Origin of the sequence: Chelativorans alearensis, from assembly GCF_010993735.1 — a bacterium.
Classification (GTDB): domain Bacteria; phylum Pseudomonadota; class Alphaproteobacteria; order Rhizobiales; family Rhizobiaceae; genus Chelativorans; species Chelativorans alearense.
Window position 1 is genome coordinate 109609 of sequence record NZ_WQNI01000009.1, and the last position, 56819, is coordinate 166427.

At 65.4% G+C, this 56819-nt stretch carries 52 protein-coding genes and 1 tRNA gene (1 of these 53 running past the window's edge); 15 read left to right on the forward strand and 38 right to left on the reverse strand.

Features of this window, described 5'->3' with window-relative positions; genetic code table 11:
• Nucleotides 1-15 precede the first annotated feature (15 nt).
• Nucleotides 16-1269 carry an MFS transporter gene (locus GPJ75_RS14675; protein WP_205602541.1) on the reverse strand — a complete coding sequence of 418 codons (1254 nt, stop codon included), beginning with the start codon at nt 1267-1269 and terminating at the stop codon, nt 16-18.
• 39 nt (nt 1270-1308) lie between these two features.
• On the opposite strand from GPJ75_RS14675, the gene GPJ75_RS14680 reads away from it, so the two are divergent.
• Nucleotides 1309-1740 (forward strand): helix-turn-helix domain-containing protein, encoded by a 432-nt coding sequence (locus GPJ75_RS14680; RefSeq protein WP_163269074.1) that lies wholly within the window; start codon nt 1309-1311, stop codon nt 1738-1740.
• The gene (locus GPJ75_RS14685) at nt 1741-2100 is read left to right on the forward strand and encodes a hypothetical protein (protein WP_163269075.1); all 360 of its coding nucleotides are present in this window, start codon (nt 1741-1743) and stop codon (nt 2098-2100) included.
• 94 nt (nt 2101-2194) lie between these two features.
• On the opposite strand, the gene GPJ75_RS14690 is transcribed toward GPJ75_RS14685, so the two are convergent.
• From GPJ75_RS14690 to GPJ75_RS14710, 5 genes are all read right to left on the reverse strand, one after another.
• Nucleotides 2195-3313: a glycoside hydrolase family 88/105 protein gene (locus tag GPJ75_RS14690; RefSeq protein WP_163269076.1), complete on the reverse strand. Its 1119-nt coding sequence runs from the start codon at nt 3311-3313 to the stop codon at nt 2195-2197.
• A gap of 189 nt (nt 3314-3502) precedes the next feature.
• The gene (locus GPJ75_RS14695; protein WP_163269077.1) at nt 3503-4768 is read right to left on the reverse strand and encodes an ABC transporter substrate-binding protein; all 1266 of its coding nucleotides are present in this window, start codon (nt 4766-4768) and stop codon (nt 3503-3505) included.
• Between the two features lie 26 nt (nt 4769-4794).
• Nucleotides 4795-5919 (reverse strand): ABC transporter ATP-binding protein, encoded by a 1125-nt coding sequence (locus GPJ75_RS14700; protein ID WP_163269078.1) that lies wholly within the window; start codon nt 5917-5919, stop codon nt 4795-4797.
• 4 nt (nt 5920-5923) lie between these two features.
• A complete protein-coding gene (locus GPJ75_RS14705) occupies nt 5924-6820 on the reverse strand; it encodes a carbohydrate ABC transporter permease (RefSeq protein ID WP_163269316.1) in 897 nt (298 codons plus the stop codon).
• A 14-nt stretch (nt 6821-6834) separates the two neighbouring features.
• Nucleotides 6835-7719: a carbohydrate ABC transporter permease gene (locus GPJ75_RS14710; RefSeq protein WP_163269079.1), complete on the reverse strand. Its 885-nt coding sequence runs from the start codon at nt 7717-7719 to the stop codon at nt 6835-6837.
• Nucleotides 7720-7960: 241 nt separating this feature from the next.
• Between GPJ75_RS14710 and GPJ75_RS14715 the strand changes: the two genes are divergently transcribed.
• A complete protein-coding gene (locus GPJ75_RS14715) occupies nt 7961-8878 on the forward strand; it encodes a helix-turn-helix domain-containing protein (protein WP_163269080.1) in 918 nt (305 codons plus the stop codon).
• A 98-nt stretch (nt 8879-8976) separates the two neighbouring features.
• On the opposite strand, the gene kduD is transcribed toward GPJ75_RS14715, so the two are convergent.
• The 6 genes from kduD to GPJ75_RS14745 are packed head-to-tail and all read right to left on the reverse strand — an operon-like array spanning nt 8977 to nt 14291.
• Nucleotides 8977-9720: a 2-dehydro-3-deoxy-D-gluconate 5-dehydrogenase KduD gene (gene kduD / locus GPJ75_RS14720; protein WP_163269081.1), complete on the reverse strand. Its 744-nt coding sequence runs from the start codon at nt 9718-9720 to the stop codon at nt 8977-8979.
• Entirely contained in the window at nt 9717-10544 is an 828-nt protein-coding gene (gene kduI / locus GPJ75_RS14725) for a 5-dehydro-4-deoxy-D-glucuronate isomerase (protein ID WP_163269082.1), read from the reverse strand. Before kduI ends, kduD begins: the two co-directional genes overlap by 4 nt.
• Nucleotides 10545-10602: 58 nt before the next feature.
• Complete coding sequence (locus GPJ75_RS14730; RefSeq protein ID WP_163269317.1) at nt 10603-11397, reverse strand: NAD-dependent epimerase/dehydratase family protein; 795 nt, start codon at nt 11395-11397, stop codon at nt 10603-10605.
• 29 nt (nt 11398-11426) lie between these two features.
• The gene (locus GPJ75_RS14735) at nt 11427-12704 is read right to left on the reverse strand and encodes a TRAP transporter large permease (RefSeq protein ID WP_163269083.1); all 1278 of its coding nucleotides are present in this window, start codon (nt 12702-12704) and stop codon (nt 11427-11429) included.
• 17 nt (nt 12705-12721) lie between these two features.
• Nucleotides 12722-13303, reverse strand: coding sequence for a TRAP transporter small permease (locus GPJ75_RS14740; protein WP_246249068.1), 582 nt, complete (start codon nt 13301-13303; stop codon nt 12722-12724).
• A 1-nt stretch (nt 13304) separates the two neighbouring features.
• Nucleotides 13305-14291: a TRAP transporter substrate-binding protein gene (locus GPJ75_RS14745; RefSeq protein WP_163269084.1), complete on the reverse strand. Its 987-nt coding sequence runs from the start codon at nt 14289-14291 to the stop codon at nt 13305-13307.
• 137 nt (nt 14292-14428) lie between these two features.
• Between GPJ75_RS14745 and GPJ75_RS14750 the strand changes: the two genes are divergently transcribed.
• From GPJ75_RS14750 to GPJ75_RS14765, 4 genes are all read left to right on the forward strand, one after another.
• Nucleotides 14429-15202: a FadR/GntR family transcriptional regulator gene (locus tag GPJ75_RS14750; protein ID WP_246249069.1), complete on the forward strand. Its 774-nt coding sequence runs from the start codon at nt 14429-14431 to the stop codon at nt 15200-15202.
• Nucleotides 15203-15408: 206 nt separating this feature from the next.
• On the forward strand, nt 15409-16314 hold the full coding sequence (gene kdgD / locus GPJ75_RS14755) for a 5-dehydro-4-deoxyglucarate dehydratase (RefSeq protein ID WP_163269085.1): 906 nt from the start codon (nt 15409-15411) through the stop codon (nt 16312-16314).
• Nucleotides 16311-17447 (forward strand): mandelate racemase/muconate lactonizing enzyme family protein, encoded by a 1137-nt coding sequence (locus GPJ75_RS14760; protein ID WP_163269086.1) that lies wholly within the window; start codon nt 16311-16313, stop codon nt 17445-17447. The genes kdgD and GPJ75_RS14760 overlap by 4 nt, the downstream gene beginning before the upstream one ends.
• A gap of 1 nt (nt 17448) precedes the next feature.
• On the forward strand, nt 17449-18300 hold the full coding sequence (locus GPJ75_RS14765; RefSeq protein WP_163269087.1) for an amidohydrolase family protein: 852 nt from the start codon (nt 17449-17451) through the stop codon (nt 18298-18300).
• A gap of 72 nt (nt 18301-18372) precedes the next feature.
• On the opposite strand, the gene GPJ75_RS14770 is transcribed toward GPJ75_RS14765, so the two are convergent.
• The 15 genes from GPJ75_RS14770 to chvE all read right to left on the reverse strand — a co-directional run bounded on the left by GPJ75_RS14770 (nt 18373) and on the right by chvE (nt 36520).
• Nucleotides 18373-19674: an MGH1-like glycoside hydrolase domain-containing protein gene (locus tag GPJ75_RS14770; protein ID WP_163269088.1), complete on the reverse strand. Its 1302-nt coding sequence runs from the start codon at nt 19672-19674 to the stop codon at nt 18373-18375.
• A gap of 153 nt (nt 19675-19827) precedes the next feature.
• Nucleotides 19828-20877, reverse strand: coding sequence for an ABC transporter ATP-binding protein (locus GPJ75_RS14775; protein ID WP_163269089.1), 1050 nt, complete (start codon nt 20875-20877; stop codon nt 19828-19830).
• 12 nt (nt 20878-20889) lie between these two features.
• A complete protein-coding gene (locus GPJ75_RS14780; protein ID WP_163269090.1) occupies nt 20890-21738 on the reverse strand; it encodes a carbohydrate ABC transporter permease in 849 nt (282 codons plus the stop codon).
• Nucleotides 21735-22580 carry a carbohydrate ABC transporter permease gene (locus tag GPJ75_RS14785; protein WP_163269091.1) on the reverse strand — a complete coding sequence of 282 codons (846 nt, stop codon included), beginning with the start codon at nt 22578-22580 and terminating at the stop codon, nt 21735-21737. Before GPJ75_RS14785 ends, GPJ75_RS14780 begins: the two co-directional genes overlap by 4 nt.
• 230 nt (nt 22581-22810) lie before the next feature.
• On the reverse strand, nt 22811-24091 hold the full coding sequence (locus tag GPJ75_RS14790) for an ABC transporter substrate-binding protein (protein ID WP_163269092.1): 1281 nt from the start codon (nt 24089-24091) through the stop codon (nt 22811-22813).
• 15 nt (nt 24092-24106) lie between these two features.
• On the reverse strand, nt 24107-25165 hold the full coding sequence (locus GPJ75_RS14795; RefSeq protein WP_163269093.1) for a LacI family DNA-binding transcriptional regulator: 1059 nt from the start codon (nt 25163-25165) through the stop codon (nt 24107-24109).
• A gap of 323 nt (nt 25166-25488) precedes the next feature.
• A complete protein-coding gene (locus GPJ75_RS14800) occupies nt 25489-26121 on the reverse strand; it encodes a 2-dehydro-3-deoxy-6-phosphogalactonate aldolase (protein WP_163269094.1) in 633 nt (210 codons plus the stop codon).
• Entirely contained in the window at nt 26118-27047 is a 930-nt protein-coding gene (locus tag GPJ75_RS14805; protein ID WP_163269095.1) for a 2-dehydro-3-deoxygalactonokinase, read from the reverse strand. The genes GPJ75_RS14800 and GPJ75_RS14805 overlap by 4 nt, the downstream gene beginning before the upstream one ends.
• A 6-nt stretch (nt 27048-27053) precedes the next feature.
• The gene (locus GPJ75_RS14810) at nt 27054-28580 is read right to left on the reverse strand and encodes an aldehyde dehydrogenase (NADP(+)) (protein ID WP_163269096.1); all 1527 of its coding nucleotides are present in this window, start codon (nt 28578-28580) and stop codon (nt 27054-27056) included.
• Nucleotides 28581-28624: 44 nt separating this feature from the next.
• On the reverse strand, nt 28625-29557 hold the full coding sequence (locus GPJ75_RS14815) for a Gfo/Idh/MocA family protein (protein ID WP_163269097.1): 933 nt from the start codon (nt 29555-29557) through the stop codon (nt 28625-28627).
• 140 nt (nt 29558-29697) lie between these two features.
• Nucleotides 29698-31443: an L-arabinonate dehydratase gene (gene araD, locus GPJ75_RS14820; RefSeq protein WP_163269098.1), complete on the reverse strand. Its 1746-nt coding sequence runs from the start codon at nt 31441-31443 to the stop codon at nt 29698-29700.
• 224 nt (nt 31444-31667) lie between these two features.
• Entirely contained in the window at nt 31668-32639 is a 972-nt protein-coding gene (gene araD1, locus GPJ75_RS14825; RefSeq protein ID WP_163269099.1) for an AraD1 family protein, read from the reverse strand.
• A 12-nt stretch (nt 32640-32651) separates the two neighbouring features.
• On the reverse strand, nt 32652-33863 hold the full coding sequence (gene mmsB / locus GPJ75_RS14830; protein ID WP_163269100.1) for a multiple monosaccharide ABC transporter permease: 1212 nt from the start codon (nt 33861-33863) through the stop codon (nt 32652-32654).
• A 3-nt stretch (nt 33864-33866) separates the two neighbouring features.
• Entirely contained in the window at nt 33867-35387 is a 1521-nt protein-coding gene (mmsA, locus tag GPJ75_RS14835) for a multiple monosaccharide ABC transporter ATP-binding protein (RefSeq protein WP_163269101.1), read from the reverse strand.
• Between the two features lie 65 nt (nt 35388-35452).
• Nucleotides 35453-36520: a multiple monosaccharide ABC transporter substrate-binding protein gene (gene chvE, locus GPJ75_RS14840; RefSeq protein ID WP_163269102.1), complete on the reverse strand. Its 1068-nt coding sequence runs from the start codon at nt 36518-36520 to the stop codon at nt 35453-35455.
• Between the two features lie 179 nt (nt 36521-36699).
• Here chvE and GPJ75_RS14845 point away from each other — a divergent pair, with 179 nt between their 5' ends.
• Nucleotides 36700-37635 carry a LysR family transcriptional regulator gene (locus GPJ75_RS14845; RefSeq protein WP_163269103.1) on the forward strand — a complete coding sequence of 312 codons (936 nt, stop codon included), beginning with the start codon at nt 36700-36702 and terminating at the stop codon, nt 37633-37635.
• A gap of 17 nt (nt 37636-37652) precedes the next feature.
• Here the strand turns inward: GPJ75_RS14845 and GPJ75_RS14850 are convergent, their stop codons facing one another.
• From GPJ75_RS14850 to GPJ75_RS14860, 3 genes are all read right to left on the reverse strand, one after another.
• Complete coding sequence (locus tag GPJ75_RS14850; RefSeq protein WP_163269104.1) at nt 37653-38435, reverse strand: ATP-binding cassette domain-containing protein; 783 nt, start codon at nt 38433-38435, stop codon at nt 37653-37655.
• Nucleotides 38432-39514 carry an ABC transporter permease gene (locus GPJ75_RS14855; protein WP_163269105.1) on the reverse strand — a complete coding sequence of 361 codons (1083 nt, stop codon included), beginning with the start codon at nt 39512-39514 and terminating at the stop codon, nt 38432-38434. Before GPJ75_RS14855 ends, GPJ75_RS14850 begins: the two co-directional genes overlap by 4 nt.
• A 117-nt stretch (nt 39515-39631) precedes the next feature.
• Nucleotides 39632-40648 (reverse strand): sugar ABC transporter substrate-binding protein, encoded by a 1017-nt coding sequence (locus GPJ75_RS14860; RefSeq protein ID WP_163269320.1) that lies wholly within the window; start codon nt 40646-40648, stop codon nt 39632-39634.
• A gap of 218 nt (nt 40649-40866) precedes the next feature.
• Between GPJ75_RS14860 and GPJ75_RS14865 the strand changes: the two genes are divergently transcribed.
• Nucleotides 40867-42081, forward strand: a complete 1215-nt coding sequence (locus GPJ75_RS14865) for an ROK family transcriptional regulator (RefSeq protein WP_425483158.1) — start codon at nt 40867-40869, stop codon at nt 42079-42081.
• A gap of 36 nt (nt 42082-42117) precedes the next feature.
• A complete protein-coding gene (locus GPJ75_RS14870) occupies nt 42118-43038 on the forward strand; it encodes a carbohydrate kinase family protein (protein WP_163269106.1) in 921 nt (306 codons plus the stop codon).
• Nucleotides 43039-43055: 17 nt separating this feature from the next.
• On the opposite strand, the gene cysQ is transcribed toward GPJ75_RS14870, so the two are convergent.
• The 4 genes from cysQ to GPJ75_RS14890 all read right to left on the reverse strand — a co-directional run bounded on the left by cysQ (nt 43056) and on the right by GPJ75_RS14890 (nt 48026).
• Entirely contained in the window at nt 43056-43883 is an 828-nt protein-coding gene (gene cysQ / locus GPJ75_RS14875) for a 3'(2'),5'-bisphosphate nucleotidase CysQ (RefSeq protein WP_281354798.1), read from the reverse strand.
• A complete protein-coding gene (gene cysN, locus GPJ75_RS14880; protein WP_163269107.1) occupies nt 43877-45790 on the reverse strand; it encodes a sulfate adenylyltransferase subunit CysN in 1914 nt (637 codons plus the stop codon). The genes cysQ and cysN overlap by 7 nt, the downstream gene beginning before the upstream one ends.
• Entirely contained in the window at nt 45790-46695 is a 906-nt protein-coding gene (cysD, locus tag GPJ75_RS14885; protein WP_163269108.1) for a sulfate adenylyltransferase subunit CysD, read from the reverse strand. The genes cysN and cysD overlap by 1 nt, the downstream gene beginning before the upstream one ends.
• A gap of 209 nt (nt 46696-46904) precedes the next feature.
• Nucleotides 46905-48026, reverse strand: coding sequence for a DegT/DnrJ/EryC1/StrS family aminotransferase (locus tag GPJ75_RS14890; RefSeq protein WP_163269109.1), 1122 nt, complete (start codon nt 48024-48026; stop codon nt 46905-46907).
• Between the two features lie 219 nt (nt 48027-48245).
• Here GPJ75_RS14890 and GPJ75_RS14895 point away from each other — a divergent pair, with 219 nt between their 5' ends.
• On the forward strand, nt 48246-49601 hold the full coding sequence (locus GPJ75_RS14895; RefSeq protein ID WP_163269110.1) for a phosphomannomutase/phosphoglucomutase: 1356 nt from the start codon (nt 48246-48248) through the stop codon (nt 49599-49601).
• Nucleotides 49602-49643: 42 nt separating this feature from the next.
• On the opposite strand, the gene GPJ75_RS14900 is transcribed toward GPJ75_RS14895, so the two are convergent.
• Nucleotides 49644-49718 (reverse strand) — tRNA-Gln (locus tag GPJ75_RS14900).
• A gap of 251 nt (nt 49719-49969) precedes the next feature.
• Between GPJ75_RS14900 and GPJ75_RS14905 the strand changes: the two genes are divergently transcribed.
• Together GPJ75_RS14905 and GPJ75_RS14910 are read left to right on the forward strand one after the other, a co-directional pair.
• Nucleotides 49970-51901: a polysaccharide biosynthesis protein gene (locus tag GPJ75_RS14905; protein ID WP_163269111.1), complete on the forward strand. Its 1932-nt coding sequence runs from the start codon at nt 49970-49972 to the stop codon at nt 51899-51901.
• A gap of 14 nt (nt 51902-51915) precedes the next feature.
• Nucleotides 51916-52500: a sugar transferase gene (locus GPJ75_RS14910; RefSeq protein WP_246249070.1), complete on the forward strand. Its 585-nt coding sequence runs from the start codon at nt 51916-51918 to the stop codon at nt 52498-52500.
• Nucleotides 52501-52597: 97 nt separating this feature from the next.
• Here GPJ75_RS14910 and GPJ75_RS14915 read toward each other — a convergent pair whose 3' ends face one another.
• Nucleotides 52598-53476: a LysR family transcriptional regulator gene (locus GPJ75_RS14915; RefSeq protein ID WP_163269112.1), complete on the reverse strand. Its 879-nt coding sequence runs from the start codon at nt 53474-53476 to the stop codon at nt 52598-52600.
• A gap of 137 nt (nt 53477-53613) precedes the next feature.
• Here GPJ75_RS14915 and bla point away from each other — a divergent pair, with 137 nt between their 5' ends.
• Nucleotides 53614-54498: a class A beta-lactamase gene (gene bla / locus GPJ75_RS14920; protein ID WP_163269113.1), complete on the forward strand. Its 885-nt coding sequence runs from the start codon at nt 53614-53616 to the stop codon at nt 54496-54498.
• Between the two features lie 42 nt (nt 54499-54540).
• Here the strand turns inward: bla and galE are convergent, their stop codons facing one another.
• Nucleotides 54541-55530: a UDP-glucose 4-epimerase GalE gene (gene galE / locus GPJ75_RS14925; protein WP_163269114.1), complete on the reverse strand. Its 990-nt coding sequence runs from the start codon at nt 55528-55530 to the stop codon at nt 54541-54543.
• Nucleotides 55531-55608: 78 nt separating this feature from the next.
• The gene (locus GPJ75_RS14930; protein ID WP_163269115.1) at nt 55609-56214 is read right to left on the reverse strand and encodes a biotin transporter BioY; all 606 of its coding nucleotides are present in this window, start codon (nt 56212-56214) and stop codon (nt 55609-55611) included.
• A 111-nt stretch (nt 56215-56325) separates the two neighbouring features.
• Between GPJ75_RS14930 and GPJ75_RS14935 the strand changes: the two genes are divergently transcribed.
• Nucleotides 56326-56819, forward strand: partial view of an MBL fold metallo-hydrolase gene (locus GPJ75_RS14935; protein WP_163269116.1) — the 5' portion only. The gene runs 412 nt beyond the window's last position; 494 of the gene's 906 nt are visible here — the first part of the coding sequence; the start codon lies at nt 56326-56328; its stop codon lies beyond the right edge, outside the window.

Below are 56819 nucleotides of genomic sequence, written 5' to 3' on the forward strand. Positions count from 1 at the left end.
TCGCGTTGGCCGACCTCATGTGGCCCTGCTCCTCGAACGCCGCAGCAGGGCGGCCGCACTGCTCGCCGCTGCGAAACAGAGAACGAGACCTGCCGCAGCGGCGAATGTCCAAGCATATCCGACCTTGCTGATCATCGGTGTTGTTGCAAATGGAGAGACGATCTGCCCGACAAAGACGGATGTCGTGAGAATTCCACCGATGACGCCGCGGCGTTCCGCGGGGGCAATCATGAGAGCCAACGTGACAAAATTCGGCATCACGAGAGCAAAGCCCAACCCGATCGCAATCGCACCGGCAAGCGTTGCCGCAAACTCCGGGCTTGAAGCTATGCCTGCGAAACCGAGTGCCATGAGCACATATCCGGTCGCAAAAACGCCGATCTCGCCGAACCGGCCGCTCGCCCGGTGATAGGCGAGCGCGGCCAGCCCGCCCGCCAGCGTGAGAGCACCGAGAACGATGCCTGTCCCTGACGCGCTATCGAAGCCTCGCGCAGCCAGAAGGAAGGGAATCTGAGTTGGCATGATAAAGAAGAGCGCCGTCGTCCCCATCTGGAGTGCTGCGAGGCCCATCACCGGCCCAAACCACTTTTCGCCGAGAGGTGCGAGGGATTGACCGGGCGCGGCCGCGCGGTCGCACCGAACGGCTGGCTCTGCAATCACCCTCCAAACCAGCAGCAAAAGCAGAACGGGCAAGGCATAGACCGCGAAGGGCAAACGCGGCGAGGTCGCGGCAAGCCAGCCTGCGAGCGTGATAAAGGCGAACCCGCCAAAGTTCCGCGCCGAGACCTGCAGACCCGCGAGGCGTTTTAGAGCGGTGCCTTCGTAGTAGTCCCCGATAAGCGCCGTTTGAGATGTCATGATCATCGCCACCGCGAGGCCGAGCGCGAGCCTGCTCGTCAGGATGGACGTCAGATCAGCGAGGTAGAGGCCAGCGCTGCCCGTGATCGCGAACAGCAGGATGCCGGTCAGCAGAAGCCAGCGCCGGCCGAGACAGTCCACCGCCAACCCGGCAAGCGGAGCGCAGAAAATGACGGTGAGAGAGGGCGCCGGGACCAGCAGTGTCGTCATGAACCGCGCATTGGGATGGTCGGCGAACAACTCCGCAAGCCCGCCCAGAGCCGGGCTGATCGTGGCGTTGGCCATCGTGGTCAGTGAGGCGGCGAACAGTAGGGCGAGCGCTCGGGGGTCGCGCAACACAGCACCACGATCCACGATCATTTCGGACGACATAGCTTGCTTCCTCTTGCAGATTTCGAGCAGGAAGCGCATGCTACAAATTCAAGCCAACTTGAGGTCAATAGGGAAACTATGAAGGTTCTCGACATCGGCGAGGTGGCTGCGCAAACGGGCCTGCCGCCATCCGCTCTGCGGTATTACGAGGAGGTAGGGCTCATCGCTTCGATTGGGCGAAAGGGGCTGCGGCGGCAGTTCGATCCTCAGACGATCCTGCAGCTTTCGCTGATCCAGCTTGGCCGGTCAGCCGGGTTCTCGCTGGACGACATCCGGGGAATATTCGGTGCCGACGGTCAGCCGGATCTGCCGCGCTCCGAGCTTCATGCCCGTGCGGACGAGATAGACCGACAAATTCGAGATCTCACAAAGTTGCGCGAGGCGCTCCGCCATGTCGCAGATTGCCCGGCGCCGTCTCATATGGAATGCCCCACATTCCGCCGCCTGCTGCATATCGGAAGTAGGCGCGGCCGACCCCTACCCCGATCTCGGCCTGGGGAACGCCGGTAATTGGTGCGTCCTGCTGGTTCAACACCTGAGCTGCAGAACGCCCTGGCTGCCCATTGGCGCGATCAGGATCGCAGGTTCCACTCCAACTTCATTAAATTTTTACCCAAATCTCCCATTCATGCGCTTTCCCATGAATTGCGTGTGAAGGTTATGACCAAGAAGCTTGCAACTTTCTGTCTCTTGGGCGGCATGCTTGCCGCTACGGCCGGTTGTTCGACGACTGACAAGACGATAACCGGCGCAGCGGCCGGCGGCATCGGCGGCGCAGTGGCCGGCAACGCGATCGGCGGAAGCGGGGGCGCCTTGATCGGCGGCATCGGCGGCGCGGTCGCCGGCGGCATGATCGGCCGGAACCTCTAGCGCTCCGCGCCCATATGGGCGCACAAAGGGCGCCTTTGAAATCTCATCGGCCCGAGAATCGACCCGATTCTCGGGCCGATTCCGTGACACGACGTCACGACGCGCGGCGCGCCGTACCATCCTCCTCGGCGGCAACCGCCGGACGGGCCCCCTCAGCCTTGGCCATCATCAGGGGCCCCACCCCCTTGGGATCGTCGGCGACCACCGGCTCAGTCAGATAATAGCCTGCGGTACCGTCACGGTAGACGCCGGAATAGCCGCCGAGGCCCGCCACGCGGCAGATGCCGCCGAGGCGGACAATGCCGTCCTCCGACCGTTGCAACGCCCTCTGCGTCAGCGCCAAAAGGCTCTCCCGGCCGAGCGCGGCAGCGCCGTCGAGGAGCCCCAGCCTGCCGGCCTTGATGAGCGCATATGTCAGCATGGCCGTGGCGGAGGTCTCCGCGTAGTTGCCGACAAGATCGGGCCGGTCGATCACCTGCAGCCACATCGCCTCACGCGTGCGGAAGCCGGCGATGCGCTTCAAGAGCGCGGTTGCTTCCTCGGCAATGCCCATCTCGCCGGCATGCTCCATTCCGATCAGCTCGATGATGTCGACCAGCGCCATGGCGAGCCAGCCCAGGGCCCGCGCCCAGTGGGCGGGCGAGCGGCCGGTGTCCGGATCGGCCCATTGCTGCTTGCGACTTTCGTCATAGCCGTGCGCGTAAAGCCCTGTCCTCGCCTCGTGGGTAAGCGAGAGCGCGATCTGCAACTGGAAAAGCGCATCATAGACAAGGGCCTCGTCGCCCGTCATGCGGGCAAACTCGATCTGGAAGGGCAGTCCCATATAGAGGCCGTCGAGCCAGATCTGCCAGGGATAGATTTTCTTGTGCCAGTAGACGCCAGACTCGGTCCGCGGATGTCCAGCAAGCTGCCGGGCAAGCAGCCTGGCAGCGGCAGCGTATTTCTCCTCGCCGGTCAGACCGTGAAGATAGATCAGCGCCCTGCCGGACAGGACGTGGTCGATGTTGAATTCGTCGACGGAGTAGCCCGCCAATTCTCCCTCGGGCGAGACCTGCGCATCCACCAGACGCGTCAAGTGCGCGAGCCATCGCTCCTCACCCGTAGCAAGATGCAGAAGGGCAAGCCCGCGATAGACGCAGCCGTCCTCGTAGCACCACGTTCCCCCCTTATAGGGCGCGTAGGCCGCGGCATAAGTGTCGAAATACGCCATCATGCCGCGGCCACTCCCCCCGCCCTCCCCGGACGCTCCAATCTTTCCCCAAACGCCGCAAAGGCGCGGCAAGGCACACCGAAAGGAGGAAAAACGGGCGCAGGGGGGATGGGATGGTCCGGGGTCATCGGTGCCATTCGGAAAGAACTTCAGCAGAAAGCGGCGGCGGGGAACCCGCCGCCGCGGTGGATATCAGAACTTCGCCAGGACGCCGTTCACGCCCTCGATGATTTCCGTTGAGGCATCGGCCGCGGAGATATTGCCGTAGGCGAACTCCTCCAGCGTGTCCTTGAAGATCTCGCGCACCTCGGGATGCTCGTTGAAAGGCGAGACCGTCGGCCCCTCGGCCTCGATGACGAGCTTGTGCGCTTCCAGCAGCCGCGGGTGGATGGCGCCGCCTTCGGCGAGTGTCTCTGCCGCGATCCGGCTCGCCGGTATGCCGCGTGTATCGCCAAGCGCCTCGATGCCCTCGGGCTCGTTCAGGAGGCAGTTGACGATCTGGGCGGCCGCCTCCGGGTTCTCGCTGTTCTTGGAGATGGAGAAGAGCATGGACGGCTTCCGGTACACACCCGCCGTCGCGGCATCTTCGACCGTCAGGAGCCCCACAGGCACGAGCTCGCCGTTCTCGATGGGATCGTTGAACTTCCCATAGGTCGAATCCCATTCATAGGAGCCGGCGATCTTGCCCTCCGACCAGGCAGGCAGCTCGAACAGATCCACGTTGCCACCCCCCGCGACCGTCTTCCAATCGCGGATGACACCCTTGTCTGCAAGGCTCTGGTTGAACTCGATGCCCTTTTGCAGTTCCTCCGTCGTCCAGGCGACGGTGTTGGTGGCGGGATCGACGAGATCCTTGCCCGTCATCTGCGTCGTCACCAGCGAGACGTTGAGGATGGCGCCCAGCCCTTGATCTCCCCCTTGCGCGTCGAAGGGATAGTAGTCCTCGCCCAGCTTCTCCTTGAAGACGGCGGCGGCCTCGATCAATTCGTCCCAGGTGGTGGGCAGAGGAAGTCCGGCTTTGTCGAAGGTGGCTTCGTTGAAGAAGAAGACGCGGCCGGTGGTGGAGACCGGAAGGCCGTTCAGCTTGCCGTTCACGGTGGCGCTATCGAGCTGGTCCTTCGACCACTGGCTCAGGTCGATGGTGTCCGAGTACTCGTTCAGGTCCGCAAAGCCGTCGCCTTCGAGCGAGAAGAGCGGCAGCCAGGGCCAGTTGATCTGCATGATGTCGGCCTCGGTGCCGCCGGCAAGCTGCGTGGCCACCTTCTCCTGATGGCCGGTCCAGCCGGTGAATTCCGGCTTGATCGTGTGGCCATGCTTCTCGCCGCAGGCTTTCAGGGCCTCCTGTGTCGCCACATGGCGGCTGTCGCCGCCCCACCAGGACATGCGCAGATCCGCAGCCGAAGCGGAGCCCGCACTGAGGGCCATGATCACGGCCAATGCTGTCGTTGTCTTTCTCATTTCATCCTCCCAAGTTTCTTTCGGGTTCAGGCATTCGCCGAGAGACTGACATTCCTCCCCGTCTCCCGGTCGAAGATGTGGACGGCCGTCTCGCGCGGGACGAGCCGGATGCGGTCATCACGTATGTCCTCAGGGTGGTACTGTTCGGAGGGCACGACGACGACGATGCGGATATCGCCGACGTCGACATAGAGGTAGACCTCGTGGCCCATGAACTCGATGTGCGAGACGTGGCCTTCCAGAGCGTTCTCCTCGTCGTTTGTCGCAATGCGCAGATGCTGCGGCCTGACGCCGAGAAGCACATCGCCGCCGCGCATGCCGAGGCGGCTGCCGACATCTTCGCCGAAGGTGAGCATCTGACCTGCCAGGCCGATGTTGACGCCGCCATTCACGGCAAGCGCACCCTCCATCAGGTTCATTTCCGGGCTGCCGATGAAACCGGCGACGAAGGCGTTCTCCGGCCGGTTGTAGAGCGTGACGGGATCCGCCACCTGCATGATGCAGCCGTCCTTCATCACGCAGATGCGGTCGCCCATGGTCATGGCCTCGGTCTGGTCATGCGTGACGTAGACGACGGTCGAGGACTGGCCCTCGCGCTTCAGCCGCTTGTGCAGGTCGGTGATGCGCACGCGCATGGAGGCGCGCAGCTTGGCGTCCAGGTTGGACAGGGGCTCGTCGAACAGGAAGACGTCCGGCTTCTTGATGAGCGCCCTTCCCACCGCCACGCGCTGCGCCTGACCGCCCGAAAGCTGCTTCGGCAGCCGGTCGAGCAGCGGATCGATCTCGAGGGTGTTCGCCACCGCCTCGGTAGCATCCTCGATCTCCGGCTTCGGCCGGCGCTTCAGCTTCAGGCCGAACGCCAAGTTGCTGCGCACCTTCATGTGCGGGTAGAGCGCGTAGTTCTGGAACACCATGGACACGCCGCGCTGGCCAGGCGCCAGGTTGTTGACGATCCTGTCGCCGATGCGGATCTCGCCGCCGGTGATCGTCTCGAGCCCGGCGATCATCCTCAGCGTCGTCGACTTGGCGCAGCCGGAAGGGCCGACCAGCACCATGAACTCGCCGTCGTCGACATCGAGGCTGATGCCGTGCACCGCCTTGAAGGAATTGCTGTAGACCTTTTCGAGGTTCCTGATCTGCAGGCGGGCCATGAGCTTAACCTTTCACTCCACCGGTGGAGATGCCTTCGATGAAGTATTTCTGGGCCAGGAAGAACACGGTGAGCGCGGGCACCAGCGCCAGCACCGACATGGCCAGAATGCGGTTCCACTGGAACGCCTCGGTCGTGTCGATCGACAGCTTGAGGGCCAGCGAGATAGGATACTTGTCGACCGAGGAGAGATAGATGAGCGGCCCGAGGAAGTCGTTCATCGTCCACATGAACTGGAACAGGCACACCGAGATCAGTGCCGGGGCCAGCATGGGCACGACGATATAGATCAGCGTCTGCAGCGTGTTGGCGCCGTCGACGCGCGCCGCCTCCTCCATGTCGCGCGGGATGGCGCGCAGGAACTGGATCAGCATGAAAACAAAGAAGGCGTCGCCCGCAAAGGCCGAGGGCACCCACAGCGGCAGGAAACTATCGAGCCAGCCGAGGTCGCGGAACAAAAGATATTGCGGGATGCGCGTCACCACGTTGGGCAGGAGAAGCGTGGCGATCAGGGTGGCGAAGAGGATGCGCTTTCCCGGAAACTCGAAGCGGGCGAAACCGTAGGCCACCGCCGCACAGGAGATCGCGGTGCCGATCGTCTTCGGCAGGATGATGAGGAAGGTGTTCCAGAAGAAGGTGGCGAAGGTGTAGGGCGTGGAGGTCCTCCAGCCTTCGATATAGCCGGTCAGCGTCGGCTCCGACGGGATGAAGCCTGGATTGGCGAAAATCTCCGAGTTGGTCTTGAAGGAGGCGCCGATCAGCCAGATGAGCGGGTAGAGCATGAGGAAGCCCACCCCCGCCAGCAATGCATAGCGCACGGCCGAGGAGATGGCGTGCATGCGGCGGCCTTCGGCCAATGCGCGTGCGGAAGCGAGCTCGGCGGTGGTGGCGCGGACGGTGATCTCTTCTGCCATCGTCAGCTCCGCTTGTCGCCGGCGTAATAGACCCAGTGCCGCGACGACCAGAAGGCGATCAGCGTCAGCACCATGATGATGGCGAACAGCACCCAGGCGATCGCCGAGGCATAGCCCATGTGGAACTTCTTGAAGGCCTCCTCATAGATGTAGAGGGGCAAGAGGTAGGTCGATTTCAGCGGCCCGCCCTCGGTGATGACGTAGGGCCCGTTGAACTCCTGGAAGGCCTGGACCATCTGCATGATCAGGTTGAAGAAGATGACCGGCGTGATCAGCGGCAGGGTGATATAGACGAAGGTATGCCACTTGCCGGCGCCGTCGATCGCGGCGGCCTCGTAAAGCGTCTTGTCGATGCTCTGGAGGGCGGCCAGGAAGATGACCATGGCCGAGCCGAACTGCCACAGGCGCAACAACGTGATTGTGAAGAGGGCATTGCCCGGATCGCCGAACCAGTTCACCGCCTCGCCGCCGAAGGCGGTGATCGCCATGTTCACCAGCCCGGCATCGGCGAAGATGTAGCGCCACAGCACCGCCACCGCGATCGATCCGCCGAGGATCGACGGCACGTAATAGGCGGTGCGGAAGAAGTTTATGAATTTCAGCCGGTAGTTCAGGATGTAGGCGATGAAGAGCGCGAAGATCAGCTTCAGCGGCACCGTCATGAACACATAGAGAAGTGTCACCGAGAGCGACTTGCGGAAGGTCCTGTCGCGGGTAAAGAGCTCGGTATAGTTCTCCAGCCCCGACCACTGCGGCGGCCGCATCAGACTGTAGTCGGTGAAGCTCAGATAAAAGGACGCGACGAAGGGGACCGCCGTGAAGATCAGAAGCCCGGCGATATACGGCGCCACATAGGCAAGGCCGAGATATTTGCTGTCGCCGCCCATCAGCCGGCCCGGTTGAGGGAGCCGTCGCCGATAAAGGCTATTGCAGCGCTGCGGGTATCTGCGAAATCATGCATGTCGATGGCACAAGACGACACCGCCGGCCTGCACTGGCAGACCGATACAGACTCCCGGTATCGTCGATTCCTCCCAGAATGACGTGTTTTTTCGCGCTTGCCGCGATGACTGGAGCCAGTATCCTGCTGTAAAAGCCAGTTTGAAATTGACAAATCTGGAAAAAAGGATGGACAAAATCGAAGGCGGCATTCTGGCAGGGATTCCAGAGAACGCGCTGAAGCTCACCCTCACCCGCTCGACCATCAAGATGCAGCACTCGCGCACCTGGCGCGTCGACAAGTCGAACAGCGTGCACGACCTCGTCATCTGCCTCACCGGCGGCGGCGGCTATATGGTCGATGGCGGCGCTTACACGCTGGCGCCCGGCGACGCGATGCTGATCCCGGCGGGCAGCCGCTTCGTCGGCTGGCATGCCTCGGGCGAAGCCTATACGGGGGTCGCCCAGCACTTCACGCTCGACCTCTTCGGCAAGCACGACCTCATCGCGCAGATGCGCATCAACCGGGCCGTGCGCTTCTCACGCTGGCCGCTCCTGGAGCCGGTGGTGCGGTACTATCACGACATCGCGCCGGCTTCCTCGACGACGCTTATCCAGCACCACCTCTTCATGTTCATCCTCATCGAGTTCCTGGAGGACGCGTTCATCGCCTGGAACGCACAGCCCGTCAGTGCGGTGGGAAACGCGGACGGCATCTCGCTCGGCATCATGCTGGCGGCAACACGGATCACCGCCGACCCGCTGGACGAAGACATCGCCGAGCGCGTGGTCGCCGATGCACCCTACAATCCGGACTATTTCAAGCGCGAGTTCCGCCGCCAGATCGGCTGGACGCCGAGGAAGTTTCAGGAATTCAAGCGCATGGAGCGGGCGATGAACCTGCTTGCCAGCGGCAACACCGTGGGCGAGACGGCCGCACTCGTCGGCTATTGCGACGTCTACTACTTCTCACGCATGTTCAAGCGCCACATCGGCACCAGCCCCGCCGGCTACAAGCTGGCGGTGAGGGAGAGCCAGGACGGCAAGTTCCCGCGCGGCGAGGAGGACGGGCAGATCATCTATCCGCTGGTGGAGAGGGTGGAGTGAGGGCCCTGCCCACGGCGAAGCGCAATCATAACTACGCCGTCATCCCCGACAGCCTCCGCTATCGCTCCGGCTTCCGGAATGACGCTGCGTAGAGTTAATCACCGCGCCAGCCACCCCCCATCGACCGGCAGCACGGCCCCATGCACATAGGCCGCCGCGTCCGACGCCAGAAACACCGCCGCGCCGCCGATGTCCGACGGCTCGCCCCAGCGGCCGGCCGGGATGCGTTCCAGGATCGCCCGATAACGCGTCTCGTCCTCGCGCAGCGCCTTGGTGTTCGAGGTGGCGATGTAGCCCGGCGCGATGGCGTTGACGTTGATGCCCTTGGCCGCCCATTCGCAGGCCAGTAGCCGCGTCAGCCCAACGATGCCGTGCTTGGAGGCCGTGTAGGAGGCGACGCGTATGCCGCCCTGGAAGGAGAGCACCGAGGCGATGTTGATGATGCGCCCGCCAGCCCCCCGCGCGAGCGCGGCCCGCCCGAAGGCCTGGGACAAAAGGAACGCCGCCTTCAAGTTGACGTCGATCACCTCGTCCCAGTCGGCTTCCTGGAAGTCCACCGCGTCGGCGCGGCGGATGATGCCGGCATTGTTGACGAGGATATCGAGCCCCGCCACCTCCTCGACTTTCCGTGCGGCGGCCTTCGGATCGGCAAGGTCAAGCGCCAGCGCCTCGGCGCTGCCGCCGGCCGAACGAATGCGCTCTACGGTTTCGTCCATGGCGGACCGGCCGGCACAGACGACGTGCGCGCCCGCCCAGGCCAGCGACGCGGCGATCCCCTGGCCGATGCCCGTATTGGCGCCCGTCACGAGGGCCCGGCGGCGCGAAAGGTCGAACGGCTTCACCGCATGCCTCCGATCTCCACCATCTCCACGTCCTTGTAGTCGATATTATCGCCGGCCATGGCCCAGATGAAGGTGTAGGAGGACGTGCCGGCGCCGGAATGGATCGACCAGCTCGGCGAGATCACCGCCTGGTGGTTGGCGACCACCAGATGCCGCGTCTCCTGCGGCTCGCCCATCAGATGGAAGACCCGATGATCCTCCGCCAGATCGCGGTAGAAATAGACCTCCGAGCGGCGGTCGTGCAGATGAGCGGGCATGGTGTTCCAGATGGAACCGGTGGCGAGCCGCGTCATGCCCATGACGAGCTGGCAGGTCTCCAGAACGTCGGGGTGGATGAACTGATAGATGACGCGCTCGTTGCTGCTTTCGGTACTGCCGAGCGCCACCTGCGCCGCATCGTCGATCCTGATGAGCCGCGTCGGGCAGGTGCGGTGCGCCGGCGCGGAGACGAGATAGAAGCGCGCGCCATCGCCCGAAAAGGAAAGCGGCCCGGCGCCCATCCCCACATAGAGCATGTCGCCGTCCGCCACCTCGTAGCTGTCGCTGCCGGCGCGGATCCCGCCCGAGCCGCGCACGCAGGCGATGCCGATCTCGCGGCGGTCGAGCAGGCTCTCGGTGCCGGCCTCGGGAACATGGTCGATTGGAACAGCCCCGCCCGCCGGCTCGACGCCGCCAACGATCATCCGGTCGTGGTGGGAATAGACGAGGCGCGCCTTGCCCGGCTGGAACAGGTCCTCGATAAGGAAATGCCGGCGCAGTTCCTCCGTCGTCATGGTCTTGGCGAATTCCGGGTGGACCGGGCGGCGGGTTTCGGTCGTCATCACTCTTCCTCGTTCTGCTGTTGGCCCTCCGACCGGGGCCGAAAACGGACGTCGCGGGCCGCTATTCCTCGCGGATCGGCTCCACCACGAAGAGGCCGCCCTGGTAAAAGGCCTCCGGCGCGTCCTTGGGGGGCGGTGGCGCCTTGGCGTAGACCTCGTCGCGGTAGACGGCCGAGTTGTCCTTCGGCCGCCAGCCGAGATAGCCGACGTAGCTGTTGTCCCACCAGCAATCGTCGTTGTCGGATACGCCGTAGATGACCGGGCAGCCGAGCCGCGGCACGGTAAAAACGCGCTCGACCAGCGAGACGAAGTCGTCTGGGCTCAGCCACGTGGCCAGCATGCGGCGGTCGACGGGCTTGGGAAAGCACGAGCCGATGCGCACAAGGGCGGTCTCGATGCCGAAGCGGTGGTGGTACATCTGCGCCAGCCCCTCGCCGAAGTGCTTGGAGACGCCGTAGAGCGTATCGGGCCTGGGCGGTGCGGTGTGGTCGAGGTGCTGGTCCTGCGTATAAAGCCCGATCACGTGGTTGGAGCTGGCAAAGAAGATGCGGTTGCAGCCATGCTTGCGGGCGGCTTCATAAAGGTGGAAGACGCCGTGGATGTTGGCGTTGGCGATGACGGAGAACTTGTCCTCCACCGACTGGCCGCCCAGATGCACGATGCCGTCGCAGCCTTCCACCAGGCGTTCCACGGCGCGGGCATCGCCAAGGTCGCACTGCACGCATTCCTCGTTCGGCCCGGCGGGGCCGATATCGGCGATGTCGGAAACGCGCAGCGTCTCGGCGAGATGGGCAAGCCTTTGGCGGGCCATCTTGCCCAGCCCGCCGCCGGCACCGGTGATGAGAAGTCGTTTCAGCATGGGTACTCTCATTGGATCAGGTTGGCCTATTGGATCAGATTGGGCAGCGTCATCGATATGGCCGGAATATACGTCGTCAAGAGCAGCGCGACGAGGATGGCCAGATAGAACGGCCAGATCGTCTTCACCGCGTCCTGTATCTTCACCCCGCCAACGGCGCAGCCGACGAACAGGCACGCCCCGACCGGCGGCGTGCACAGCCCGAGGCCAAGGTTCATCAAGAGGATGATGCCGAACTGTACCGGGTCGACGCCGATGGAGACGGCAACCGGCAGGAAGATCGGCGTGCAGATGAGGATCAGCGCCGCCATGTCCATGATCATGCCCAGCGTCAAAAGGATGAGGTTGAGCATGAGCAGGATGACGAGCGGGTTGTCGGAAACGACGGTAACCGCGCCGGCAAGCAGCTCCGGCACCCGGTAGAGCGCCAGGAGATAGGCGAAGCCTGAGGCGCAGCCGACCAGGATCATCACCAGCGACGTGGTGATGACGGACCGCAGCACCGCCACCTTGAAGTTTTTCCACGTCAACTCGCGGTAGACCAGCGTCGTCACGGCAATCGCGTAGATGGCGCCGAGGGCGCCCGACTCCGTCACGGTCATGATGCCGGAGAGCACACCGCCGACGATGATGACGGCGGTGAAGAGGCCGGGAAGGGCGATGACGAAGCTTGATGCGAGCACCGCCCAACCGGGGAAAGCCTCGCCGCCATAGCCGCGCTTGACGGCCACCAGGTAGGCGGCGACGCCGAGGCACAGGCACATCAGGATGCCCGGCACGATACCGGCGATGAAGAGCCTGGAGACCGAGACGCCGCCTGCCGCCACGGCGAACAGGATCATGTTGTGGCTGGGCGGAATGACGATACCGGCGATGGAGGATGTGACCGTCACATTCACATTATAATCAGCATCATAGCCCTTTTCCTTCATAACCGGAATCAGGATCGAGCCAAGTGCAGAGGTATCGGCCACGGCTGAGCCGGAAATACCCCCGAAGAGCATCGAGGAGGCCACGTTGACGACGCCCAGCCCACCGCGCAGCGCGCCCACGGCCGCCGCCGCCAGACGCACGAGCCTCGCCGCGATGCCGCCCTGCATCATCAATTCGCCGGCGAAGATGAAGAAGGGGATCGCCAGGAGCGAGAAGACCGAAATGCCGGAAAGGATGCGCTGGAACGCCACGAAAAGCGGCAGGCCCTCGTAGAGGAAGCCGGCGACGGTGGCGATACCGAGCGCGAAGGCCACCGGCACGCCTGCAACCATCAGGCCGAAGAAGAGGCCGAAGAGTAATGCCAAACCCATTGGGGGCAGACCTTTTGCTAGCGGCCCAACGCGCGAAGGCGACGGTAGAGGCCGGAGGAGACGAAGAGAACCATCAGAACGCCGCAGATGACGAGCGGCGCGGCGCGCCAGCTTTCCGAGAGGCCCAGAAGCGGTATCTTTCGATTGAGGTTGGTGGCGACGAGATGCCATCCCTGCCACGCCATGAAGGCGCCGAAGACGATGAGCGCCACATCGGAAATAACCTCCAGCACGCGGCGCGGCAGCCGCGGCATCGCTTCACGCACGAAGTCGATGCTGAGATGCGTGTTGCGGCGGATGCCGACCGCCGCCCCGAGAAAGGTCACATAGGCGACGATCAGAAGCGCGGCCTGCTCGACCCAGGTGGGTGTATTGTTGAGGATGTAGCGGCCGTAGACCAGCCAGCCGAAGATCACGATGAGAACGACCATAAGCACGCCGGCCACGCGGAGGCAGAATTCGGAAGTCGCGTCCAGAAACCGCTCGACCGTATCCCCCTCGCCCGCCGCATGGCCGGGCTGGCCCTGATCGTCCTGCATCGCCTGTCTCCGTTGGCCGCCGAACGTCGGCGCCTGTACGGCGCCGACGGCGTTTCTCAACCTATTCGGTTTCCTTGATCGCCTTGATCAGTGGCTCGAGGTCAGGGTTCTCCTCGATGAACGTGGCGTAGATCGGCTCCATCGCTTCCTGGAAAGCGGCCTTGTCCTCGACCTCGTTGACTGTCACGCCGGCTTCCTCGACCTTCTTCCGGCTGGCCATGACCTGCTCGGTGAACAGCTTGCGCTGCGTCTCGGCGGACCTGATCGCCGCCTGACGGACGATTTCCTGATCCTCCGGCGACAACTCGTCCCAGCTCGACTTGGCGATGCAGACGCATTCAGGAATGATCAGATGGTCGGTGATGGAGTAATAGCGCGCGACTTCGTAGTGGCCGGTCGAATCGAAAGACGCATAATTGTTCTCCGCCCCGTCGATCACCCCTGTCTTCAGCGACTGGTAGACTTCGCCGAAGGCCATGGGCGTGGCGTTGCCGTCAAGCTCGCCGACCATTCCCACGTAGAGATCGTTGTTCATCACCCGGATCTTGAGCCCCTTCACGTCCTCTGGATTCGCGATAGGATGCTTGGCGTTGTAGAAGCTGCGCGAACCTGAATCGTACCAGGCGAGCGACACCAGGCCGTACTCCTCCATGCCCTTGGAAAACCGGGCTCCGATCTCGCCGTCCATCACGCGGTACATGTGCTGAACGTCCTTGAACAGGAAGGGCAGCGAAACGACGTTGGTGACGGGGATGATCGGCCCCATCGGGCCCATGTTGAAATTGCCGAAATCGAGCGCACCGTTGCGCGTCTGCTCGATCGCATCGGGCTGGTCGCCCAGCACCGCGCTGTCATAGACGGTCGCGTTTATCCGTCCTTCCGTCTTCTCGGTCACCTCGTCGGCGAACTGCTTCATCGCGACGGTGTTGGGATAGCCTTCCGGATGGATATTCCAGCCGCGCCAGTCGGCCGCAGCCGCGGATCCGGCACCCGCAATGAGAACAGCGCCGGCCATGGTCGCGGCGCGGATCGTCGTTATCGCATTCATTTTATTCCTCCCTAAGTACGATAGTTGTCATATATCCCTGTATTTTTATAATATGTATTTGGCAGCCGCGTCAACAAGAGCGAAGCATGCAGCGCGCATTGACACGGAAGGGGCCGCCGGCACAATCATGAGCCGGCATGGCGCCGGCAGGGAAGGAGTTCGAGATGGCGGGTGGCGCTTCCAGGAATCCACGCGGAACGGAACGGCGCGAGGGCCGCGTCAACCTCGTCGGCATGGTCGGCGACGATCTCAGGCGGCGCATCGTCGAGGGCGAACTGAGCGTCGGCGACAAGCTGCCGAGCGAGGCCGAACTGACACGGCACTACGAGGTGAGCCGCACGGTCGTGCGCGAGGCCATCGCCTCGCTGCGCTACGACAGCCTTGTCGAGGCGCGGCAGGGCGCGGGCGTGTTCGTGCGCAATAACCGGCCGGCCGGCGGCTCGCCCTTTCCACAACCGGACATGGCGCGGATTTCCTCCATCATCGAGATCCTGGAACTGCGGGCGGCGGTGGAGATGGAAGCGGCCGCCCTTGCCGCCGCCCGCCGCTCGCCGGCACAGGAAGAGGCGATCATGGAGCGCTACGACGACATCGATGCGCTGATCGCCGAGGGCAAGCCGACGCGCGATGCCGACATGGCCTTCCACCTGGCGATTGCCGACGCCACCAACAATCCGCGCTTCCGGGAGTTTCTGGAACTGCTGGGCATCAGCGCCATCCCCCGTGCCATGTTGCAGCCGGACGCCGACGCCGCGACGCCGAAGGACTATCTCCTGAAGATCCAGGAGGAGCACCGGCGCATCGCCGAGGCGATCTCCCTGCGCGACGAGGAGGCGGCACGCAAGGCCGTGCGCGTCCACCTGATCGGCAGCCAACAGCGCTACCGGTCGCGGCTCAGGCCGGAGGGGTGATGTCATTCCCCTGGCGTCATCCCGGAAAGCCGAAAACAGTCTCCGCTTCGCTCCGACTTCCGGGATGACGCGCGCGCGTGTGAGGATGAGAGAGGGCAGGCAACCCTCTCCTTACCCACAACGACATGTCATACATACATTGACACATATATGATAACTCTTATGATCGCTGCCGTAGCCCCCAAGCATAGGAAAGCCTTAACACCATGGACCCCCTTCAACTGAAGTCGGCGCTCGGGGCCGGCCTTTTGTCATTCCCCGTCACCGCCTTCGACGCGAACGGCAATTTCAACAAGCGGCCCTACCAGGAGCACATTTCCTGGCTGTCCGGCTTCAAGGCGAGCGTGCTTTTCGCCGCCGGCGGCACGGGCGAGTTCTTCTCGCTGGCGCCCGATGAGATGCCGGCCGTCGTCGAGGCGGCAAAGGCGGCGGCGGGCGACACGCCCATCGTTTCGGGCTGCGGCTACGGCACGCGCATGGCAGTGGAGATCGCCAAGGCGGCCGAAGCGGCGGGCGCCGACGGCATTCTGCTTCTGCCGCAGTATCTGATCGAGGCCGGCCAGGAAGGCCTTTACCGGCATGTAAAGGCGGTTTGCGAGGCGGTTTCCATCGGCGTCATCGTCTATAACCGCAACAACGCCATCCTCCAGCCCGACGCGGTGGCGCGGCTTTGCGAGGAGTGCCCCAACCTCGTCGGCTTCAAGGACGGCTCGGGCGACATCGGCCTGGTGCGGCAGATCACGGCGAAGATGGGCGATCGGCTAACCTATCTCGGCGGCATGCCGACGGCCGAACTTTTCGCCGAGGCCTATCTCGGCGCCGGCTTTTCCACCTATTCGTCGGCCGTCTTCAACTTCGTGCCGGCGCTGGCACAGGAGTTCTACGCGGCGCTCCGCGCCGGCCGGCAGGACGTCACGCTACGCATCCTCAACGAATTCTTCTATCCTTTCATGAAGATCCGTGACCGCGCCCCCGGCTACGCCGTCTCCGCCATCAAGGCCGGCGTGCGTATTGTCGGCTTCGACGCGGGCCCCGTGCGCCCGCCGCTCACGGACCTGACGGAAGAGGAAGCGGCCATGCTCGAAAACCTGGTAGCGCCGTACAAGTCATGAAGATAACGCAGGTCCATACCCATATCCTCGAACACAGGCTCGACCGCGTCTTCGAAAGCGCCTCCATGCGCTTCGACCGGCGCCAGCACTGCCTCGTCGAGATCGTCTGTGACGACGGCACCATCGGTTGGGGCGAGTGCCTTGGCCCCGCCCTCCCCAACGCCGCGGTGGTGAAGGCCTATACGGCAGCGCTCATCGGCCGCGACCCGCTGGAGACGGAGAAGATCTGGCTGGAGCTCTACAACCTCCTGCGCGATCAGGGTCAGCGCGGGCTCACGGTCACCGCGCTTTCGGGCATCGACATCGCACTCTGGGATATCAAGGGCAAGCATTTCGGCGTGCCCATCTCGGTGCTTCTGGGCGCCCGTTTCCGCGAAAGCGTGCGCGCCTACGCCACCGGCTCCTTCCGCACCGAGGGCGTGGACCGCGTGGAAAGCGTTGCCGCGGAAGTGGCGGGCTACCGCAAGGAAGGCTTCCACGCCGTCAAGATCAAGATCGGTTTCGGCGTCGAGGAGGACCTTAACGTTATCGCGGCCGTGCGCGAAGCCATCGGCCCGGACCTGCGGCTGATGATCGACGCCAATCACGGCTACGATGCCCTTGAGGCGGTCCAGCTTGGCAAGCGGGCCGATCAGTACGGCATCGACTGGTTCGAGGAGCCGGTGCTGCCCGAACAGCTTGGCGCCTACCGCGCCGTCAGGGCCGGCCAGCCCATCCCCGTCGCCGGCGGCGAGACCTGGCATGGCCGCTACGGCATGCTGGAGCCCATCGAAAGCCGTTGCGTCGACATCGTCCAGCCGGACATCTGCGGCACCGGCGGCTTTACCGAGATGCGCCGCATCGCCGATCTCGCGGCCATCCACGGCGTACGCCTGGTGCCGCATGTCTGGGGCACGGCGGTGCAGATCGCCGCCAGCCTGCAGTTCATGGCCGCCCTGCCGCCAAACCCGCCGCGGCCTGAACCGATCGAGCCCATCCTGGAGTTCGACCGTACGGAAAACCCGTTCCGCCAGGCGGTGGTGAAGACGCCGCTGGAGCATGAGAACGGCCTCGTGCGCATTCCCGACGGCCCCGGCCTCGGCATCGAGATCGAGCGCGACGCGCTCAAGGAATTCGCGTTGAAAGAGGGCTGAGGTGATCGAACGCAAATATTCGGGCGAAAAGCCCAGGACGCCGATGCCGGCGGGCGCCACCGACACGCAGATGCACATGTACCTGCGGGGTTTCCCCGCGCTGCCCGGCGGTCCGGACCTGCCCGAGGGCCTTCCCGGCCCGGACGACTACCGCAAGGTGATGGAATGGCTCGGTATCGAGCGCGTCGTCGTCACCCAGGGCAACGCACACCAGGCGGACAACGCATGCCTCGTCGCCTGCCTCAAGGAGATGGGCCCGATATCGCGCGGCGTCGCCGTCATCACCGGCGAAACGTCGGACGCCGAGATGAAAGCGCTGCACGCGGCCGGCGTGCGCGGGGCGCGCATCATGGACCTGCCGGGCGGCGCCGTCGGGCTTGAGGCCCTGGAGGCCGTCGACAAGCGGGCCAAGCCCTTCGGCTGGTGCCTTGCCGTACAGTTCGACGGCACGCACCTCCTCGAGCACCTGCCGAGGCTCGAACGCCTCGAATGCCGCTACATCATCGATCACCATGGCAAGTTCTTCTCCGGCGTAACACCGCAGTCGCCCGAGATCGATGCCCTGAAACACCTCGTCGACCGCGGCAATTGCTGGTTCAAGTTCGCCGGCTGCTACGAATCCTCCCGCTCCGGCCCGCCGGACTTCGAGGACATCGCCGCCGTCGCCCGAAAGATGGCGGCCTACGCGCCCGAGCGCATCGTCTGGGGCACCAACTGGCCGCACAACCTCGTTAAGCGGACGGAGGACTATCCGGACGACGCCGCGCTGCTCGACACGGTGCTCGGCTGGGTGCCGGCGGAGCATCACCGAAAGGTGCTCGTGGAGAGCCCAGCGGCGCTGTTCGGGTTCTAGCCCCGCATTTATGCAGCCAACGGCAGGCCCGCGTCCCTTCGCGCTCCCGTCGCCTTTTCCGCACGAACGGAACTACACCGGTGCCAACGCCCGCGCCTCGCCGCCCCTCAGGAACTCCAGAACCATCGCCGCCGTCCAGGTGAACTGGCCGCCGCCGCAGGGCTCGCCCGTCAACGGATCGTAGTATTCGGCGAAGCCGCCCTTCTCGATCAGTTGCAGGCTGGAGGCGCGGATCGTTTCCGCCACCGCGTCCATGCCGGCGGCCGCCAGGCCGTCGGAGACCAGATAGTTGACGATGAGCCACGCCGGCCCCCGCCAGTAGCGCTTGGCGTCGAAGCGCGGGTCGGCTGGGTCGTGGCTCGGCACGACATAGCGGCAGCGCTTGGCGATCTCCATGATGCGCGCGCCGATAGCGCCGGCGCGGGCCTCGGGAATGGCGGCGAAAACGGCGATCAGCCCGCCCACGGAGGGACTGTCGACGAGACTGTCCGTCGTCCGGTCGAGACAAAGATACTGGCCGTGCCTCTCGCTCCACAGCCTCTCCAGCGCCGCAAGCCCCTTCTCGGCGCGCGCGCGGTTGGCGCGGGCGATATCCGCCGCCCCCAGTTCTTCCGCAAGTGCCGCAAGGTCGGCACAGGAGCGGATAAGGATGGCGTTGAAGCCCGGATCGACCACGCGGAACGGCGACAGGTCGTGCAGCACCCCGTTGTTCCAGCCATGGCGGCGGAAATGCTCGAGCAGCCAGAGGTAGCGGTCGTATTGCTCCTTGGTCGGCCGGTGGGCGGGGTCGGCATGGTCGACGTCGCGCCGCCGGTACGGGGCGATGCCCTCGCCCGGCACGCGCTGGAACGGCTCGTCCCAGTCGATGGCGTTGTCGCGGCCCGATTCCCAGGGGTGGATGATCGCCACCAGTCCCTCGCCTTTCGGGTCGCGCGCCGTGCACAGGAACGCGTGCCAGCGGTCGATCTTCTCCACCAGCGCGCGCACGCGCGCCGCATTCGCCGCCTTGTCCTTCGACCGCTCGTAGATGCGCCGCGCGGTGAAGCCGGCCACCGCTGGCTGGGTGATGCCGGAGGTGGGCACCGGTCGACCCGTCCGCCAGACGTCGGGGCCGGGGAAATAGCCCTCGTCCTCCTGATGGAAGACGATATGCGGCACCATGCCGTCCGGCCATTGATGGGCGAACAGGGTCTCCATCTCACGCCAGGCGCGGTCCTCGTCGAAGGCGGCGAACCCGAGGGCGGTGAGGCAGGAGTCCCAGTTCCACTGGAAGGGATAAAGCCCCTTCGTCGGCACCGTATAGGCGCCGCGGTCGTTCTCACGCAGGATCTGCGATGCTTGGCCCGCTAAGCGGGCATGTTCGTTGGGTGTCATGGGAGGTTTTTGATCGCGGATTGTTTTGGGGATATTCGGGTATCTTGAAGGATGGCGCCCCTCCCCCTCGTAAAGGAGGTGTCCGGCAGAACAGAGAGGGGCGAAGGGGAGTGGCGTCTCAAAACAAGCATCACGTTACTTACAACTCCTTCGCTAATGCACCTGCAGCGACTGCTCCGTCTCCGGGTCGAACCAGCGGATGCGGTCGGGCGTCGGTGCCAGCTTCACAATGTCGCCGCGCGAAAGCACGATGTCGCTTTCGAGCACGGCGCGGAAGAGATGGCCTTCCACGTCGCACGTCACCAGCACGTGCGGCCCCAGCGGCTCGACCACGCGCACCTCGGCCGGAAGCCCGCTCTCGGCGTGGGAGAGGTCCTCCGGGCGGATGGCGAAGGCGATCTCCTCGCGCTCGGCCTTCGGGCCCTTGAAGGTGATCCCCGCCACGCGCCACGAGCCGTTGTCGGCTTTTCTGGCCGGGAGGAAGTTCATCGGCGGGTTGCCGATGAAGGAGCCGACGAAGCGCGCGGCGGGGTTCCTGTAGACCTCGATGGGGCGCTCGGCCTGGACGATCAGGCCCTTGTCCATGACCGCGATGCGGTCGGCAAGGCTCATCGCCTCCACCTGGTCGTGGGTGACGTAGATGGTGGTCGTCTTGCTCTCGGCGAGCACGCCCTTGAGTTCGGCACGCATCTCCAGCCTGAGGAGAGCGTCGAGGTTGGACAAGGGCTCGTCCATCAGGATGACGTCGGGCTCCATGGCGAGTGCCCGCGCCACGGCCACGCGCTGGCGCTGACCGCCGGAAAGCTGGCCGGAATAGCGCTTCAGGAGCTGCCCGATATGCATGAGCTCGGCCGTGCGGGTGACGCGGCGGTCGATTTCCGCCTGCGGCAGCTTTTGCATGCGAAGGCCGAAGGCGATGTTCTCGAACACGGTGAGATGCGGGAAGACCGCGTAGTTCTGGAACACCATGGCGATGCCGCGCTGGCGCGGCGGCAGGTGGTCGACACGCCTTCCGCCGATCCACACTTCGCCTTGGCTGGGCGTCTCGAGCCCGGCGATGATGCGCAGCAGCGTGGTCTTGCCGCAGCCGGACGCCCCGAGGAGAACCATGAACTCCCGGTCCGCCACGGTAAGGTCCACCGAGTGAAGGGCCGTGAAGTCGCCGAATTGCTTGGCGACGTTCCTGATGGAGATTTCGGCCATGGTCCTGTCTCCTTATCGGTTGGCGATGCCCCACATCGCAAAGAGATATTTCCGCACAGCGAAGATGAAGATCAGCGCCGGCACCACCAGCACGGCACCGCCGGCGAATTTGAGGTGCAGCGGCGAAACGTCGAGGTTTTGCAGGAGGAACGCCGTCAGCGTCCGGTTCTCGATTGTCAGCACCGCCGCCGCGAACACCTCGTTCCAGGAAATGACGAAGGCGAAAACCGCCGAGGCGGCGATCCCTGGAAGCACCAGCGGCAGCACCACCTTGCGGAACGCCTGGACGCGCGTGCAGCCGAGCGTCCAGGCCGCCTCCTCCAGTTCCACGGGAATGCCGGAGAACAGCGAGAAGGTGATGAGGACGGCGAAGGGAAGCGCCAGCGTCGTGTGCACCAGCGCCAGTCCAAGAGCCGTGTCGTCGAGCCCGGTGCGGATGAACAGCACCGCCAGCGGCAGGGCGAGCAACGGCAACGGGAAAGCGCGCGTCATCAAGACCATGATGCGGAAGACGCCCTTGCCGCGGAACTCGAAGCGCGACAGCGCGTAGCCCGCCGGCGCCCCGAGGCCGATCGACAGCGCCATGGTGATGCAGGCCACGAGGATGGAGTTGAACAGCGCCTTGGCAACGCCGGCAAAGCCCATGAAGAAGGCGATGCTGTCGGTCTCGAAGCCGGGCACGAAGCTCTTCGGAAAGGCGTTCACCTGGTCTGGCGAGGACAGTGCGTTGACCACCAGCAGATAGATCGGGGCGAGCACCCAGGCGCACAGAACGATGATCGTCGCCGCGAAGACCAGCCGTCCGCGCTTGCGGATATCGGCGGTGGCGGCAACGGTTTCGGTGGCGGTGACGGCGGTCATACCTGCGCCTCCTTCGGTACGCGCAGCGTGCGCAGGAAGACCAGGGTAAAGGCGATGGAGATGGCCAGGATCACCAGCGCATAGGCTGCGGCCACGTGCCTGTCCTGCAGGGCGAACTGCCATTGATAGGTCTCGCCCATCAAGACCGGCAGGTTGGTGCCGCCAAGGGCCGCCACCACCGCGAACACCTCGAAGGCGAGGATGGTGCGCAGGATGAGCGCGGTCTGGATGCTGGGCCTGAGCAGCGGAAGCGTGATGCGCACGAAGCGCTTCCACGGCCCGGCGCCGAAGACCTCGGCCGCCTCGTAGTATTCCTTGGGGATGAGCCCCATGCCGGCCACCAGGATGACCAGCACGATAGCCGTGGCGCGCCACAGTTCGGCCAGCACGACGGCCAGGAAGATGGTTGCCTTGTCCTGGTAGCCGAGCCAGGTGACAGGCTGGTCGATGACGCCGAGGCTCGACAGGATGCTGTTCAGAAAGCCCGTCTGCTCGAAGATGGCGAGCCAGATGATGCCGGCGGCGAGATCCGAGATGCCGAGCGGGATGGTCCAGATATAGAGGATGACGTCGCGGCCGGCCCCCATGCGCGTCACCAGCGCCGCCATGAAGAGCGCCAGCGCGAGCTGCACCGGCACCACCGCCAGCGCCAGAAGCATGGTGTTCCAGAAGGCGGTGGAGAACTTCCAGTGCCCGGCCATGGTGCGGAAGTGCTCAAGCGTCAGCGCGCCGTCCTGCGAGACCGCCTGCCAGGCGACCAGCAGGAAGGGATAGATGAAGAACACGCACAAGAAGAGCGTTGCCGGCAGAAGCAGCAGATAGGGAAGTGTGCGCTGTTGCATCTTTCCGTTCCTCTGGTCGGGCCGCCAGCATGCGAATGCCGGCCCTCTCTCTTGCGATTTCCCGCGCAAGCCCAATTTGGGTCAGTCAACCCACGCGCGTCATCCCGGACAAGCCCTCGCTTCGCTCGATCTTTCCGGGATGACGCGCGTGATTTGATCCGACCGTCAGTTTCATCCACCGATCCCGAATGCCTCCACCCAACCTTGCCGGGCGGAGGCGCCTTCATCCGTCACTCAACCGGGCAAGCGCCCTCGGAGGGCTCGTCCGGTGCCCAGCAGGGCGCGCCCGACTCTTCCATGATCGAGCGCAGCGTCTCGGCCTGCTCGTCGAGCACCGCGCGCACGTCCTGTCCGGCCAGCACGATACGCTCGAACGTATCGATATAGACCTGGTTGAACTTGCCGTCGTTGTCGCCGAGCCCCATGGGAAGCAGGCCCGGATTGGCGTCCTCCGCACCCGACATCGCGGCAATCGCCGCGCCCGAGATCTTCACCGCCGCCGGCATGTCGTCCGGCAAGTCCACCTCGACCACGGGAAAGAAGTTAGTCGCCTTCAGCGTGGCGATCTGGGTCTCCGGCTTCAGCATGTAGGTGGCCAATGCCTTGGCGGCTTCCATGTCGGGCGCCGTTTCGGGGATGGCCACACCCGCCACCACCGGCATGAAGCCGCGGCCCGTCGGCCCCGCAGGCGCGGGGAAGGCGACGAAGTCGTCTGGCCGCTGGTTGAAGGCGTCGGCCAGCCGCGCCGTATGGTCGAAGGCCACCCACACGTCCTCCGTCAGGAGCTGCTCCTGCATGAAGGCGAAGCCGGTGGAGGCGGGGTTTGTGTACTGCCACAACTCCTTGAACTTGTTCCAGGCTTCCTCGGCTTCGGGCGAGCGGAACTTCGTCACCATGGAGTTGGTGTAGGAGGGGTAGAGATACCCCTGGAAGAAGCGGTGCTTCAGCCCCTTGGGGCCAGCAGGGAAGCCGAATTTGGGCCCGCCGGTCTCCTCGGCCAGCGTCTTCGTCCATGCGATGAGCTCGTCATAGGTGAGCGCGTTGATGTCGGCGCCTTCCGGCAGGTACTCGAGCGCCTTCTTGTTGGCGGCCATGACATAGCTTGCCTGCATCCATGGCAGGTATTTCTGCTCGTCCGTGCCCAGCATGCCGAGCTGCTGGAAGGTCTCGTTCACCGTGACGCCGCCCAGATCCATGTCCGAGAGGTCCACCAGGTTGTCGGTCAGCGTGGTGAAATCGCCGTGCAGCCCGCCGAGCACGCCGATGGTGCCGGAACCGGCCTCGAGCTCGGCCTGGATGCGCGTGAGCCAGGGCCCGCCGTCGCTCGCCTGGTAATCGACCGGCTCGTCGAAACCGGAAAGGACCTCTTCGCGCATGGCCTGGGTCTCTTCCACGGGCTTGGCCTGGGTGGACCAGAACAGGATGTCGGCCTGGGCACTCCCTCCCGTACCGGCAAAGGTGCCGGCGGCGAGCAGCGCGGCTGCCAGCGTTGTCGTTCGCGTTTTCGTCATTTTCTCTCTCCCTTTCTAGATTTGCCTGATGCGCGGGCGGGCGTGCCGCGGCGCCGGGCCGTGGCTGCCGCGCTCGATGAAACGCGGCACCTTGAGGCTCGAAAGCGGCCCCTTTTCCTCGCCTTCTATGAGGCGGATCAGCATTTCCGCGCTCTCCCGCGCACGCTCGTGCGTGGCCTGGTCGAAGGTGGTGAGCCCTGGCGTCGCGAAGGCCGCCGCTGGCACGTTGTCGAAGCCGATCACCGAAAGGTCCCGCGGGATGGCGAGCCCCATCGCTTCGGCTTCGCGCATGACCATTAGCGCCAGTTCGTCGATCAGGCCGATGATCGCCGTTGGGCGATCCTCTGCCGACAGCATCCCGCGGATCTGGGCGCGGTGGGCAGCCTCGTCGAAGCGTGGGGCGCGGACGATCGAAAGCCTCACCGCCGGATCGCCCGCCTCGGCGGCGGCCGATTCCAGCCCTTCCTCGCGGTCGTGGCGGAAATTCATGCGCTCTTCGATGCTCACAAGGCCCACATGCCGATGGCCAAGGGCATAGAGCCGGCTGAGAGCGGTGCGAAAGGCTTGCCTGCCGTCCGTATCGAGCCAGCTGTATGACGCGCCGTCATCGGCGATCCGCCCGTGGGCGACGAAGGGAAAACGGCGTTCGATAAGGAACTTCACGCGCTCGTCGTCCTCGGCGATGCGCGTCAGCACCACACCGTCGGCACGGCCCGACTGGACGAGGTGCTTGAGTACGTCGAGTTCCGACTGGCCGGCAGAGGCAGTGGCGATCATCAGGTCCACGCCCTTGGCCACCAGCCCCTCGCCGAGCCCCGTCACAAACTCGCCGAGGAAGGAATCGACGAAGTCCGGCCCGCGGACGGGCAGCACCAGCCCGACAAAGCCACTCCTGCCGGAAACCAGCATGCGGCCGGCCATGTTCGGCACATAGCCGAGTTCGCGCGCCTTCTCGGCCACGCGCCGGCGCGTCTCGGCGGCAATGTCCTCATAGCCGCCAAGCGCCCGCGAAACGGTCGCGACCGATAAGTCCAGCGCAGCGGCGACTTCCTTGAGGGTGCTCCTCCGGCGCAAACGGCTCCTCCCTGATGCGGCCTTATCCCGGCCAAAACGTTTTAGATTTGGCGTGTGCGATTTCTAAAACGTTTTAGAAGTGTGCCGCAAAAAGAGAGCAGCGTCAATCCCTGGCTGTCATGCGGCGAAGCGCTGTCTCTCGTAGGCAGGGCAATGGGCATTCAGGATATTTGTTTGGCTCCGCCGACCCACCCTCAATCCCTCCCCACAAGGGGAGGGAGGCAGGTCGAGCGCGCCACGATCCCCCTCCCCCTTGTGGGGAGGGGTTAGGGTGAGGGTCCGGCGAAGCCGAACTAGACTTCATCCATCTGCAAAGGGAAAAGCTACCCGCCAAACACGGCGTCGTAGGCCGCCACCGCCGCGCGCGCTTTCTCCGCCACTTCAGCCGCGCCCGCCCCCGGCCGGTAGAGGCTGGAGCCGAGGCCGAACGTGCGCACGCCGACCGCCGCATACGCGGCGAAGTCGCGTTCCAACACACCGCCGACCGCGCCCACCGGCACGTCTTTCGGCAGCACCGCCATGACGGCCTTGATACCGGCCGCGCCGAGCACCGAGGCGGGGAAGAACTTGAGCGCCGAGGCGCCCGCTGAGACGGCCGCAAGCGCCTCCGTGGGCGAGAAGACGCCGGGCATGGTCGCCATGCCGTGCTGCATCGCGCGGGCAATGACGGCGGGTTCGACATTGGGGCTGACGAGCAGGTTTCCGCCGGCATCGTGCAGGCGGTCGACATCCTCCACCGTCAGCACCGTCCCGGCGCCGACCAGAACGCCCTCCGGCGCCAGGCGGCGGGCCAGTTCGATGGAGCGGAAGGGCTCCGGAGAATTGAGCGGCACTTCGACCGCCTCGAAGCCCGCCTCCAGCAGCGCCTCGACGATAGCCGGCGCCTCCTCGGGCGCGAGCCCGCGCAGGATGGCGACGAGATCGCGGCGAAGCTTCGGCCAAACAACGCGGCTCATGCGGCCTTCCTTTCCGGCCAGAGCGCCGTTGCGGCCTTAAACAGGCCCTGGCGCACGAGGATCTGGCCGTCCAGCGTGCGGGAAGCGATGCCGGCGGCGGCAAGCGCGGCCTCATAGGCTCGTCCCTGCGCGCCTCCGGCGATAAGTGTGACCGTCGCTTGATCATCGAGCATCCGGCGGGCGGCGGCGATCTCCGCGCCGATCAAAAGGCCGGACAGGCGAGCTTTCGCGTCGGGGGCGGCCTCGCCGGCAAGAAGCCCGGCCGCGCGGATCGAAAAGAGCGTTCCCGTCAGCCCCGCGCCCTCGGCGAGCATTTCGTCCACCGCGTCGCCGAACGCCGGAGAGGCGGCATCCGTCTCCCCCTCGCCGAGCGTGTCGCGGAGGATGGAATGCTGGCTCAGAAGCGCGAAGAGCTCGCCCGTCATGAAGGTGGTGAAGGCCTCAAGCCGCCCCTCCTCCAGCTTCGCCCATTTGGAATGGGTGCCGGGCAGGCAGAAGAGGCCGGAGCGCCAGCCCCCGGCCACGGCACCGGCAAGCTGGGTCTCCTCGCCGCGCATCACATCTTCCCGGCCCCTTTGGCGCCGGCAGACGCCGGGCAGGATGCGCACGTCGCGCGCCGCCCCGTCGGCGCGGACGGCGTTGAGATGCAGCGCATCGAGCCTTGCCGGCGTCTCCAGATAGGCCGCCTCGCGCCAGCCGCCGCGGGCGCCAGCCATGCCGGCCACCACCACCGGCAGGTCGGAGGCGGCGCCGAGCTCGGCCAGATGCGCCTCCATCACGCTTTCGAAGCGGTCCGGCATTGAGGCGCGCATGCCCTCGCCGCTCGAACGCTCGGCCAACACCGCGCCCTCGCCGTCTAGGAGCCAGAGCCGCATATTGGTCGTGCCCCAGTCGATGGCGGCGGCGAAAGCTTGGCGATCGGCCACGGCGGCTCAGGCCTCGGCGAAATCTGCCGGCAGCAGTGCCGCCGGCATGTCCTGATAGGCCACCGGGCGCAGGAAGCGTCGGATGGCGAGCGTGCCCACCGAGGTGGTGGAGGCGTTGGTGCTTGCCGGATAGGGCCCGCCATGCATCATCGCGTCGCTCACCTCGACGCCGGTCGGAAAGCCGTTGGCGATCAGCCGTCCGGCCTTGCGCTGCAGGATCGGCATCAGCGAGGCGGCAAGTTCGGTGTCGGCGTCGTCCATCTGCAGCGTGCAGGTGAGCTGGCCTTCGACGCCGCGGGCGATCTCGCGCATCTCATCCTCGTCCTTCACGCGTACGACGACACCGAACGGCCCGAACACCTCGTGATGCAGCTCGGGATTGGCGAGCCACTCCTCGCCCGTGGTCTCGAGCAGGTCCGGCCCGGCGTTGCGGCCTTCCGCCTTGGAGGCGATCCGCGCCCGCGCGCAATTGAGGCCGGAAACGCGGTCGCGGCCTTTGCGATAGGCGTCGGCGATGCCTACCGTCAGCATCGGCTGTTCCGCCACCTTCTCGAGCACGGCTTGCGCTGCGTCGAGGAACGTATCCACCGCGCTCCCGTCGAGCGCGATCGCCACGCCTGGGTTGGTGCAGAACTGGCCGACGCCCATGGTGAGCGATCCGGCCCAGCCTTCGCCGATCTTGGCGCCGCGCGCGGAAAGCGCCGCCGGCAGGAGGAAGACAGGGTTGACCGAGCCAAGCTCGCCATAGAAGGGGATGGGCTCCGGCCGGCTCGCCGCCAGGTTGAAGAGCGCACGCCCGCCGCCAACCGAGCCGGTGAAGCCCACGGCCTTGATCAGCGGATGGGTGACCAGCGCCTCGCCCGCCTCGCGGACATTGCTCTGGATAAGCGAGAAGACGCCCGGATGCTGGCCGGTCTTCCTGATCGCCGCGTGGATCGCCTCGGCCACCACTTCACCGGTACCCGGATGAGCTTGGTGCCCTTTGACGACGACCGGGCAACCAGCCGCAAGGGCCGAGGCCGTGTCGCCGCCGGCGGTGGAGAAGGCGAGCGGGAAGTTGGAGGCGCCGAACACGCCCACCGGGCCCACGGGAAGCTGCATCAGCTTCAGGTCCGGCTTGGGCATGGGTTGGCGCTCGGGGTTCGCCGCGTCATGGCGGCGGTCGAGGTAGTCGCCCTTCTCGATGTGCTTGGCGAAGAGGCGAAGCTGGCCGGTGGTACGGCCTCGCTCGGTGTTGATGCGCGCCTCGGGCAGGCCGGTCTCCTGGCTGGCGATCACGGCGATCGTCTCGGCCCGCGCCTCGATCTCGTCGGCGATGGCGTTCAGGAAGGCGGCGCGCTCAGCGCGGCTCGAATAGCCGTAGGTCCAGAAGGCCTCTTCCGCGGCTTTCGCCGCGCGGTCCACTTCCGCCGTCGTGCCGACGGAGAACTGGTGGGACGGCCCTGTGGCGGGATCGGAGGAAAAGGTCCTTTCGCCTCCGATCCACTCGCCGGCGATCAGATGTTTTCCGTGTGGCTCGAAGTTCTGCGGCATGTCCCGTTCCTTGCTTTGAGAAAAGTTCTGGCGAGAGCCCCTATCTATTCATGAAAGGGCGCGACGTCGACCTGTCGGCCGACAAGAAATGCATCCGCGACGAGCTTCAGGGGCGCGATGTCGACATCGCTCTCTCCCGCTTCCAGAAGGCTGGCAAAACGCTCGTAGATGCCGTCATATTCGGCCTCCAGCCCATCCGGGCGGGCCTCGCCGTCGACCGACATCCGGCTGCCGCCGTCGGCCAGCACCAGGCTCCCCGCATCGGTGTCGATCCTGATCTCCCAGGTCTGCGGCCCCTCCTGGCGCCAGTCGAAGACGGCATCGACATCGAAGCCCGCAAGGCTACGCATGGAGAGGTCGACGCCGATCGGCATCTTGCGGTTCTCCGGCACCTCCAGCGTGGCACCGGTGACGAAGACCGGCGGCACGATCGCCGTCAGGATGGAAAGCGCGTTGATGCCCGGATCGAAAACGCCGAAGCCGCCGGCCTCCCAGATCCACGCCTGGCCCGGATGCCAGCGCCGCACATCCTCCTTCCAGACGATCTCGACATGGCGGATCGTCTTGCCGGAAAGCCATTGCCGGGCGGGCTCGACGGCCGGCGCAAAGCGCGAATGCCAGGTAGCGAAGAGGGTGACGCCATGCTGCCGTGCCAGCTCGGCCAGCGCCTCGACCTCGCCCACCGTCGTGCCGGGCGGCTTTTCCAGAAGCACGTGGCGGCCAGCGCGGATCGCCGCCACGGCCATATCGTAACGCGGCATGGGCGGGGCGCAGAGGGAGACGGCCGGCACATCCGGGCGCTCCTTGAGGAACGTGTGGAGGTCGGCAAAATTATCGACGCCATCCACCGTCCCGTGCCGGCTGACGGCCGCGGCAAGCGTGAAGGCGGAGGAGCGGGCGATGGACGGCAGATGCTGATCGCGCGCGATCTTGCCGACGCCGACGACGGCGATGTTGGTGGGGGCGACGTTTGTCATCTTTGCTCACCTCCTAAGCCGTCATCCCGGAAGCCGTAGCCCGCAGGGCGGAGGCTGTCCGGGACCCATTCCGGAATGTCGATATTACGGAATGGGTCCCGGCCCTCACTTCGTTCGGCCGGGATGACGCGCGGTTTTTATCAATGCGAATCCCTACCCACCGGATGCCCCCGGCACCCTTTGAGGAAATCAAAATCCGCGCCCGTGTCGGCGCCCTGCACGTGATCGTGGAAGAGCTGCGCATAGCCGCTCTCCGGCCGCTCCACCGCCGGCTTCCAGCCGGCCAGCCGCCGCTCCAGCTCTTCCTCGGAGATGTCGAGGTGCAAGCGGCGCCCGGCAACGTCGAGCTCGATCATGTCGCCATCTCGCACTACCGCGAGCGGCCCGCCGGCGGCGGCTTCGGGCGAGGTGTGGAGCACCACCGTGCCGTAGGCCGTGCCCGACATGCGGGCGTCGGAGATGCGCACCATGTCGCTGATGCCCTTCCTCAGAACCTTGGGCGGCAGGCCCATGTTGCCGACCTCGGCCATACCGGGATAGCCCTTGGGCCCGCAATTCTTGAGGACGAGGACGCAGGTCTCGTCGACGTCCAGCGCCTCATCGTTGATCTTCGCCTTGTAGTCGTCGATGTCCTCGAAGACGACGGCGCGGCCCCGGTGCTGCATGAGATGCGGCGAGGCGGCGGAGGGTTTCAGCACGGCACCGCGCGGCGCCAGGTTTCCGCGCAGGACGGCGATGCCCCCCTGCTGCGTCAGGGCCCGGTCGACCGGGCGGATGACGTCGTCGTTCCAGTTCCGGACAGCCTTCACCTCGTCCCACATGGAGCCGCCGGAGACGGTGAGCGCGTCACGGTTGAGCTTGCCGCCCTCCCCCAGCATCTTGATCACCACCGGCAGGCCGCCGGCATAGAAGAACTCCTCCATCAGGTATTTGCCCGACGGCATCAGGTTGACGATGGTGGGGATGTCGCGGCCGAGCCTGTCCCAATCGTCCAGCGTCAGGTCGACGCCGACGCGGCCGGCCAGCGCCAGAAGGTGGATGACGGCGTTGGTCGACCCGCCGATGGCACCGTTGACGCGAATGGCGTTTTCGAAGGCCTCGCGGGTGAGGATGTCCGACGGTTTCAGCTCGTCCTTCACCATCTCGACGATGCGCCGGCCCGAAAGATGCGCCATCACGCGGCGGCGGCTGTCGACGGCGGGAATGGCGGCATTGCCGGAAAGCGCCATGCCGAGCGCCTCGGCCATGGAGGCCATGGTGGAGGCGGTGCCCATGGTGTTGCAGGAGCCGGGCGAGCGGCTCATCGCCTGCTCGGCCTCCAGGAAGTCGTCATGGCTCATGGTGCCGGCCTTGATGGCCTCCGACATCTGCCAAAGCGCCGTGCCGGAGCCGACGCGCTCGCCGCGGAACCAGCCGTTGAGCATCGGCCCGCCGGAGACGACGATGGCCGGCAGATCGGCGCTGGCGGCCCCCATGAGTACGGCGGGCGTGGTCTTGTCGCAGCCGGCCAGAAGCACCACGCCGTCAAGAGGATTGCCGCGCAGGGCCTCCTCCACGTCCATGGCGGCGAGGTTGCGGAACATCATGGCCGAGGGCCGCAGCGCGCTCTCGCCGGTGGAGAAGACGGGAAACTCCAGCGGCAGGCCGCCGGCCTCGTAGATGCCGTGCTTCACCCGCTCGGCAAGGTCGCGCAGATGCGCGTTGCAGGGGGTGAGCTGCGACCAGGTGTTGCAGATGCCGATCACCGGGCGGCCGTCGAAGAGGTCGGCCGGCAGGCCCTGGTTCTTCATCCAGGAGCGGTGATAAATGTGGTCGCGCGAGGTGCCGCCGAACCACTCCTGCGAGCGCAACTTGCGCGGCCAGGGCTTTGGGGTGAATGCGCTCATGTGTTATCGCTTCCTTTCCCGGGTGGTCCGGACTTCCTCGTTTTCGTCATCCCGGCCAAGGGAGCGAAGCGACCGCGAGCCGGGATCCATTCCCTACCTCTTCCATGTTCCGGCCCGCTTCGCTGGAGCTTCAGCGAGGCGAGAATGGGTCCCGGACAGCCTCCGCTACGCTCCGGCTTCCGGGATGACGCGCGCGTGAGACAAGCGGTTGTTTGACCCTCTCATCAAAGCGCCGTCACCTTCGTCTCCCGCTTCCCTTCCCGCGCATGCGGGTTCCTCAGCGGCAGGCCGAAGTCGGGCGCCGAGATCTCCCACACATCCCCCTCCCCGCACTTGATCCCATCCGCGACGGAGAGCGTTGCCGTGCCGAACATGTGCACGTGCAGGTCGCCCGGCTGGCAGAAGAGGCCGTATTTGAAGTGGTGGTGCTCCAGATTGGCGATCGTGTGGGACATGTTGTCCTCGCCGGACAGGAACTCCTTCTCCCAGATCACCTTTCCGTCGCGCAGGATGCGGGACATTCCGCGGATGTCTCCCGGCAGGTCGCCCGTAAGGAGTTCGGGGCCGAAGGAGGCGGGGCGGAGCTTGGAGTGGGCGAGGTAGAGATAGTTGATGCGCTCGGTCACGTGGTCGGAGAACTCGTTGGCGAGCGAGAAGCCGATGCGGAAGGGCTTGCCGTTCTTGCCGATCAGGTAGAAGCCGGCGATCTCCGGCTCTTCACCCCCGTCGAGCGCGCAGTCGGGCGAGAGGAGCGGGTCGCCGGGCGCGACCGCGCCGACGCCGGTGCCCTTGTAAAACCATTCGGGCTGCACGCCTTCACGGCCCTCCTCCGGCTTGCCGCCCTCGATGCCCATCCGGAACATCTTCATGGAATCGGTCATGCCCGCCGTGTCGGCCTCGGCGTGCATGGCATCGCGGGCGGACGCCGAGCCGAGATGGGTAAGGCCGGTGCCGGTGAGGAACATATGTGCCGGGTCGGGATGGCGGACGGGCACGTCGAGCGCGCCTTCAGCGGCCAGTTTTTCGAGGTCCACCGCCTCGCCGAGCCCGTGCCGCTCGATAACCGCTGCAAGGTTCTGCCCGGCCTCGATCGCCTCCTGCGCGAGGCCGTAGGTGCTCGCTGCACCGCCCACCAGCCGCGCGTCCTCTCCCCGGCGGCAGACGACGCCGCCCTTCTTCAGTTGCGAAAGGTGCATGGTTTTGCCTCGTCAGGTCGATTTGTTCTTGTTGTAGACGTCGAAGATCACCGCCGCCAGCAGCACCAGGCCCTTGATGACCTGCTGATAGTCGATGCCGATGCCGAGAATGGACATGCCGTTGTTCATCACGCCCATGATGAAGGCGCCGACGACGGCTCCGACGATCTTTCCGACGCCCCCGGACATCGACGCCCCGCCGATGAAGACGGCGGCGATCACGTCGAGCTCGAAGGCGACGCCCGCCTTCGGCGTTGCCGTGTTCAGCCGGGCTGCGAAGATGAGGCCGGCAAGCGCCGCCAGCATCCCCATATTGGCGAAGGTGAGGAAGGTGAGCCGCTCGGTCGGGATGCCCGAGAGCTTGGCCGCCTTCTCGTTTCCGCCCAGCGCGTAGATCCTGCGGCCGACCGTGGTCGAGTTGGTGAGGAACGTATAGGCCGCCGTCAGCACCGCCATGGTGATGAGCACGTTGGGGAAGCCCCGATAGGTCGCCAGCATGTAGGACAGGAAGACGATTGCCGCGGCGATCAGGCCGTTCTTGGCGAGAAAGAAGCTGAAGGGCTCGTCCTCGATGCCGTATTTCATGTGCCGCCGGCGGTTGCGCATGGCCATGTAGACGAGGATGGCCGCGGTCGCCGCCCCCAAGAGAATGGCCGTCACGTTGGGCCGGCCGATACCGAAGGCGTCGGGGATGAAACCGGTGCTCAAGAGCTGGAAGCCGCGCGGGAACGGGCCGACCGACTGGCCCTGCAAAACCCACAGGGTGAGCCCGCGAAAGACGAGCATACCGGCCAGCGTGACGATGAAGGAAGGGATGCGCCAATAGGCGATCCAGTACCCTTGCGCGGCGCCGATCAGGATGCCGAGGATGAGGCAGGCCGGGATGACCACCAGCGTCGGCAACTGGTACTGGACGAGCAACACCGCCGCCACCGCGCCAACGAAGCCGACGACCGAGCCGACCGACAGGTCGATATGCCCGGCGACGATGACCAGCAGCATGCCCAGCGCCATGATGACGATGTAGCTGTTCTGCAGGATCAGGTTGGTGAGGTTCACCGGCCGCATCAGCGTGCCGTCGGTCACCACCTGGAAGAAGGCCATGATGACCACCAGCGCCAGCAGCATGCCGTAGTCGCGCAGATGGTTCTTCAGATGGCTGCCGATGGAGACGACCGCGCCTTCCGCCGCCGTTTCTCTTTCGCGCGCTGAGACTTCAGTCATTTCCTAGGACCTCACGATCATCGACATGATCTTTTCCTGGTTCGCTTCACTGCCCGCAAGCTCGCCGGCGATCGCACCCTCGTTCATGACGTAGATGCGGTCGCACATGCCGAGCAGTTCCGGCATTTCGGAAGAGATCATGACGACCCCCTTCCCCTGCCCCGCGAGCTCGTTGATGATGGTATAGATCTCGAACTTCGCGCCGACGTCGATGCCGCGGGTCGGCTCGTCGAGGATGAGCACGTCCGGCTCCGTGAACAGCCACTTGGAGAGCACGACCTTCTGCTGGTTGCCGCCCGAAAGGTTCATCACCTTCTGAAACACCGAGGGCGTGCGCACGCCGAGGGCCTTGCGGTAGCGCTCGGCCACCTGGCGCTCCTCGGCGTTGTCGATGACGCCGTTCCTCGACACCCGCGCCAGGTTGGCGAGCGTGGTGTTGCGCATGACGTCCTCTTCCAGAACGAGGCCCAGCGCCTTGCGGTCCTCGGTAACGTAGGCGAGCCCGTTGGCAACGGCACGGCCGACGGTGGAGACGTCGATCTCCTTGCCGCGCAGCTTCACCGTGCCGGAGATGTTGCGGCCATAGCTCTTGCCGAACAGGCTCATGGCAAGCTCGGTGCGGCCGGAGCCCATAAGACCGGCAATGCCGACCACCTCGCCCGCGGCCACGCGGAAGGAGGCGTCGCGGATCACCTGGCGCTCCGTCTGCAACGGGTGCCAGACGTTCCAATCGGCCACCTCGAGCAGCGTTTCGCCGATCTCGGGCGTGCGCTCGGGGTATCGGTGCGCCATGTCGCGGCCCACCATGTCGCGGATGATCCGCTCCTCGCTGATCTTCTGGGAATGGCAGTCGAGGGTGGAGACCGTCTTTCCGTCGCGCAACACCGTGATGGAATCGGCGACGCGGCTGACCTCGTTGAGCTTGTGCGAGATGAGGACGGAGGAGATGCCTTCCGCCTTCAGTTCGAGCAGCAGGTCGAGAAGCTTCTGGCTGTCGTTCTCCTGGAGTGCCGCCGTCGGCTCGTCGAGGATCAAGAGCTTCACCTTCTTGGACAGCGCCTTGGCGATCTCCACGAGCTGCTGCTTGCCGACGCCCAGCGCGTCGACGCGCGTGACCGGTTTTTCCCTGAGACCGACAGTCTTCAGGAGCTCTTCGGTGCGTGCGTTCGTCTCCGGCCAGTCCACGATACCGCCCTTGGCGATCTCGTTGCCGAGAAAGATATTTTCCGCGATCGACAGGAGCGGCACCAGCGCCAGTTCCTGGTGGATGATGATGATGCCGTCGCGCTCGCTGTCGGAGATGCCGGAAAATGCGACGGATTTCCCCTCGAAGACGATGTCGCCGTCATAGGATCCGTGCGGATAGACCCCGCTCAAAACCTTCATCAGCGTGGACTTGCCGGCGCCGTTCTCGCCCACCAGCGCGTGGATCTCGCCGCGCGCCACCGTCAGGTTCACGTCGTCCAGAGCCTTCACGCCGGGAAAGCTCTTGGTGATGCCCTGCATCTCCAAAATGGCTTGCATGTGAATGTTCTTCATCAAGGCGGCCCGCCCGTTCGAACGGGCGGGCCATTTTTCCTGTCTTGTTCTTACTTCACCTGGTCTTCGGTGTAGTAACCGGAGCCGATCAGAGCCTCTTCCCAATTGCTGGCGTCGACCAGCATCGGCTCGAGCAGGTAGGACGGCACGACCTTGACGCCGTTGTCATAGGTCTCCGTGTCGTTGATCTCCGGCTCGCTGCCCTGCAGGAGCGCATCCACCATGCCGACGGTGACACGGGCAAGCTCGCGCGTGTCCTTGAAGATGGTGGAGTACTGCTCGCCGGCGAGGATCGACTTCACCGAGGGGACCTCGGCGTCCTGGCCGGAGACGATCGGCATTTCGAGGTCGCCCGAGCCGTAGCCGACACCCTTCAGCGACGACAGGATGCCGATCGACAGGCCGTCATAGGGCGAAAGGACGCCGTGCAGCTGCTTGTCCGTGTAGTGGGCGGACAGAAGGTTGTCCATGCGCGACTGCGCCACCGCGCCGTCCCAGCGCAGCGTGCCGACCGTGTCCATGCCTTCCTGGCCGGAGACGACGACGATGTCGCCGGAATCGATCAGCGGCTGCAGCACGGACATGCCGCCGTTGTAGAAGAAGTAGGCGTTGTTGTCGTCGGGCGAGCCGCCGAACAATTCGACGTTCCAGGGCTTCTCGTCGGGGAAGCGCTCCTTCAGGCCGTTGACCAGCGACGTCGCCTGCTGCACGCCGACCTTGAAGTTGTCGAACGTGGCGTAATAATCGACATATTCGCTGTCGCGGATCAGGCGGTCATAGGCGATCACCTTGATGTCGGCCGCATTGGCATTCTCCAGCGCGTTGGAAAGCGTGGTGCCGTCGATGGCCGCAATCACCAGTACGTTGACGCCCTTGGTGATCATGTTCTCGATCTGGGCGAGCTGGTTCGGGATGTCGTCCTCGGCGTATTGCAGGTCGGTGGTGTAGCCGGCCGCCTCGAACTGCTCGACCATCGAGCCGCCGTCGGAGATCCAGCGCGCCGAAGACTTGGTGGGCATGGCGATACCGACATAACCCTTGTCCTGCGCCTCCGCGGCGCCCGCGAAGAGGGTTGCCCCGAGCGCGAGCGAGGCGAAGACGGATGTGATTTTTCTCATTGAATTCCTCCCATGACCAAAGGGCTCGGCCCAATGCACCCGCATCTGACCGCACCCGATGGCGTTTTTCAAGAACGAGCGGATCCCCTGATCCGGGCGCCAAACTATGAGAGGAGGGTTATACCAATCAAATGCATTTTTTGTTCTTCTGCATAGCATAAGTGGTATACCTTCCTCCCATGGTCTCCGATCCCCGTTCTCGGCTGAAGCTCAGCCATTTCCGCCTGGTCGCGGCAATCGCCGAGCACGGGCAGCTCAGCCCCGCCGCCGCCTCCCTTTCCATGACCCAGCCTGCTGCCTCGCGCATGCTGACGCAGATCGAGACGATCGTCGGCGCGCCGCTGTTCGAGCGGCATGCCCGCGGCATGAGCGCGACCGAGGTCGGGCGCATGATCGTCCGCCATGCCGACACGCTGCTGACCGAGCTGCGCGAGACGATGCTGGAGGTCGACGAGTACAAGCTCGGCAAGGGCGGGCGCGTGCGCGTGGGCGCCGTCACCGGAGCGGCGGTCGGCTACGTCATGCCGGCCATCCAGAAGTTGAAGGCCGCCTCGCCCAACGCCGATGTGCATATCGACGTGGCGCCGAGCGAGGCGCTCATCCGCGATCTTCTGGCAGGCCATTTCGACTTCGTCCTGGGCCGCGTGCCCCCGCCTTACGACCCGCGCGACTTCATCATCGCCCGCGGTCGCGTCGAGACGGTCGACCTCGTCGTGCGCAAGAACCATCCGCTTGCCGGCACAAACGCGGCCTCCATCGCCGATCTCGGCGGCTTCGAATGGGTCATGCAATCGGTGGGGGCGCCGGTGCGGGTGGCGGTGGAGGACGCGTTCCTGGGGGCGGGCGCCGCCCTGCCCCGCAGCATCATCAACACGACCTCGCTGCTCGCCATGATCGCGCTCCTGATGACGTCGGACGCCATCGCCCCGCTGTCCCGCGAGGTCTCGGAGTTGCTTCGCGGCAATGGGGGCGGGCTCGGGCTAGCGGTGCTGCCGATCCACGAGCCGATCGTCGTGGCGCCCTATCACCTCCTGTCGCTCAGGAGCCGGCGGCTGTCGCCGCTGGCCAGCCGGCTCAGGGAGCTCGTGTCGCAGGAGTTGGCGCGAGGGGAGTAATCCTTGAGACAGGGCCGCTATGCAGCCAGCGCCTCCGCCGGCGGCTCCTTCGCTCCCGTCATGAAGGCCACGGCATCCGACATCGTGTAGTCCTTCGGATCGATCACGCACAGGCGGCGGCCGAGTCGGTGGACGTGGATGCGGTCGGCGACCTCAAAAACGTGCGGCATGTTGTGCGAGATGAGCACGATGGGCATGCCGCGCGAGCGCACGTCCTGGATCAAATCGAGCACGCGGCGCGATTCCTTGACGCCCAGCGCCGCGGTCGGCTCGTCCATGATGATGACCTTGGAGCCGAAGGCGGCGGCGCGTGCCACGGCCACGCCTTGGCGCTGGCCGCCCGACAGCGTCTCCACCGCCTGGCTGATGTTCTGGATGGTCATCAGGCCGAGATCGGAAAGTTTTTCGCGGGCGATCCGCTCCATCGCCTCGCGGTCCAGCGAGCGGAACCAGCGGCCCATGAAGCCCGATTTGCGGATTTCCCGGCCCAGGAACATGTTGTCGGCGATGGAGAGCGCCGGCGACAATGCCAGCGTCTGGTAGACGGTCTCGATGCCGGCCTCCCGCGCCTCCAGCGGCGAGCGGAAGTGGATGGGCTCGCCGTCCAGCCGGATCTCGCCCTCGTCGGGATGTATGGCACCGGAGATGGCCTTGATGAGGGTCGACTTGCCGGCACCGTTGTCGCCGATGACGGCAAGGATCTCGCCCGGGTAAAGGTCGAAATCGGCCTGGTTGAGGGCCACCACGCGGCCGTAGTGCTTGACGAGGCCGCGGGCGGTGAGGATGGGTTCGGTGCTCATGCCGACACCTTTCTGATCCATTGGTCCAGCGCCACGGCGATGATCGTCAGCCAGCCGATGGCGAAGACCTGCCACAAGACGTCGACGCCGGCGAGCCTCAAGCCGGAGTTGAACACGCCGACGATGAGAGCGCCAACGAGGGGGCCGACGATGGAGCCGCGCCCGCCGAACAGCGAGATGCCGCCGATGACGACGGCGGTGATTGACTGGAGGTTCGCCTCCTGGAAGCTCTGCGGCGAGACCGAGCCGACGCGGCCGATCGAGGCCCAGGCGCCGATGGCGCAGACGAGGCCGGCGACGGCGTAGACCTGCACCAACGTGCGGTTGGTGCGGATGCCGGAAAGCTCCGCCGCTTCCTTGTCGTCGCCCACCGCATAGACATGCCTGCCCCAGGCCGTGCGGTTGAGCACATACCAGAGCACCGCGAAGATGAGCACCATCAGGATGGAACCGTAAGTGAACTGGGCTCCGCCGATGCGGATGCTCTCGCCGAACCATTTCAGCAAGGGGGCCGTCGCGTCGATATCCTGGCTGCGGATCGACTGGGCGCCGGAGAGCCACAGGTTGAGCGCGAAGAAGATATTCCACGTGCCCAGCGTGACGATGAAGGGCGGCAGTTTCACGCGCGTGACGAGAAATCCGTTGAGCGTTCCCGCCAGCATGCCGCACACGAAGCCCACGCCGATTGCCAGCGGCGCGGGGAACCCCATCTTGACCGCCAGATTGCCCATGATGACGGAGACCAGAACCATGCTTGCGCCGACCGAAAGGTCGATGCCGGCGGTGAGGATTACCAGGCTCTGGGCAGCGGCAAGGATGCCGATGATGGAGACCTGCTGCATGACGAGCGACAGGTTGAAGGCGCTGAAGAAGTTGCCGCCGGCGACAAAGCCGAAGACGGCGATGCTCAGCAGGAGCACGATCACCGGCACCATCGTCGGATTGCCGTGCAGGAAATGCTGCAGCCGGTCGAGGACCGTCTTTTCGTGGCTTTCGAAGGCGGCGACGCTGGCGTCGCCCTTCTCCAGCCCGTCCTCGAACTCCTGCTTTCCGCGCGCGGCGCCGCCCGCCTCGCTCATCGTCGATCCTCCCATCGTGTTGCACTCATCGTGAGGAGAAAAAGCGTTGCCGTCAAACGGGAACGTCGCGGAGCGGCCTCGGGGCCGCTCCGCATACCCCCCGTCCTATAGGAACGATTAGCCCCAGCAGCGCTCGAGACCTTCGTCGGTGCCGATCGACTCCACGCCCTCCACCGGCTGGTCGGTGACCAGCGTCACGCCGGTGTCGAAGAAGTCGAGGCCGGGCGTCGGCTCCGGCTTCTCGCCGGTCTCGGCGAACTTGGCGATCGCCTCGATGCCCAGCGAAGCCATGAGCAGCGGATATTGCTGCGACGTGGCGCCGATGATGCCCTCCTTGACGTTCTGCACGCCCGGGCAGCCGCCGTCGATGGAAACGACGAGCACGCCCTCGGTCTTGCCGAAGGATTGCAGGGCTTCGTAGGCGCCGGCGGCGGCGGGTTCGTTGATAGTGTAGACGACGTTGACGTCCGGGTCGCGCTGGAGAAGGTTTTCCATGGCCTTGCGGCCGCCTTCCTCGTTGCCGTTGGTGATGTCGTGGCCGACGATACGCGGGTCGTCCTCGTCGCCGATGCGGTCGGCGTCCCCGGTTTCGATGCCGAAGCCGGTCATGAAGCCCTGGTCGCGCAGCACATCCACCGAGGGCTGGCTGGGCGTCAGGTCGAGCATGGCGATCTTGGCGTCCGCCGCCGCATCGCCCAACGTCGCCGCGGCCCACTGGCCGATCAGCTCGCCGGCCTTGAAATTATCCGTGGCGAAGGTGGCGTCGGCCGCGTCGATGGGCTCCAGCGGCGTGTCGAGCGCGATCACCAGAACGCCGGCGTCGCGCGCCTTCTTGACCACCGGCACCATGGCCTTGGTGTCGGAGGCCGTGAGCAGGATGCCCTTGGCGCCCGAGGCGATGCAGGTCTCGACCGCCTGGACCTGGGTTTCGTGGTCGCCGTCGACTTTGCCGGCGAAGGTGGACAGCGAAATGCCCAGTTCCTCCGCCTTGGCGGTGGCGCCCTCCTTCATCTTCACGAAGAAGGGGTTGATGTCGGTCTTGGTAATCAGGCATGCGCCCACATCCTGTGCGGCGGCGGGCTGTGCAAGGCCGAGAAAGCCGGCGCCGGCAAGGGCGAGCGCGGTGGTCTTCAATAGCGCGTGTTTGGTCACGGTATCCTCCCGAGAAGCAAGTTGGCGTTCGACGACGCCATGAACACGTGTCGATCCTATGGCGGCCGATCACGTGACGACCAGAAAACAGAAGGTGGGACGGCCTGTCAATAGATAAATCACATTTATTTATTTATTGACTCATCGCTTGCTGCGCCGCATTGTGCCCGCAAAAGTACGCCGGGAGGAAGGGAACGGGCTTGGAAGGCGGTTTTGCGAGGGAAAGCGACGGCGCGCGAACGCCGCGCCCGAATCTGGGCACCAACCAGAGCGGCATGCGCGACTACAACGAGCGCCTGGTGCTGTCGCTCCTGCGCCAGCACGGCAGCCTCGCCAAGACCGAGATCGCCCGCATGACCGGGCTTTCGGCGCAGACCGTCTCCGTCATCATGCGCGGGCTGGAGGCCGAGGCGCTTCTGGTGCGCGGCAGCCCGCAGCGCGGCAAGGTGGGCCAGCCTTCCATCCCCATGAGCCTCAATCCCGACGGCGCCTTCTTCCTGGGCCTGAAGATCGGCCGGCGCAGCTCCGAGTTGGCGCTGATTGACTTTCGCGGCACGATCCGCCGCATGCGCCAGCATTCCTACGCCTATCCGACGCCGGAGGAGACGATCCGTTTCGTGACGGAGGATCTGGCGGAAGTCGCCGAGAGCGCCGATCGCCGCACCTGGGAGCGCGTCGCCGGCCTCGGCATCGCCATGCCGTTCGAATTGTGGAGCTGGGCCGATGCGGCGGGCGCGCCGCCGGGCGCCATGGACGGCTGGCGCAACACCGATATCCGCGCCGCCTTTGCCGAGCGCTGCCCCTTCCCCGTCTATCTGCAGAACGACGCCACGTCGGCTTGCGGGGCGGAGCTCGTCTTCGGCAACCCGCCGACCCGGGACGACTTCATCTATTTCTACCTCGGCGCCTTCGTCGGCGGCGGCATTGCGCTCGGCGGACGGCTTTTCACCGGCCGCACGGGAAACGCAGGCGCACTCGGCTCCATGCCCGTGCCCGGCCCCGACGGCAGAACGCGGCAGCTCATCGACGTCGCCTCCATCAGCGTGCTCGAAAAGGCGATCGTCGCGCGCGGGGAGGACGCCACCCATCTGTGGACCTCGCCGGACGACTGGGGGGAACTCGGCGACGACCTGGAGCGCTGGATGGAAGGCGCCGCCCGGGGCCTCGCCCACGCCATCCTTGCCGCTTCGGCCGTCATCGATTTCCAGGCCGCCGTCATCGACGGCTGGTTGCCGCTTTCCGTGCGCGCGGAGGTCGTTGCGCGCACGGCGCGCCACCTCGCCACGCTCGACTCGGAGGGCTTGAGGCTCCCCGCCGTGCGCGAGGGCACGGTGGGCCGGCACGCGCGCGCGCTCGGCGGCGCCAGCCTGCCGCTCGCCGAGCGCTTCCTCGTCGGCGCGCAATCTGCCATATGACCCGCATCCGATTTCCACATTCCGGGAGGAACGACGATGATCCTGTGCTGCGGTGAAGCGCTGATCGACATGCTGCCGCGTAAGACGGCCGACGGCGAAAGCGCCTTCGCCCCCCATGCCGGCGGCTCGGTCTTCAATAGCGCCCTGGCGCTCGGGCGGCTCGGCGCGCCCGTGTCGTTCTTCTCTGGCCTTTCCGATGATCTGTTCGGCAGCCGCCTGCAGGAGGCGCTGCGGAAAAGCCGGGTAGACCTCGCCTACGCCCAAATCTCCAGCCTCCCCACCACCCTCGCCTTCGTCAGCCTTAGCGATGGCCATGCGAGCTACTTCTTCTACGACGAGAATTCGGCGGGGCGCATGCTCACGGAAGCGGATCTGCCGCGGCTGAAGGATGATGTGGAGGCGCTTCTTTTCGGCGGGATCAGCCTCGCCACCGAGCCCTGCGGAGCCACCTACGAGGCGCTGATGGCGCGCGAGAGCTCGGCCCGCCTCACCATGCTCGACCCCAATATAAGGCCGGTCTTCGTCAAGGATGCCGAGGCCCACAAGGCGCGCATGCGGCGCATGATGGGAATAGCGGACATCGTGAAGATTTCGGAGGAGGACCTCGCCTGGTTCGGCGAGGCGCCCTCACACGAAGAGGCGGCGCACGGCCTGCTTCAGGCGGGCACGAAGCTCGTCATCGTGACAAGCGGCGCCAAGGGGGCCGTCGCCTTCTGGAACGGCGGGACCGTGACGATGGAGGCGGTGCAGGTCCCGGTGGTCGACACGGTGGGTGCCGGCGACGCCTTCAACGCCGGCGTGCTCGCCGCCCTGCGCGAGGCGGGCTGCCTGAACAAGGAAAGCATCGCCAACCTGCGCGAGGATGCGGTGCGCGAGGCGCTTGGCTTCGCCGCCCGCGTCGCGGCGGTAACGGTCTCGCGTGCAGGCGCCAACCCGCCGTGGCGGGAGGAGCTTTGAGGGGCATCGCGGGCGCCTTACTCGGCCGCCCGCCCCTCGGCGATGAAGAACGGATTGGCAAACGCCTCCAGCCCCTCGCCGCCCTTCGGGCCGTAGGTGAACAGCTCACCCTCCAGCGTCAGCGTGCGTCCGCCCGCCGCCCTGAGCACGGCATCGCCGGCCGCCGTATCCCACTGCATCGTGCGGCCGAAGCGCGGGTAGAGATCCGCGTCGCCGCGGGCGAGCATGCAGAATTTCAGGGACGAGCCGACGGAGACGGTCTCGGCCCCCGGATAGCGGGCGATGAAGGCTTCCGTTTCCGGTGTCGAATGGGAACGGCTGGCAACGATCGACGGCGGCGTGCGCGCCGGGCGGGCGCTGATCTGGCGGCGGCTGGCGATCGATTTGCCGTCGCGGGTCTCGGCCTCGAACGCCGCACCCGGACGGCCGGAATAAAGAACGCCGCGCGCCGGTGCGTAGACGACGCCGGCCACCGGCGCTCCCTCCTTCACCAGAGCGATGTTGACCGTGAAGTCGGGCCGGCGGCCAATGAACTCGCGCGTGCCGTCGAGCGGGTCCACCAGCAGAAAGCCGTCGTCGCCGCAAACCGGCAGGACGCCGCCGGAGGCTTCTTCTTCCGACACGCAAGGCGCGCCGGCGAGCGTGGCGCGCAGTCCCGTAAGGATGATGCGCTCGGCCGCACGGTCGGCTTCGGTCACCGGCGAGGCGTCAGCCTTCTCCTCGACGCTGACGCCGGCCTCGTAATGCTCCATGATCGCGCGCCCGGCGGCGAGTGCAAGATCCTCGAACAGCGTCAGAAGGGCCGCTTCGTCGTCCAGCAGCCGCGTTGCCTCTCCGCTCAGCAATAGCCGCGCTCCTTAAGCCAGGTTTCCAATTCTTCCGCCAGGTCTTCGGGCGAGCGGTCCACCGTGGGCAGGTGAACATCGGCCAATTCCGGCACCTCGTAGGGTGAATCGACGCCGGTGAAGTTCTTGATCTCACCCCTGAGCGCGCGGGCGTAGAGCCCCTTGGGGTCGCGCTTGGCGCACTCTTCGAACGGCGTATCGACGAAGACTTCGATGAACTCGCCTTCCTCCATCAGGTCGCGCGCCATCCGGCGCTCGGCCCGGAAAGGCGAGATGAAGGAGACCAGCACGATCAGCCCCGCCTCGGCCATCAGGCGGGCCACCTCGGCGACGCGGCGGATGTTTTCCACCCGGTCTTCCTCGGTGAAGCCGAGGTCGCGGTTGAGCCCGTGACGCACGTTGTCGCCGTCGAGGATGTAGGTGTGGCGGCCGGCCGCATGCAGCTTTTTTTCCAGAAGGTTGGCAATGGTCGACTTGCCGGAACCCGAAAGGCCGGTGAACCACAGGACAGCGGGCTTCTGATGCTTCAGTTCCGACCGCGACGCCTTGGTCACGTCCAGCGCCTGCCAATGGATATTGGCCGCCCGGCGCAAGGGGTGCAGGATCATGCCGGCGCCGACGGTGGCATTGGTCAGCCGGTCGATCAGCACGAAGGCGCCGGTGGTGCGGTTTTCCTCGAAGGAATCAAAGGCAATCGGCGCCTGGAGCGAGAAATTGCAGACGCCGACCTCATTCAGTTCGAGGGATTTCGCCGCCTCGTGGGCGAAATTGTTGACGTTGGTGCGGTGCTTCAGGTGGCTGACGGTGGCGTTCACCTGGTCCGTCTCCGTCCGCAACAGGTACATGCGGCCGGGAAGAAGCGGATGCTCGTCGAACCATACGACATTGGCCGCGAGTTGGTCGGCCACGTGCGGGCGGGCATTCGGCGCCACCAGCATGTTGCCGCGCGAAACCTCCACCTCGTCGTCGAGCAGCAGCGTCACCGCCTCGCCCTCCGACGCGCGCTCCCGGTCGCCGTCATAGGTGGCGATGCGCTTGACGCGCGAGCGCTTGCCCGACTTGGCCACCACCACGTCGTCGCCGACGGCGATGGAGCCGGAAGCCACCGTCCCCGCAAAGCCGCGGAACTCGTGGTTCGGCCGGTTCACGTATTGCACCGGAAAGCGGAACGGGCGTTCGGCCACATCGCCCTCGACATCCACCGTCTCCAGATGGTCGACGAGCGAGGGCCCGGTGTACCAGGGCGTCTTGTCCGACGCCCGCGTGACGTTGTCGCCATAGCGCGCCGACATCGGAATGGGCACGACCGAGGCAAAGCCGAGATCCTTGGAGAAGGCCTCGTACTCCGCCACGATCCGCTTGAAGACCCCCTCGTCGAAGTCGACGAGATCGATCTTGTTCACCGCCAGCACGATGTGGCGGATGCCCAGGAGCGAGGCGATGATGGAGTGGCGGCGCGTCTGCGCCAGCACGCCCTGCCGCGCATCGACCAGCACCACCGCAAGGTCTGCACTGGAGGCGCCGGTGGCCATGTTGCGGGTGTACTGCTCGTGGCCCGGCGTGTCGGCGACGATGAACTTGCGCTTCGGCGTCGCGAAAAAACGGTAGGCGACGTCGATGGTGATACCCTGTTGACGCTCTTCCTCAAGGCCGTCGACCAGAAGGGCGAGGTCGATGTCGTCGCCGGTTGTGCCGTGTTTTTTCGAGTCCTGCTCGAGGGTTGCGAGCTGATCTTCAAAAATCAGTTTAGTATCGTAGAGAAGCCGGCCGATCAGCGTCGACTTGCCGTCGTCCACCGAGCCGCAGGTGAGGAAACGCAGCAGCGTCTTCCTCTCCTGGCTCGCCAGATAGGTGCGGATATCGGCGGTCTCGGTGTCTGGAAGAACGGCCTCGTCGATCTTCAGCATCAGAAGTACCCTTCCCGCTTTTTCTTCTCCATCGACCCTGTTTCGTCGCGGTCGATCAGCCGGCCCTGGCGCTCGGAGGTGCGCGCGGTAAGCATTTCAGCGACGATGCCTTCCAGGGTCTCGGCGTCGGAGTCGATCGCGCCGGTCAACGGATAGCAGCCAAGTGTGCGGAAGCGTACCTTGCGCTCTTCAATTTTTTCGTCAGGCTGCAACTTGAGCCGGTCGTCGTCCACCAGGATCGTCATGCCGCCGCGGTCGACCACGGGCCGCTTCTTGGCGAAATAGAGCGGCACGATGGGGATGTTCTCCTGCAGGATGTATTGCCAGATATCGAGCTCGGTCCAGTTGGACAGCGGGAAGACGCGGATCGACTCTCCTTGGGCGATGCGCGTGTTGTAGATCTTCCACATCTCCGGGCGCTGGTTCTTCGGGTCCCAGCCATGGCTTGAATTGCGGAAGGAGAAGATGCGCTCCTTGGCCCGGCTCTTCTCCTCGTCGCGGCGGGCGCCGCCAAAGGCCGCGTCGAAGCCGTATTTGTCGAGTGCCTGGCGCAGCGCAACCGTCTTCATCACGTGGGTATGGACGTTGGAGCCGTGGGTAAACGGGCCGATGCCGTCGCGCACGCCGTCCTCGTTGATGTGCACCAGCAGATCGAAGCCGAGCTCGGCCGCCATGCGGTCGCGGAAGGCGATCATCTCGCGGAACTTCCAGGTGGTGTCCACATGGAGGAAGGGAAACGGCGGCTTGGCCGGGTAAAAAGCCTTCATCGCCAGATGAAGGAGGACGGAAGAATCCTTGCCGATCGAATAAAGCATGACCGGCTTGGAAAAGCTCGCCGCGACCTCACGCATAATGTGGATCGACTCTGCCTCAAGGCGCTGGAGATGCGTAAGTGGTGCCGGCATATGTTCCTGACCCTTTGATAAGTTGCCCGCCACTATGTTGCAGTGCAACACCAAGACTGTGGACATAACATGACGGTTCTGTGCTCCTCAAGGCGAGGTTACCCAATAGGTTCCATCTGCCGATGCGCGTTTTGCGCCGTTCGCGCGGAATGCGGAATGTTCTTCCGGAGCACTCGAAAATCGGTCTGATTGCATGTCCGGCCCGGCATTCAAGCTCCCTTCACCGCCTGGCGAACGACAGCAGCGACACGCTCCTGATCGGCCTTGGAAAGATAGGGATGCATGGGCAGGCACAAGATGCGCTCCGGCAGGCTTTCCGAAACGGGCAGCCCCTTCGGTGCGCGCGGATAGGCGGCATAGGCCTCCTGCAGGTGCAGGGGCTTCTCGTAGTAGACGACGGACGGGATGCCCTCTTCCCTGAGGCTGGCGCGCACGACGTCGCGCGCAGGTGTCTCGATCGCATACTGCGCCCATGCGGAGCGGCTTCCGGCCGGTACCGAGGGTACCTTCACCACGTCGCCCAGCATCTCATGATAGCGCGCTGCGACTTCCTGGCGCAGGTCCATCTCCTCCGGCAGGATGGCGAGCTTTTCGATGAGGATCGCCGCCTGCAGCGTGTCGAGCCGCGAGTTAAGGCCGATGCGCACATTGTCGTACTGGCTCTCGCCCTTGCCATGGAAGGCGACCGAGCGCAGCACCTCGGCAAGGTCCGCATCGTTGGTGAACATGGCGCCGCCGTCGCCGTAGCAGCCGAGGGGCTTGGCCGGATAGAAGCTGGTGCCGGCGACATCGCCGAAGGCACCGCACATGGTGTTGCCGTAGGAACCGCCGGTCGCCTGCGCCGCGTCCTCGACGATGCGCAGTCCTTCGCGCTCGGCGATCCTGGCGATACCGTTGTACTCGGCGGCAAGGCCGAAGAGATCGACGGGGATGATCGCCTTCGGCGTCAGGCGGCCTTCCTCGCGCACATGGGCGATCGCCGCCTCCAGGCTTTCAAGGTCGATGTTGTAGCTGTCGGGGTCGATATCGACGAAGACCGGCGCCGCGCCCGTAAGCGCCACCACTTCCGCCGTCGCGGCGAAGGTGAAGCTCGGGCAGAAGACGGCGTCGCCCGGGCCGATGCCGAACGCCATCAGCGGCATGAGAAGCGCGTCGGTGCCGTTGGCGCAGGCGACCGCATGCTTCACGCCGATATAGTCGGCGATCTTCTCCTCGAACTCGGCGACCTCCGGCCCGAGGATGTAGCGGCCCTCGGCCAGAACCTTGGCCAGCCTCTTCTCGAGCCGGCCCTTTATGCGTTCGCGCTGCGCGCCGAGATCGATGAATTGCATGCCTGCCTGCCTCGCCCCATGATAGTCTTCGATTGAACCCGCCCGGTGAATATGCGTGCGCAGGGCGTTTCGCAACAGAAAGGCACGTTCACTCTGTCGCAGGCGTTGTTACACGCGGTGACTGTGCGGGCGCCGCTGCTTGTTGCGTCGCACAATCATCACCTTTAACAAATACGCACCTTTGGGGGGCAGACTAGGGCAGACCAGGAGAGAATGAGTATGAGCGCACCGTTCAAGGCGTATGACGTTCGCGGACAGATTCCCGGCGAGATCAACGTTCCCTTCGCATATCGTTTTGCCCAGGCGGCGAAAAAGGCCCTGTCACTGGGGACGGTGGTGGTCGGGCATGACATGCGGCTCGACAGTCCCGCCCTCGCCGGCGCGCTCGCCCAAGGGCTTCTGGACAGCGGCGTCGACGTCCTGCCGGTCGGGCTATGCGGCACGGAGGAGGTCTATTTCCACACCGCCCGCTCGGGCGCCGACGCCGGGCTTATGGTCACCGCCAGCCACAACCCGCTGGACTACAACGGCATCAAGATGGTGCTGAAGGGCGCGGCGGCGGCCACACCCGACAACGCCTTCAACGCCATCGAGGAGCTTATGCGCTCCGACCGCACGCTCTCGCCCGTGGACAGCTACGGCGAGCGCGGCAGCCTACAGCCCGTCTGCGACCGCGACGCCTATATCGAGCGGCTCCTGGAAGAGGTGGCCGGCCAGGCACTGAAGCCGCTCAAGATCGTCTGCCACGCCGGCAACGGCTGTGCCGGCCCCATCATCGACCTTCTCGAAGAGCACCTGCCCTTCACCTTCATCAAGATCGACCACGAGCCCGACCCACGGCTCCCCAACGGCATTCCCAACCCGCTCCTGAAGGAAAAGCGGCAGAAAGCGAGCCAGGCCGTGGTCGAGCATGGCGCCGACCTCGCCATCGCCTGGGACGGCGACTTCGACCGCTGCTTCCTCTACGACCACAAGGGCCGCTTCGTGGAGGGCTATTACCTCGTCGGCATGATCGCCAAGCGCATGCTGGAAAAGGCGCCCGGCAGCACCATCCTCTACGACCCGCGCCTGACCTGGAACACCATCGACATCGTCGAAGGCATGGGCGGCATCGCGAAGCCGTGCCGCACCGGCCACGCCTACTTCAAGCGCATGATGCGCGAGGAGAACGCCATCTACGGCGGCGAGATGAGCGCGCACCACTATTTCCGCGACTTCAGCTACTGCGATTCGGGCATGCTCACCTGGCTCGACGTGGTGTGCGAACTGTCGGCCACCGGCTCGACCCTCGCCGAGACGCTGGAGGAGCGCATCGCCAAGTTCCCCTGCTCCGGCGAGATCAACTTCACCGTCGATGACGCCAAGGCCGTGCAGGAAAGGGTCGCCGACCATTTCGGCCGCGCCAACCCGGCCCTCGAGACCGTCGACGGGCTCGGCATGGTCTTCGACGACTGGCGCTTCAACCTGCGCGCCTCCAACACAGAGCCGCTGCTGCGCCTCAATGTGGAGACGCGGGCGAATCAGAAGCTCCTGGAGGAGAAGGTGGCGGAGCTGAGCGGCCTGATCGAGGGATGACGTCTGGCTTGCCAAGCCGAAGCTTGCAAAGCAAGCGAAGGCTGGCTGGGGCGGCAGGATTCGAACCTGCGCATGGCGGTACCAAAAACCGCTGCCTTACCACTTGGCTACGCCCCAACGCCTGACAGCCGTTCCCGGCTGCCGGCGGACGCAGCCCATATAGAGGCACCGGCCCTCCAAGGCAACGGCGAATGAAACCCCATCACGCAACCGAAACAGCATATTGCGGTTGGTGATGCCTTCATGTTCGACCTTTGCCACAATTGCTGCTAGGGAAAGCGCTAAGCTTGATTTGCCGTCTGTTGCGGGTACGTTGCGGTGCGCTGCCTTTAGGCAGGGGGGCTATACGCAATTCGGTATTGTAAACCATGACCTTGACCCGAATCCGAAACTGGATTCATTCCCGTCCGCGCAGCATCAAGAGAATGGTGCTTGTGGCCACCGACGTCGTCGGGCTGATGCTCATCATCTGGCTCGCCTTCTGCTATCGCTTCGAGCGGATTTTTATCCCCAACCGCGAGCAGATGATGTTCATCGCCGCCGGGCCGATCATCGCCATCCCGATCTTCATCCGCATGGGGCTCTACCGTGCCGTTCTGCGCTATCTCAGGGAACGGGCGATCTGGACCATCATCCAGGCGGTGACGATCTCCGCCCTCATCTGGGTCAGCATGGCCTTCCTCACCCTTTCCTACGGCTCGGAGGGCATTCCGCGCACCATCGCCGTGCTCTATTGGGCCGGCGGCATCATCGCCGTCGCCGGCAGCCGCTTCGGCGCCAAGTGGCTGCTCGGTCTCGGCATGCCGAAGGCGAAGGACAAGAAGCGGGTGCTGATCTACGGCGCCAGCGATGCCGCCGCACAGCTCACCGAGGCGCTGCACGCGGCAGGCGATTGCCGGGTGATGGCCTTCGTCAGCGACGACGAGGGCCTGCACGGCATGGATATCCTCGGTATCCGCATCCATCCCTCGGAGCGGCTGGAGGAGCTTATCAGCACCATCGGCATCGAGGAGGTCATCATCGCCACCTCCTCCGCCAGCCCGCGTGAGCGGCGCGATCTGGTGGCCAGCATCGGCCGTTTCCCGGTCAAGATCCGCGTCTTGCCGCCGATCGCCGATCTCGCCGCCGGCAAATACATCGTCAGCTATGTGCGCGACATCGACATTGACGATCTTCTGGGGCGCCCGCCGGTGCCCGCCGATCCGGCGCTGCTCAAGACGCCGGTCGAGGGCCGCGTCATCATGGTGACGGGTGCTGCCGGCTCCATCGGCTCGGCGCTCTGCCGCACCATCGCGCAGGCCAAGCCCGCGAAGATGGTGCTGCTGGAATTCAACGAACTCGGCCTCTACCAGATCGAGCGCGAGTTGCGCGGCTACGGCTGCTTCCCCGTTGTCGCCGTGCTCGGCTCCGTCACGGATCAGCATCTCGTGCGCCGCACGCTTGCCGCCCACAAGGTGGAGACCGTCTATCACTGCGCCGCCTACAAGCATGTTTCCCTGGTCGAGGAAAACCAGATCGAAGGCGTGCGCAACAACGTCCTTGGCACGCTGACGCTGGTCGAGGAGGCGTGTACGGGAGGCGTCGAGAACTTCATCCTGATTTCCTCCGACAAGGCGGTGCGGCCGAAGAGCGTGATGGGCGCCACTAAGCGCTGGGCGGAGCTGATCGTGCGCCACTACGGCAAGGAAGCGGCAAAGGCTGGAAAGAAGCGCGTCTTCGCCTGCGTGCGTTTCGGCAACGTGATCGGCTCCAGCGGCTCCGTCGTGCCGCTCTTCAAGGAGCAGATCGCCGCCGGCGGCCCGGTGACGCTGACGCATGAAGATATGACGCGCTACTTCATGTCCGTGCGTGAGGCGGCGGAATTGATCGTGCAGGCCGGCGCCCTGTCGCAGTCGGGGGACATCCTGCTTCTCGACATGGGCGAGCCGGTGAAGATCCGCGATCTGGCCGAAGACATGATCATGCTTGCCGGCCTGACGGTGCGCAACGAGGAAAACCCCGACGGCGACATCGAGATCGTCACCATCGGCATGCAGCCGGTGGAGAAGCTGAACGAAGAGCTCTTCTACGATCCCGATGGCGTCAACGCCACGCGGCATCCGAAGATCCTGCGCGCCAAGGCGCAGAACAACAGGGCCGGCCGGATCCCCGCCATGCTGGAACAGCTCAAGGAGGCCATCGATCGCGCCGACGAGGCAGCGGTGCGCCAGGCGCTCTTCGGCCTCTTGGAAGAAAAGGGCGGGAAGCCGGCCCTGCAGCCGCCGGTGGAGGCGAACGAAAACCTTCGGCACTCGGCTTGAGCGGAGGTGGAGACGTGGTGCAGACCGCTTCCGGCGATGCCGCCCTGCAAGAAGGATACCCCCTCCCCCGCGGCAAGCGGGCGTTCGACCTGGCGATTGCGCTTCCCGCCGCCGTCGTGGCCGCGCCCGTGGTGCTTGCCGCCGCCCTTCTCGTCCGCGCCACGTCCAGCGGTCCGGCATTCTACGCCCAGACCCGCCTTGGCCGCGGCGCGGTCTCCTTCCGCTGTTACAAGCTCAGGACCATGCGCGCCGGTACGCCCTCCGTGCCCACCCATGAGGCAAGACCTGATGCCGTGACGCCGGTCGGCCGCTTCCTGCGCGGGACCAAGCTCGACGAGCTGCCGCAGCTCTGGAACGTTCTCAAGGGGGAGATGTCACTCGTCGGCCCCCGCCCCTGCCTGCCGGAGCAGGAAGAGCTCATCCGCCACCGCGAAAGGCTCGGCGTCTTTGCCGCCGCCCCCGGCATCACCGGTCTGGCGCAGGTGCGCGGCATCGACATGTCGAAGCCGGCCTTGTGCGCCCAGACCGACGCCGAATATCTCAGCCGGTGGTCGATCCGGCGGGATCTCGCGCTTTTGGCGCGCACCGTCCGGCTTTAGAGCAATTCCAGGAAAAGTGGAAACCGGTTTTCCGTCCGGAATTGCGACAAACAACGTGTTAGACCAGTTCATCGATTCAATGAAACGATGAACTGGCCTAGAGCGCAATTTCCATGCTCCCAGCCAGAAGCCATTCCCGGAATGCCTTCATGGAGGCCGTTTCCTCGCGCGATTTGAGCCGCGTCAGCCAGTAGCTTCCCGCGGGCACGGCGGTCTTGAACGACCGAACGATCCGCCCTTCCTCGATCTCCCGGGCGAACATGGAAACGGGAACGAGTGCCGCGCCCACCCCGCGCGCCGCCGCCTCCACCAGGGCGAGCGAGGAATCGAACATCCAGCCGCGCAGGCTCGGCGGCTCGGCGCCGGCGGCTTGGAACCACAGGGCCCATTCGTCCCTCCGGTAAGAGCGCAAGAGAACCTCGTTCGCCAAATCGGCCGGGTGCTTCAGCCGCGCGGCAAGCTGTGGCGCGCAAACGGGCGACAGCGGCGCCTCCATCAGATGGACCGCCTCGGTGCCATGCCACGCGCCGTCGCCGAAGCGGATGGAGAAATCGAGGCCATCAGCGAGAATGTCGGCGCGGTTGTTGTTCGTCTTGAGCCGGAGATCGATGGAGGGATACCGGTCCCGGAAGACTTTTAGCCGCGGCAGAAGCCAGCCGATGGCAAAGGTGCCGACCACGCCGACGGTCAGGATCTCCTGGAAATTGCCCTCCTCGAACTGGCTGAGCGTGGCGCTCATGCGGCGGAACGCGTCGGTGAGCACCGGCTGCAGGGCATGGCCCTCGTCGGTAAGCGCCAGGCCCCGCGGGAGGCGTTTGAAGAGCCTCACCCCCAACGTCTCCTCGAGCGCCTTCACCTGGTGGCTGATCGCCGTTTGCGTGACCCTGAGTTCCAGTCCGGCACGGGTGAAGCTGCAGAGCCGCGCCGACGCCTCGAAAGCGCGCAGAGCGTTCAGTGGCAGTTGCGAGACGTCCATGGGGTGGCTCCAGACCAGGGGACAAAGACCAATATTTCCTCATGTCTGCGTCGAGAATTGATCGTTTGTCTAGGGGTAAGCCTCGCCGCATAGTCCGCCACCGAGGCGGGGGCGCCATCAAGACGAAGGAAACGAGAATGACGATCTTGCTGTCGCGCCGGCAGGCGCTCGCCGGCTCCCTGCTCGCGCTCCCGGCGCTGACTTCCCTTCAGGCCGCACGAGCGCAGGCTGGCGAGGACGCGGAGGCAAAGCTCGCCGCGCTCGAGCGCGCTCATGACGGCCGCCTCGGCGTCGCTATCCTCAACCTCGCCACCGGCGCGCGAGCGGGCCACCGGTCCGACGAGCGCTTCCTGATGTGCAGCACCTTCAAGGCCCTGGCGGCGGCGCTCGTGCTTGCCCGCGTCGACCGGGGAGAGGAGGCGCTCGACCGGCGCATCACCTTTTCCAAGGCGGATATCGCGGCCTGGTCGCCGGCGACGGAGACCCGCGTCGGCGGTAAGGGCATGACGGTGGCCGAGCTCTGCGAGGCGGCCGTTACCTTGAGCGACAACACAGCCGCCAATCTCCTGCTTAGAAGCTTCGGTGGGCCGCAGGCGCTGACAGCCTATGCCCGCTCCCTGGGCGACGAGGTCACGCGGCTCGACCGCTTCGAGCCCGCGCTGAACGAGCACGAGGGACCGGACGACATTCGCGACACGACGAGCCCGGCGGCGATGCTGGAAACCCTGCGGACGCTTCTCTTTGCAGACGTCCTGTCCAAACCCTCGCGATCCCGGCTGGCCGCCTGGCTGATTGCAAACAAGACGGGCGGCGCGCGCCTGCGGGCGGGCCTTCCGGAGAACTGGCTTGTCGGCGACAAGACCGGAACCAGCGGCAGCGGCGCCGTGAACGACATCGGCGTTGCCTGGCCGCCCGACCGCGCCCCGATCGTCGTGACGGCCTATTGCGAGCTCCCGGCGATTTCCGGTGACGAGCGCAATGCGGTCATCGCGGAGATCGGCCGCATCGCCGCGCAGGTTTGACGTAGGCCTGTTTACCTCTCACCCGGCTGGGACACGACAGATTTAGAGCCGGTTGCGCTTGGCAAGGGTCTTCTCCCAGCCAAGCGCATGGGTGACGATCTCCTCGAGATCGTCATGCGCCGGCTTCCACCCGAATTCGGCGAAGCAGCGCTCGGGGCTGGCGACGATGGCCACCGCGTCGCCCGGGCGCCGGCCGCTCTTCGTCACCGTGAAGTCGACACCCGACACGCGCTTGACCGCGTCGATCACCTCGAGGACCGAATAGCCCCGGCCGTAGCCGCAATTGGCGACAAGGCTGCCGCGCCCCCTGCGCAGCCGCTCGAGCGCCAGATAATGCGCGTTCACCAGGTCGGAAACGTGGATATAGTCGCGCACGCAGGTGCCGTCGCGCGTCGGATAGTCGTCGCCGAAAACCTCCATGTGCGGGCGCTTGCCGGTGGCCGTCTCGCAGGCGACCTTGATCAAGTGCGTGGCACCCTTGGTGGACTGGCCGGTGCGCTTCTTCGGGTCGGCGCCCGAAACGTTGAAATAGCGCAGCGCCGTATAGGCGAAATCGTGGGCGCTAGCGGTGTCACGCAGCATCAGTTCGGTCATCAGCTTGGAGGTGCCGTAGGGCGATTCGGGCTCAAGCGGATTTTCCTCCGTCACCGGTATCTTGTTCGGACTGCCGTAGACGGCGGCGGTGGAGGAGAAGATGAAGTGCTTCACGCCGCAGCGCACCGCGCTTTCGATCAGCGCGCGCGATTTCACGGTGTTGTTGAGATAGTAGCCGAGCGGATCGGAGACCGATTCGGGCACGATGATCGAGCCGGCGAAGTGGATAACGGCATCGACGCCGCGGCGCTTCATGGTCTGCTCCACCAGCTTCTGGTCGCCGATATCGCCGACGACCAGCTCGGCCGCCTCCGGTACCGCCCAGTCGAAGCCGGTGGAGAGCCGGTCGAGTACCACCACCTCTTCGCCGTGGTCGAGCAATTCCCAGACCATGTGGCTGCCGATGTAGCCGGCACCGCCCGTTACCAGAACCGTCAAAGCGCCATCCCCTTTCCTAACGAAAGGGCCATGGGCGTGCGCGCCCATGGCCCTTTGTCACATCATCGATGAACGGGCTCAGGCCCGGCCAATGCCGAGGCCCTTCAAGGCTGCCCAGCCCGCCGGCACCAGGCAGGCCGCGAGACCTGCCTTCACCAGGTCGGGAAGGATGAAGGGGGCGACGCCGAACTGCCAGGCGCCCTCGGCGCCGATCAGCGTGGCAAGCCATGCATAGCCGAGGAACAGCAGCACCGCCTGCGCGACGACCATCGTCGCGCCCAGCTTGAGGACGTTGCGGTCCCAGCCGCGGTCGGCGGCATAGCCGACGATCGCCGCCATGACGAGGAAGCCGACGAGATAGCCGCCCGTCGGGCCAACCATATAGGCAAGGCCGATGCCCTTTTCCGGCGTGCTCTGGAACACGGGGAAGCCCATGGCGCCCTCGGCAAGGTAGAGCAGCAGCGTGGCAACGCCGAGCCGCATGCCGAAGGAGGCGGCAATCAGCAGGATCGCCAGGTTCTGCAGCGACAGGTCCACCGGGCCAAGCACCACCTTCGTCTTGGCCGCGAGCGTCAGCACCAGCGTGCCGGCGACGGCGAGCAGGATCTGCGCCACCAGGCGCGCGGTGCCGGATGTCGGCAATGCGAGGGAGATGAGTGGTCGAGAAGCAATCGCCTGCGACATGGGGCCTCCTTGAATGGGTTTTATATGAACGCGCGCGTTCCTCTATATTCGCTTCCATGGTAAGCGGCAACACGCTCAGCACCGCAACTTCGTCAACAGAAGCGATTGCAGATGGCCGTGCAATTCGACACGCAATTCGAACCGCGTTACGGGGAGCCCGTCGAGGTGGCGCCCGGCGTACGCCGCCTGACGGCCGGGAACCCGAGCCCCTTCACCTTTCACGGCACCAACTCCTATCTCGTCGGCAAGGACACGCTCGCCGTCATCGATCCCGGCCCGGACGACGAGGCGCATCTTGCCGCCCTTCTCGAGGCCGTCGACGGGCGACCGGTGAGCCACATCTTCGTCAGCCATACGCACCGCGACCACTCGCCGCTCGCAAGGCGGCTTGCCGAGATCACGGGCGCGAAGATCGCCGCGGAAGGCCCGCACCGCGCGGCGCGGCCGCTGAGGATCGGTGAGATAAACCCGCTGGACGCCAGCGCGGACACGGACTTCCGCGCCGACATCCTCTTGCCGGACAATGCGCTCGTGGAGGGCGACGGCTGGGCGATCCGCGCCGTCCATACGCCCGGCCACACCGCCAATCACTGCGTCTTCGCGCT

Coding starts and splice junctions, on each gene's coding strand:
- GPJ75_RS14815 (WP_163269097.1), bottom strand. CDS start 29,557: ATGACAAACGTCGCCCCCACCAACATCGCCGTCGTCGGCGTCGGCAAG.
- araD (WP_163269098.1), bottom strand. CDS start 31,443: ATGAGCGCATTCACCCCAAAGCCCTGGCCGCGCAAGTTGCGCTCGCAG.
- araD1 (WP_163269099.1), bottom strand. CDS start 32,639: ATGCACCTTTCGCAACTGAAGAAGGGCGGCGTCGTCTGCCGCCGGGGA.
- GPJ75_RS14785 (WP_163269091.1), bottom strand. CDS start 22,580: ATGCAACAGCGCACACTTCCCTATCTGCTGCTTCTGCCGGCAACGCTC.
- GPJ75_RS14715 (WP_163269080.1), top strand. CDS start 7,961: ATGGACAAAATCGAAGGCGGCATTCTGGCAGGGATTCCAGAGAACGCG.
- GPJ75_RS14745 (WP_163269084.1), bottom strand. CDS start 14,291: ATGAATGCGATAACGACGATCCGCGCCGCGACCATGGCCGGCGCTGTT.
- GPJ75_RS14870 (WP_163269106.1), top strand. CDS start 42,118: ATGATCCTGTGCTGCGGTGAAGCGCTGATCGACATGCTGCCGCGTAAG.
- GPJ75_RS14850 (WP_163269104.1), bottom strand. CDS start 38,435: ATGAGCACCGAACCCATCCTCACCGCCCGCGGCCTCGTCAAGCACTAC.
- GPJ75_RS14915 (WP_163269112.1), bottom strand. CDS start 53,476: ATGGACGTCTCGCAACTGCCACTGAACGCTCTGCGCGCTTTCGAGGCG.
- GPJ75_RS14735 (WP_163269083.1), bottom strand. CDS start 12,704: ATGGGTTTGGCATTACTCTTCGGCCTCTTCTTCGGCCTGATGGTTGCA.
- GPJ75_RS14780 (WP_163269090.1), bottom strand. CDS start 21,738: ATGACCGCCGTCACCGCCACCGAAACCGTTGCCGCCACCGCCGATATC.
- GPJ75_RS14895 (WP_163269110.1), top strand. CDS start 48,246: ATGAGCGCACCGTTCAAGGCGTATGACGTTCGCGGACAGATTCCCGGC.
- cysN (WP_163269107.1), bottom strand. CDS start 45,790: ATGCTGAAGATCGACGAGGCCGTTCTTCCAGACACCGAGACCGCCGAT.
- GPJ75_RS14770 (WP_163269088.1), bottom strand. CDS start 19,674: ATGACACCCAACGAACATGCCCGCTTAGCGGGCCAAGCATCGCAGATC.
- mmsB (WP_163269100.1), bottom strand. CDS start 33,863: ATGACTGAAGTCTCAGCGCGCGAAAGAGAAACGGCGGCGGAAGGCGCG.
- GPJ75_RS14760 (WP_163269086.1), top strand. CDS start 16,311: ATGAAGATAACGCAGGTCCATACCCATATCCTCGAACACAGGCTCGAC.
- GPJ75_RS14680 (WP_163269074.1), top strand. CDS start 1,309: ATGAAGGTTCTCGACATCGGCGAGGTGGCTGCGCAAACGGGCCTGCCG.
- kdgD (WP_163269085.1), top strand. CDS start 15,409: ATGGACCCCCTTCAACTGAAGTCGGCGCTCGGGGCCGGCCTTTTGTCA.
- cysD (WP_163269108.1), bottom strand. CDS start 46,695: ATGCCGGCACCACTTACGCATCTCCAGCGCCTTGAGGCAGAGTCGATC.
- GPJ75_RS14775 (WP_163269089.1), bottom strand. CDS start 20,877: ATGGCCGAAATCTCCATCAGGAACGTCGCCAAGCAATTCGGCGACTTC.
- mmsA (WP_163269101.1), bottom strand. CDS start 35,387: ATGCAAGCCATTTTGGAGATGCAGGGCATCACCAAGAGCTTTCCCGGC.
- GPJ75_RS14750 (WP_246249069.1), top strand. CDS start 14,429: ATGGCGCCGGCAGGGAAGGAGTTCGAGATGGCGGGTGGCGCTTCCAGG.
- GPJ75_RS14905 (WP_163269111.1), top strand. CDS start 49,970: ATGACCTTGACCCGAATCCGAAACTGGATTCATTCCCGTCCGCGCAGC.
- chvE (WP_163269102.1), bottom strand. CDS start 36,520: ATGAGAAAAATCACATCCGTCTTCGCCTCGCTCGCGCTCGGGGCAACC.
- GPJ75_RS14810 (WP_163269096.1), bottom strand. CDS start 28,580: ATGCCGCAGAACTTCGAGCCACACGGAAAACATCTGATCGCCGGCGAG.
- GPJ75_RS14690 (WP_163269076.1), bottom strand. CDS start 3,313: ATGATGGCGTATTTCGACACTTATGCCGCGGCCTACGCGCCCTATAAG.
- GPJ75_RS14675 (WP_205602541.1), bottom strand. CDS start 1,269: ATGCGCTTCCTGCTCGAAATCTGCAAGAGGAAGCAAGCTATGTCGTCC.
- bla (WP_163269113.1), top strand. CDS start 53,614: ATGACGATCTTGCTGTCGCGCCGGCAGGCGCTCGCCGGCTCCCTGCTC.
- GPJ75_RS14710 (WP_163269079.1), bottom strand. CDS start 7,719: ATGGGCGGCGACAGCAAATATCTCGGCCTTGCCTATGTGGCGCCGTAT.
- GPJ75_RS14845 (WP_163269103.1), top strand. CDS start 36,700: ATGGTCTCCGATCCCCGTTCTCGGCTGAAGCTCAGCCATTTCCGCCTG.
- GPJ75_RS14890 (WP_163269109.1), bottom strand. CDS start 48,026: ATGCAATTCATCGATCTCGGCGCGCAGCGCGAACGCATAAAGGGCCGG.
- GPJ75_RS14700 (WP_163269078.1), bottom strand. CDS start 5,919: ATGGCCCGCCTGCAGATCAGGAACCTCGAAAAGGTCTACAGCAATTCC.
- GPJ75_RS14790 (WP_163269092.1), bottom strand. CDS start 24,091: ATGACGAAAACGCGAACGACAACGCTGGCAGCCGCGCTGCTCGCCGCC.
- GPJ75_RS14930 (WP_163269115.1), bottom strand. CDS start 56,214: ATGTCGCAGGCGATTGCTTCTCGACCACTCATCTCCCTCGCATTGCCG.
- GPJ75_RS14695 (WP_163269077.1), bottom strand. CDS start 4,768: ATGAGAAAGACAACGACAGCATTGGCCGTGATCATGGCCCTCAGTGCG.
- GPJ75_RS14855 (WP_163269105.1), bottom strand. CDS start 39,514: ATGAGCGAGGCGGGCGGCGCCGCGCGCGGAAAGCAGGAGTTCGAGGAC.
- GPJ75_RS14800 (WP_163269094.1), bottom strand. CDS start 26,121: ATGAGCCGCGTTGTTTGGCCGAAGCTTCGCCGCGATCTCGTCGCCATC.